The sequence below is a fragment of the Liquorilactobacillus sp. genome (assembly GCF_047719775.1).
Taxonomy (GTDB): domain Bacteria; phylum Bacillota; class Bacilli; order Lactobacillales; family Lactobacillaceae; genus Liquorilactobacillus.
The window spans coordinates 1-57,671 of sequence record NZ_JBDNTS010000016.1 but is presented as its reverse complement, the minus strand read 5'-3'; the positions used below and the strand labels follow the sequence as shown (position 1 = coordinate 57,671).

Annotated in this window: 54 protein-coding genes and 1 riboswitch (1 of these 55 running past the window's edge); of the genes, 35 read left to right on the top strand and 19 right to left on the bottom strand. The window is 35.7% G+C overall.

Translation table 11 applies throughout. The annotated features are described in order from the left end of the window. The 11 genes from ABF682_RS09185 to ABF682_RS09135 all read left to right on the top strand — a co-directional run. On the top strand, positions 1 to 715 hold the end of the coding sequence (locus tag ABF682_RS09185; protein ID WP_415619618.1) for a PRD domain-containing protein. Its footprint begins 1,832 nt before the window's first position; 715 of the gene's 2,547 nt are visible here — the last part of the coding sequence; its start codon lies off the left edge, out of view; it ends in the stop codon at positions 713 to 715. Between the two features lie 305 nt (positions 716 to 1,020). Continuing rightward, on the top strand, positions 1,021 to 2,598 hold the full coding sequence (locus tag ABF682_RS09180; protein ID WP_415619617.1) for an HAL/PAL/TAL family ammonia-lyase: 1,578 nt from the start codon (positions 1,021 to 1,023) through the stop codon (positions 2,596 to 2,598). Positions 2,599 to 2,610: 12 nt separating this feature from the next. Next, positions 2,611 to 3,477 carry a substrate-binding periplasmic protein gene (locus tag ABF682_RS09175; RefSeq protein WP_415619616.1) on the top strand — a complete coding sequence of 289 codons (867 nt, stop codon included), beginning with the start codon at positions 2,611 to 2,613 and terminating at the stop codon, positions 3,475 to 3,477. Between the two features lie 18 nt (positions 3,478 to 3,495). Continuing rightward, positions 3,496 to 4,143 (top strand): amino acid ABC transporter permease, encoded by a 648-nt coding sequence (locus ABF682_RS09170; protein WP_141054823.1) that lies wholly within the window; start codon positions 3,496 to 3,498, stop codon positions 4,141 to 4,143. A gap of 15 nt (positions 4,144 to 4,158) precedes the next feature. Continuing rightward, the gene (locus tag ABF682_RS09165; RefSeq protein ID WP_317759616.1) at positions 4,159 to 4,890 is read left to right on the top strand and encodes an amino acid ABC transporter ATP-binding protein; all 732 of its coding nucleotides are present in this window, start codon (positions 4,159 to 4,161) and stop codon (positions 4,888 to 4,890) included. A 48-nt stretch (positions 4,891 to 4,938) separates the two neighbouring features. Continuing rightward, positions 4,939 to 6,201 carry a Zn-dependent hydrolase gene (locus ABF682_RS09160; RefSeq protein WP_415619615.1) on the top strand — a complete coding sequence of 421 codons (1,263 nt, stop codon included), beginning with the start codon at positions 4,939 to 4,941 and terminating at the stop codon, positions 6,199 to 6,201. Next, on the top strand, positions 6,201 to 7,535 hold the full coding sequence (locus ABF682_RS09155; protein ID WP_415619614.1) for an amidohydrolase family protein: 1,335 nt from the start codon (positions 6,201 to 6,203) through the stop codon (positions 7,533 to 7,535). Before ABF682_RS09160 ends, ABF682_RS09155 begins: the two co-directional genes overlap by 1 nt. A 21-nt stretch (positions 7,536 to 7,556) precedes the next feature. After that, the gene (locus tag ABF682_RS09150) at positions 7,557 to 9,641 is read left to right on the top strand and encodes a urocanate hydratase (RefSeq protein ID WP_415619613.1); all 2,085 of its coding nucleotides are present in this window, start codon (positions 7,557 to 7,559) and stop codon (positions 9,639 to 9,641) included. A 6-nt stretch (positions 9,642 to 9,647) separates the two neighbouring features. Beyond that, complete coding sequence (gene hutI, locus ABF682_RS09145) at positions 9,648 to 10,916, top strand: imidazolonepropionase (RefSeq protein WP_415619612.1); 1,269 nt, start codon at positions 9,648 to 9,650, stop codon at positions 10,914 to 10,916. A 37-nt stretch (positions 10,917 to 10,953) separates the two neighbouring features. Further along, positions 10,954 to 11,538, top strand: coding sequence for a HutD family protein (locus tag ABF682_RS09140; RefSeq protein WP_289979358.1), 585 nt, complete (start codon positions 10,954 to 10,956; stop codon positions 11,536 to 11,538). Beyond that, positions 11,531 to 12,409 carry a MurR/RpiR family transcriptional regulator gene (locus tag ABF682_RS09135; RefSeq protein WP_415619611.1) on the top strand — a complete coding sequence of 293 codons (879 nt, stop codon included), beginning with the start codon at positions 11,531 to 11,533 and terminating at the stop codon, positions 12,407 to 12,409. The genes ABF682_RS09140 and ABF682_RS09135 overlap by 8 nt, the downstream gene beginning before the upstream one ends. A 57-nt stretch (positions 12,410 to 12,466) precedes the next feature. On the opposite strand, the gene ABF682_RS09130 is transcribed toward ABF682_RS09135, so the two are convergent. After that, positions 12,467 to 13,333, bottom strand: a complete 867-nt coding sequence (locus tag ABF682_RS09130; RefSeq protein ID WP_415619610.1) for an alpha/beta hydrolase — start codon at positions 13,331 to 13,333, stop codon at positions 12,467 to 12,469. Positions 13,334 to 13,452: 119 nt separating this feature from the next. After that, positions 13,453 to 14,340: a LysR family transcriptional regulator gene (locus ABF682_RS09125; protein ID WP_415619609.1), complete on the bottom strand. Its 888-nt coding sequence runs from the start codon at positions 14,338 to 14,340 to the stop codon at positions 13,453 to 13,455. A gap of 110 nt (positions 14,341 to 14,450) precedes the next feature. On the opposite strand from ABF682_RS09125, the gene ABF682_RS09120 reads away from it, so the two are divergent. After that, entirely contained in the window at positions 14,451 to 15,479 is a 1,029-nt protein-coding gene (locus ABF682_RS09120) for a YeiH family protein (RefSeq protein ID WP_415619608.1), read from the top strand. Positions 15,480 to 15,730: 251 nt separating this feature from the next. On the opposite strand, the gene ABF682_RS09115 is transcribed toward ABF682_RS09120, so the two are convergent. From ABF682_RS09115 to ABF682_RS09105, 3 genes are read right to left on the bottom strand one after another with little or no spacing between them, the layout of a single operon-like run. Next, positions 15,731 to 16,405: an energy-coupling factor transporter transmembrane protein EcfT gene (locus ABF682_RS09115; protein ID WP_415619607.1), complete on the bottom strand. Its 675-nt coding sequence runs from the start codon at positions 16,403 to 16,405 to the stop codon at positions 15,731 to 15,733. Beyond that, positions 16,406 to 17,815: an ATP-binding cassette domain-containing protein gene (locus ABF682_RS09110; RefSeq protein WP_289979344.1), complete on the bottom strand. Its 1,410-nt coding sequence runs from the start codon at positions 17,813 to 17,815 to the stop codon at positions 16,406 to 16,408. Then, entirely contained in the window at positions 17,812 to 18,372 is a 561-nt protein-coding gene (locus ABF682_RS09105) for an ECF transporter S component (RefSeq protein ID WP_289979343.1), read from the bottom strand. The genes ABF682_RS09110 and ABF682_RS09105 overlap by 4 nt, the downstream gene beginning before the upstream one ends. A 138-nt stretch (positions 18,373 to 18,510) precedes the next feature. Beyond that, positions 18,511 to 18,600, bottom strand: a riboswitch (TPP riboswitch). Positions 18,601 to 18,864: 264 nt separating this feature from the next. Between ABF682_RS09105 and ABF682_RS09100 the strand changes: the two genes are divergently transcribed. The 3 genes from ABF682_RS09100 (at position 18,865) to ABF682_RS09090 (ending at position 21,794) form a co-directional block, all read left to right on the top strand. Beyond that, positions 18,865 to 19,113, top strand: coding sequence for a hypothetical protein (locus ABF682_RS09100; RefSeq protein WP_289979340.1), 249 nt, complete (start codon positions 18,865 to 18,867; stop codon positions 19,111 to 19,113). A gap of 23 nt (positions 19,114 to 19,136) precedes the next feature. Next, entirely contained in the window at positions 19,137 to 20,519 is a 1,383-nt protein-coding gene (locus tag ABF682_RS09095; protein ID WP_415619606.1) for a TrkH family potassium uptake protein, read from the top strand. 102 nt (positions 20,520 to 20,621) lie between these two features. Next, complete coding sequence (locus tag ABF682_RS09090) at positions 20,622 to 21,794, top strand: class I SAM-dependent methyltransferase (protein WP_415619605.1); 1,173 nt, start codon at positions 20,622 to 20,624, stop codon at positions 21,792 to 21,794. 162 nt (positions 21,795 to 21,956) lie between these two features. On the opposite strand, the gene ABF682_RS09085 is transcribed toward ABF682_RS09090, so the two are convergent. Next, a complete protein-coding gene (locus ABF682_RS09085; RefSeq protein ID WP_415619604.1) occupies positions 21,957 to 22,319 on the bottom strand; it encodes a winged helix-turn-helix transcriptional regulator in 363 nt (120 codons plus the stop codon). A gap of 190 nt (positions 22,320 to 22,509) precedes the next feature. Here ABF682_RS09085 and ABF682_RS09080 point away from each other — a divergent pair, with 190 nt between their 5' ends. After that, entirely contained in the window at positions 22,510 to 23,529 is a 1,020-nt protein-coding gene (locus ABF682_RS09080; RefSeq protein WP_415619619.1) for a zinc-binding alcohol dehydrogenase family protein, read from the top strand. 284 nt (positions 23,530 to 23,813) lie between these two features. Here ABF682_RS09080 and ABF682_RS09075 read toward each other — a convergent pair whose 3' ends face one another. Next, complete coding sequence (locus tag ABF682_RS09075) at positions 23,814 to 25,070, bottom strand: MFS transporter (protein ID WP_415619603.1); 1,257 nt, start codon at positions 25,068 to 25,070, stop codon at positions 23,814 to 23,816. Positions 25,071 to 25,560: 490 nt separating this feature from the next. Here ABF682_RS09075 and ABF682_RS09070 point away from each other — a divergent pair, with 490 nt between their 5' ends. Both ABF682_RS09070 and ABF682_RS09065 read left to right on the top strand, forming a co-directional pair. Next, a complete protein-coding gene (locus ABF682_RS09070) occupies positions 25,561 to 25,839 on the top strand; it encodes a type II toxin-antitoxin system RelB/DinJ family antitoxin (RefSeq protein WP_289979322.1) in 279 nt (92 codons plus the stop codon). Next, positions 25,829 to 26,131 carry a type II toxin-antitoxin system YafQ family toxin gene (locus tag ABF682_RS09065; RefSeq protein ID WP_415619602.1) on the top strand — a complete coding sequence of 101 codons (303 nt, stop codon included), beginning with the start codon at positions 25,829 to 25,831 and terminating at the stop codon, positions 26,129 to 26,131. The genes ABF682_RS09070 and ABF682_RS09065 overlap by 11 nt, the downstream gene beginning before the upstream one ends. 26 nt (positions 26,132 to 26,157) lie before the next feature. Here the strand turns inward: ABF682_RS09065 and ABF682_RS09060 are convergent, their stop codons facing one another. The 5 genes from ABF682_RS09060 to ABF682_RS09040 form a co-directional block, all read right to left on the bottom strand. Next, the gene (locus ABF682_RS09060) at positions 26,158 to 26,307 is read right to left on the bottom strand and encodes a hypothetical protein (protein WP_415619601.1); all 150 of its coding nucleotides are present in this window, start codon (positions 26,305 to 26,307) and stop codon (positions 26,158 to 26,160) included. A 239-nt stretch (positions 26,308 to 26,546) separates the two neighbouring features. Further along, the gene (locus ABF682_RS09055) at positions 26,547 to 27,146 is read right to left on the bottom strand and encodes an SAP domain-containing protein (RefSeq protein WP_415619600.1); all 600 of its coding nucleotides are present in this window, start codon (positions 27,144 to 27,146) and stop codon (positions 26,547 to 26,549) included. Positions 27,147 to 27,199: 53 nt separating this feature from the next. Then, positions 27,200 to 28,150, bottom strand: a complete 951-nt coding sequence (locus tag ABF682_RS09050; RefSeq protein WP_289979312.1) for a zinc-binding dehydrogenase — start codon at positions 28,148 to 28,150, stop codon at positions 27,200 to 27,202. A gap of 285 nt (positions 28,151 to 28,435) precedes the next feature. Continuing rightward, positions 28,436 to 29,005 carry a cadmium resistance transporter gene (locus tag ABF682_RS09045; protein WP_415619599.1) on the bottom strand — a complete coding sequence of 190 codons (570 nt, stop codon included), beginning with the start codon at positions 29,003 to 29,005 and terminating at the stop codon, positions 28,436 to 28,438. 203 nt (positions 29,006 to 29,208) lie between these two features. Continuing rightward, complete coding sequence (locus tag ABF682_RS09040; RefSeq protein ID WP_415619598.1) at positions 29,209 to 29,757, bottom strand: GNAT family N-acetyltransferase; 549 nt, start codon at positions 29,755 to 29,757, stop codon at positions 29,209 to 29,211. 136 nt (positions 29,758 to 29,893) lie between these two features. Here ABF682_RS09040 and ABF682_RS09035 point away from each other — a divergent pair, with 136 nt between their 5' ends. Together ABF682_RS09035 and ABF682_RS09030 are read left to right on the top strand one after the other, a co-directional pair. Further along, entirely contained in the window at positions 29,894 to 30,016 is a 123-nt protein-coding gene (locus tag ABF682_RS09035; protein WP_289979303.1) for a hypothetical protein, read from the top strand. Between the two features lie 134 nt (positions 30,017 to 30,150). After that, complete coding sequence (locus ABF682_RS09030; protein ID WP_415619597.1) at positions 30,151 to 31,233, top strand: Ldh family oxidoreductase; 1,083 nt, start codon at positions 30,151 to 30,153, stop codon at positions 31,231 to 31,233. Between the two features lie 243 nt (positions 31,234 to 31,476). Here ABF682_RS09030 and ABF682_RS09025 read toward each other — a convergent pair whose 3' ends face one another. Both ABF682_RS09025 and ABF682_RS09020 read right to left on the bottom strand, forming a co-directional pair. Then, the gene (locus tag ABF682_RS09025) at positions 31,477 to 32,490 is read right to left on the bottom strand and encodes a lipoate--protein ligase (RefSeq protein ID WP_415619596.1); all 1,014 of its coding nucleotides are present in this window, start codon (positions 32,488 to 32,490) and stop codon (positions 31,477 to 31,479) included. After that, positions 32,487 to 32,924, bottom strand: a complete 438-nt coding sequence (locus ABF682_RS09020; protein WP_415619595.1) for an OsmC family protein — start codon at positions 32,922 to 32,924, stop codon at positions 32,487 to 32,489. The genes ABF682_RS09025 and ABF682_RS09020 overlap by 4 nt, the downstream gene beginning before the upstream one ends. 337 nt (positions 32,925 to 33,261) lie before the next feature. Between ABF682_RS09020 and ABF682_RS09015 the strand changes: the two genes are divergently transcribed. From ABF682_RS09015 to ABF682_RS09005, 3 genes are read left to right on the top strand one after another with little or no spacing between them, the layout of a single operon-like run. Then, positions 33,262 to 34,938 (top strand): hypothetical protein, encoded by a 1,677-nt coding sequence (locus ABF682_RS09015; protein ID WP_056991451.1) that lies wholly within the window; start codon positions 33,262 to 33,264, stop codon positions 34,936 to 34,938. After that, positions 34,902 to 36,641: a 6-pyruvoyl-tetrahydropterin synthase-related protein gene (locus ABF682_RS09010; RefSeq protein ID WP_415619594.1), complete on the top strand. Its 1,740-nt coding sequence runs from the start codon at positions 34,902 to 34,904 to the stop codon at positions 36,639 to 36,641. Before ABF682_RS09015 ends, ABF682_RS09010 begins: the two co-directional genes overlap by 37 nt. Then, positions 36,634 to 38,349, top strand: coding sequence for a hypothetical protein (locus tag ABF682_RS09005; protein ID WP_415619593.1), 1,716 nt, complete (start codon positions 36,634 to 36,636; stop codon positions 38,347 to 38,349). Before ABF682_RS09010 ends, ABF682_RS09005 begins: the two co-directional genes overlap by 8 nt. 142 nt (positions 38,350 to 38,491) lie before the next feature. Here the strand turns inward: ABF682_RS09005 and ABF682_RS09000 are convergent, their stop codons facing one another. Continuing rightward, complete coding sequence (locus ABF682_RS09000) at positions 38,492 to 39,097, bottom strand: DedA family protein (RefSeq protein ID WP_056991454.1); 606 nt, start codon at positions 39,095 to 39,097, stop codon at positions 38,492 to 38,494. A gap of 143 nt (positions 39,098 to 39,240) precedes the next feature. Between ABF682_RS09000 and ABF682_RS08995 the strand changes: the two genes are divergently transcribed. Then, a complete protein-coding gene (locus ABF682_RS08995; RefSeq protein ID WP_415619592.1) occupies positions 39,241 to 40,074 on the top strand; it encodes a hypothetical protein in 834 nt (277 codons plus the stop codon). Between the two features lie 250 nt (positions 40,075 to 40,324). Here the strand turns inward: ABF682_RS08995 and ABF682_RS08990 are convergent, their stop codons facing one another. Further along, a complete protein-coding gene (locus ABF682_RS08990) occupies positions 40,325 to 40,930 on the bottom strand; it encodes a histidine phosphatase family protein (protein ID WP_415619591.1) in 606 nt (201 codons plus the stop codon). 28 nt (positions 40,931 to 40,958) lie between these two features. Continuing rightward, positions 40,959 to 41,684, bottom strand: a complete 726-nt coding sequence (locus ABF682_RS08985; RefSeq protein ID WP_289979279.1) for a GntR family transcriptional regulator — start codon at positions 41,682 to 41,684, stop codon at positions 40,959 to 40,961. A gap of 527 nt (positions 41,685 to 42,211) precedes the next feature. On the opposite strand from ABF682_RS08985, the gene galE reads away from it, so the two are divergent. Further along, the gene (gene galE, locus ABF682_RS08980) at positions 42,212 to 43,207 is read left to right on the top strand and encodes a UDP-glucose 4-epimerase GalE (RefSeq protein ID WP_415619590.1); all 996 of its coding nucleotides are present in this window, start codon (positions 42,212 to 42,214) and stop codon (positions 43,205 to 43,207) included. 156 nt (positions 43,208 to 43,363) lie between these two features. Here galE and ABF682_RS08975 read toward each other — a convergent pair whose 3' ends face one another. Further along, positions 43,364 to 43,666 (bottom strand): hypothetical protein, encoded by a 303-nt coding sequence (locus ABF682_RS08975; protein ID WP_289979272.1) that lies wholly within the window; start codon positions 43,664 to 43,666, stop codon positions 43,364 to 43,366. Between the two features lie 271 nt (positions 43,667 to 43,937). Here ABF682_RS08975 and ABF682_RS08970 point away from each other — a divergent pair, with 271 nt between their 5' ends. The 4 genes from ABF682_RS08970 (at position 43,938) to ABF682_RS08955 (ending at position 49,134) form a co-directional block, all read left to right on the top strand. Then, positions 43,938 to 45,860 (top strand): fructose-1,6-bisphosphatase, encoded by a 1,923-nt coding sequence (locus ABF682_RS08970; RefSeq protein WP_317760182.1) that lies wholly within the window; start codon positions 43,938 to 43,940, stop codon positions 45,858 to 45,860. Positions 45,861 to 46,092: 232 nt separating this feature from the next. Further along, positions 46,093 to 47,151, top strand: a complete 1,059-nt coding sequence (locus ABF682_RS08965) for an AI-2E family transporter (protein WP_289979267.1) — start codon at positions 46,093 to 46,095, stop codon at positions 47,149 to 47,151. A 7-nt stretch (positions 47,152 to 47,158) separates the two neighbouring features. After that, positions 47,159 to 48,340 (top strand): MalY/PatB family protein, encoded by a 1,182-nt coding sequence (locus ABF682_RS08960; RefSeq protein WP_415619589.1) that lies wholly within the window; start codon positions 47,159 to 47,161, stop codon positions 48,338 to 48,340. A 107-nt stretch (positions 48,341 to 48,447) separates the two neighbouring features. Continuing rightward, a complete protein-coding gene (locus tag ABF682_RS08955) occupies positions 48,448 to 49,134 on the top strand; it encodes a 2,3-diphosphoglycerate-dependent phosphoglycerate mutase (protein WP_289979262.1) in 687 nt (228 codons plus the stop codon). Between the two features lie 279 nt (positions 49,135 to 49,413). On the opposite strand, the gene ABF682_RS08950 is transcribed toward ABF682_RS08955, so the two are convergent. Next, the gene (locus ABF682_RS08950) at positions 49,414 to 49,644 is read right to left on the bottom strand and encodes a helix-turn-helix transcriptional regulator (RefSeq protein WP_289979232.1); all 231 of its coding nucleotides are present in this window, start codon (positions 49,642 to 49,644) and stop codon (positions 49,414 to 49,416) included. A gap of 1,714 nt (positions 49,645 to 51,358) precedes the next feature. Between ABF682_RS08950 and ABF682_RS08945 the strand changes: the two genes are divergently transcribed. The 6 genes from ABF682_RS08945 (at position 51,359) to ABF682_RS08920 (ending at position 57,224) form a co-directional block, all read left to right on the top strand. Beyond that, positions 51,359 to 52,741, top strand: coding sequence for a glycoside hydrolase family 1 protein (locus tag ABF682_RS08945; protein ID WP_415619588.1), 1,383 nt, complete (start codon positions 51,359 to 51,361; stop codon positions 52,739 to 52,741). Beyond that, positions 52,741 to 54,174: a PTS sugar transporter subunit IIC gene (locus ABF682_RS08940; RefSeq protein ID WP_289979229.1), complete on the top strand. Its 1,434-nt coding sequence runs from the start codon at positions 52,741 to 52,743 to the stop codon at positions 54,172 to 54,174. Before ABF682_RS08945 ends, ABF682_RS08940 begins: the two co-directional genes overlap by 1 nt. A 34-nt stretch (positions 54,175 to 54,208) precedes the next feature. After that, positions 54,209 to 54,529, top strand: a complete 321-nt coding sequence (locus tag ABF682_RS08935; RefSeq protein ID WP_289979228.1) for a PTS sugar transporter subunit IIB — start codon at positions 54,209 to 54,211, stop codon at positions 54,527 to 54,529. Positions 54,530 to 54,534: 5 nt separating this feature from the next. After that, positions 54,535 to 54,858, top strand: a complete 324-nt coding sequence (locus ABF682_RS08930) for a PTS lactose/cellobiose transporter subunit IIA (protein ID WP_289979227.1) — start codon at positions 54,535 to 54,537, stop codon at positions 54,856 to 54,858. Between the two features lie 90 nt (positions 54,859 to 54,948). After that, a complete protein-coding gene (locus ABF682_RS08925) occupies positions 54,949 to 56,379 on the top strand; it encodes a 6-phospho-beta-glucosidase (protein WP_289979225.1) in 1,431 nt (476 codons plus the stop codon). Positions 56,380 to 56,498: 119 nt separating this feature from the next. Next, complete coding sequence (locus ABF682_RS08920; protein WP_415619587.1) at positions 56,499 to 57,224, top strand: GntR family transcriptional regulator; 726 nt, start codon at positions 56,499 to 56,501, stop codon at positions 57,222 to 57,224. Positions 57,225 to 57,671 lie beyond the last annotated feature (447 nt).

Sequence of the window (57,671 nt, the reverse complement as noted above, 5' to 3'; positions counted from 1 at the left end):
ACAGTATTATGAGGGATTATCAAATCGAAAGAACATTATTGTTTCCTGCATGTCAGGTGTGGGTCTCTCGGAAGAATTAAAAAAGTTGATTGAAGAGACACTTTCTCCATCATTGGAAGTAATTGCTCTTGATTACAAGCATCTCCATGCATTGCTAAAAAATAATGATCGCCAGTTTTTTTCGAATACACAGCTGATCTTAACTACGACAGATGTTAGTGGTGACATGGGAATTGATATTATTAATATTTATAATATTTTTGATAAAACAGTTTCGTCAAAACTAGAAACAATTCTTCTACAAACGGGAGAAAATCAGCAATCAAGTAATTTACTGATTGAGCGATTATTACGCTTTTTATCGATTGAAGGAATCCGTGGGCGGTTGCAAATCCTGAATCCAGACGTTGTTATTCAAGAAAGTCAGGATATCGTGTCACACTATGAGAATTTCTATAATGTAAAATTTGAACCAAGACTGAAATTAAATCTATATATGCATTTATCGCTCATGATTGAACGAATGCTGGTAAGTACAACAGCTTCAGAGAATTCATTCCAAGAAGCAGCTTTAACTCCTAGAAAGAAAGATTTCATTTCTCTTTCTAGTGGAATTTTCCAACCTGTGGAGCAAAAGTTCAATATTAAGGTTCAAGATTACGAGATCGAGTTGCTTTATCAACTCCTCAAAGATTTTATTTTTACCGATAAGTAGAGTAGAGGTTTGGTTAATATTCAAATGGAAAACAAGGCTCAGGGGAAGGAGCCCTGTTTTTTTATATGCAATAGAGAAAGATAATACTTTGTTTAATTATAAAATAAGCGCTTTATTAATTTTTTTTAATGTTATTTTAATTTTAAGATTGATTAATACACGCTAATATAATATTCTTTTCATCACAGTAATGAATTCATCAATTTATAAACTATATTGATAATTGCATTATTCTTAATAATGAAAGAAATTCGAAATATATGTGAACGTAATTTTTTTAATATGTCATAAGGAGGTGTCAGTAGTTGAATTTTGAAGCAGTCTTACGTGGAAATCCGAGAAAAATAAAAAAAGTGGTACTTGGTGAGAAGGAAATAAGCATCACTGATTTTATAGCTGTGACTAACTATGATGCGATGGTAGAGTTCGACGATATCTATACTACGAGAGTCACAAATTCTCATAATAATTTGAATGAAGCATTGCTCTCAAGTAAGAAAATCTATGGAGTTAATACAGGACTTGGTGATAATTGGAACAAAAGTATTGATTTGCAGGTTCAAAATAAATTGCAAAAAAATATTCTGAGATCACATGCTGTTGCTGTAGGAAATCCAATTAGCTATGAGGAAACTAGAGCAATTATGATGATGACACTTATAAGCTTAGGTAGAGGATTTTCAGGTGTCTCGATTGAAACTTTAGAAAGTGTTAAGAAGTTGCTTAACGCTAAAATTTATCCTTTTGCACCAGGTGAAGGTTCAGTTGGATATCTTAGTATTGAAGCCCATATTTACAGGGTAATGATTGGCGAGGGAAAAGTTTTTGAAAATAATCAATTAGTGGACTGCAAGGAGGTACTTGAGGAAAAAGGATTAAAAATACCAATACTAAAATCTAAGGAAGGGTTGGCTTTGATTTCAGGAACAATGTCAGTTACTGCGATTGCTCTTTTAGCAACTTATAGCATATATGAAGATCTTAAAAATATTCAAATCGGTTCGGCAATGAGTATCGAAGGACTGAAGGGTTCATTAAATGAATTCAGTGACAATGTCATGAATCTAAAAAGCCACAGTGAACAAGCAGAAGCTGCAATAAATATAAAAAGAATGTTAGCAGGCAGTAAAAACTTAGAGAAAAATAGTGATTTGCGAGTTCAAGATGCATTGTCTATTAGGACTCTTCCACAAATGATTGGCGCACTCAATAGAGTTTTTAAAGAGACACTAGAAAGTGTGTATGAAGAAATGATTTCAGTAAGTGATAATCCAATTTTAATGAAAGAAAAAGGGCAAATGAACGTATACATGAATGGAAATTTTGATGCTAGTTATGTGTCTCTGCACATGGATTATCTCGTAATTGCAGTTACCAATTTTGTTAATACGATTGAAAGAATTACTAATCGCTTTTTGGATACAAAACTTAGTGGTTTCCCACCTTTTCTAGTTAATTCACCAGGAATAAATAATGGGTTAATGATTGTTCATTACACTATGGCAGGGTTGTTGAATGAAATGAAGCTATTAACTAATCCAGTCAATATAAACAACAGTAGTATGTCAGCTGAACAAGAAGATGTTGTGACGTTTGCATTCTTATCTTCAAAAAAAGCATTGACAGTAAGTAAAAAGTTTAAAGAAATTATCGCTATTTGGTTTTTTGTTTGTAAAGGGGGATTGGACTTTATAGAAAGTAATGAACTTTCGCCAACTATTAAGAAGATGGTTTCTGTTATGGAACAAACGGTCCCATCAGTGGTGGAAGATAGATCTTTTTATGATGACCTTGTTAAGATAAAAAAGCTGCTAAACCAAGGTATATTGATTAATGAAATTGAAGAACACATAGGGGAAATCAAAATTGATTTAAACATCTAGGAGGAAGAAATTATGAAAAAGGGAAAATTATTTTTAGTGGTGAGTATGTTTTTCTTGGTTAGTATGACCTTAGTGGCATGTGGTTCCAATGCTTCTACGAGTAAAAGTAAAACAGTTTCGATTCCAAAAGTTGGTAAAGTTAAGGAGGATAAGAAATTAAGTGCACTATTACCATCAAGAATTAAGAAATCTGGAGAGATAAAAAACGGAATTGATGATGCATATCCACCTATGGATTTCAAGAATAGCAATGGACAGCTTACAGGATTTGATATTGATTTAGACAAAGCTATCGCAGCAAAATTAGGTGTCAAGATTAATAATATTCCAACGGATTGGGATGGAATAATTCCTTCATTGCAATCAAAAAAATTTGATATGGTATTGTCGGCAATGGGAATTACAAAGGAACGTGCAAAAGAAGTATCATTCTCTAAGCCGTATTTTAATGGTGGAATGACCATCATTGTAAACAAAAAAGTAACTAATATTAAGAAAATAAAAAATCTAAGTGATCTAAAGGGTAAAACTGTGGGAGTACAAGCAGGTGCACAAGCAATTGTTGACGAAGTTGATGGTATAAAGGGTATGAAGCAAGTTAAAAAATATGATTCAGCGACATTGGCTCTTCAAGATTTAGCTAATAAGCGAATTGACGCATATGTAGATGATTTTGAGGTTGCAAACTACTACATGCAAAAAGTTCCAGGAACATATTCAAAAGTTGTTTTAAACATTAAAGAACCTTATGGAATCGCCTTTCGTAAGAATGATAGCAAATTACAAAAAGCTGTAGATTCAGCTGTAGATTCACTTAAGAAAGATGGAACATTAACGAAAATTTCAGAGAAATGGTTTGATTACGACGTCTATAAATAAATTTTGGAGGTTACAAGAATGAGTATTGGATTTACTTTGAGCAAGTTACCGATTATGTTGCAGTCCAGCATTATGACTATCGAATTGACTGTTGTATCACTTTTATTTGGGACTATTTTAGCGATAATTATTGCCTTTATGAGAATATCAAAACAGAAAATTATAAATTTAATAGCTAGATTCTATCTATGGATTTTTAGAGGGACACCTTTGATTTTGCAACTCTTCTTCCTATACTATGCCTTGCCATCATGGGGAATAACTTTGGGACCTTTTGCGGCAGCTGTAATTGGTTTGTCACTTAATAGTGCAGCTTATACGGCCGAAATTGTCAGAGGTGGCATAATCTCGATATCTAAAGGACAGTATGAAGCTGCAAATGTATTAGGAATGAGTTACGTGCAGACAATGTTCCATATTGTACTTCCACAAACATTAAGAAATATTCTGCCGGCTATGGGCAATCAGTTTATCGGGATGTTAAAAGATACATCTTTAGTTTCAACTATTGCAATGGTTGAGCTGATGAGAGAGGCACAGTTAATTGGATCAGCAACCTTTAAATACACTGAAGTCTATATAACAGCTGCTTTGATTTATTTATTATTAACTTCAATTTTCTCTTATGTATTTAACAAGTTAGAAACCAAATTATCAGTTTACTAAAGGAGGTTAGTGGTAATGGCGATGCTCAAAGTGGATAAATTAGACAAAATTTTCAATGAACATAAAGTTTTGGATGACATTAACTTGAATGTTGAGAGAGGGGATGTTATTGCAATAATAGGCCCTTCAGGCGCGGGGAAAAGTACATTTTTAAGATGTTTAATCAACCTTGAACAAAGAGACAGCGGATCTGTAAATATTGATGGAATTGAACTTGTTCAAGATGATAAGAAATGTATAGATAAGGTTCAGGAAAAAATGGGAATGGTTTTCCAAAATTTTAATCTTTTTCCACATATGTCTGTACTAAAAAATGTAATGATTGCTCCAATTAGGGTAAAAAAAGCTGATAAAAAAGAAACCGAGGGAAAAGCTAGGGCGTTATTAGAAAAAGTTGGACTGTCGGATCGTGTTGATTATTATCCATCCCAGTTATCAGGTGGACAACAGCAACGTGTCGCGATTGCAAGGGCTCTGGCAATGAATCCAGAATTAATGCTTTTTGATGAACCAACATCTGCTCTTGATCCTGAATTGGTTGGTGAGGTTTTAAAAGTTATGAAAAATTTAGCAGATGAAGGAATGACAATGGTAGTTGTTACTCATGAAATGGGATTTGCCCGTGAAGTCGCAAACAAAGTTGTTTTCATGGAAAATGGAAAGATTATCGAAAGTGGTACACCTAAAGAAATATTCTATGCACCGAAAACAGAACGTACGAAGAAGTTTCTTGAGAAGGTTATATAAGGATATCTTTACAGTAAGAAGGTAATTAAATTGGGAGAAACTAGTATAGTGAATCTAAAAATAAACAAAGAAAGAATTCAACAAAACATTCTTGAATTAGGTGAAATAGGCTTGAGTGATGAAGGTGGTGTCAATCGTTCTCTCGCAAGTCAGGCCGATATTGATTCCCGTGAATGGATTAAGGAATATTGGCAAAAAAATATTGTCAAGAAGATTACAACGGATGTAGGCGCAAACTTATGGGGTGATTACCCTTATAGTAATGAAAAAGAGCTGGCTCCTATAATTGTCGGATCGCACAATGATAGTGTTCCCGAAGGTGGAAAATATGATGGGGCGCTTGGTGTCCTTCTAGCAACAGAAGTAACGCAAACTCTGGCCGAGAACAAGATAAATTTAAGACATCCACTCAAAGTTATTTCACTAACAGGCGAAGAACCAAATCCGTATCAGATTTCCACGCTTGGAAGCAAGATAATATCAGGAGTAGTTGGTCAGGATTATCTTAAAAGATTCAATCATATTGAAACACACGAAGCTCTTTCAGAAGCAATTGACAGATTAGGTGGAGATTTTAAGCATATTGATGAAAATACACTCGCGCCTAATAGTTTTGCAGCTTTTTTAGAATGTCATATTGAGCAAGGTAGAAGATTATTCGAGAGAAATGAGCCTGTTGCTGTGGTTTCAAAGATTACAGGTATCTACCGTGAATTAATTGAATTAAAAGGAGAAGCCAACCATGCTGGGACGACCGACCTTAAACATCGCAAAGATGCATTACTTGCAATGAGCTGGATTAATCTAGAATTGAGAAAGTTTCTAAGTGAATTTGAACCGTGTGATCCTGTCGTTGGAACTATTGGATTTGCAGAAGTCAAACCAAATGCGGCTAATATAATTCCTGGTGAAGTAAGATTCAATATAGATGTTCGTTCGGGTAATTGGGAAAAGGTTCAGCAAACTATTAAGTTCTTGGATCAGTGTTTTATGAAGCTGGAAGAAAAAGGCTTAAAGCTAAATAGAGAGAAGATTCTTAATCAAAAGCCAGCTAATTTGAATGATAAAATAATCGATGCTTTATCCGAAACAGTTGAGCAGAATTTTGGATATCAACCGCAGAAAATGACGAGTATGGCGGGACATGATGCAGCTAATCTGGCTAAAATCGGACGTTCAGGCATGCTCTTCGTAAAAAGTATTGATGGAAAAAGTCATTGTAAGGAAGAATATTCAAGGATTGAAGATATTGAGACAGCAGGGAATGTCTTACTCAATGCAATTCTTAAGTTAGATGAGGAGCTGGACTAATGAATAAAATACTACTTCCTAAGTATATATATTTTAAAGATAATTTTAAAGTGGATTACGGAATTGCCATTGAGGGCAATCGGATTGTCAAAGTTGCTCCTGCTAATGAAGTGATTTCAGAGTTTCCAGATTTTATCCAAAAAGAATATCATGACACGGTTTTTGTACCAGGAACAGTGAATACACATAATCATTCTTTTCAAAGCTTATTGCGAGGAATCGCAATTGATCAACCCTTTTTAAAATGGCGTGATAACTCGTTATATAAGTACTCACCAGAAATGAGACTAGAAGATATTTATAACGGTGCATTATTTGCTTATGCTGAAATGATGAAGTGTGGTGTCACCTCAGTCTGTGATTTCTTTTATTTACATAATTATGGAACTGAGTCGGACGAAGCGGTTATTCAGGCGGCTAAAGACATTGGTATTCGGCTAGTTTTAGCACGTACCATGTACGATTGGGATGGAGCACCTGCGGGTTATCTTGAAACTATCGATGAGGCCGTTAATAATACAAGGCAATTGGCACTGAAATACGAAAATGATTCAATGGTTACTGTTATTCCTGCCCCACACAGCCTTCATGGTGCGAGTCCTAAGATGATTCAAGCAGGTCATAAGCTTGCACTTGAAATGGGAACTAAATTCCATATGCATGTTGCTGAAGAAACCTTTGAAGTTGACGCAATGCTTAAAGAACACAATAAAAGAACTGTTGAGTACTTGGATGAGTTAGGAGTTGTGGATTCTAGCCTAGTAATTACTCATGGAGTATGGCTTGAGGAAAATGAAGTAAAGTTATTGGGAGATAATCACGCAGCACTCAATTACTGTCCATCCAGTAACATGTTCTTAGCTGATGGAATAACTAATATCCCTAGGATGGTTAATAATAATATCAATATTTCATTAGGGAGTGATGGAGCATGTGGCAATAACCGGATTAGTGTTTTTGAAGAAATGCGAATGACAGCTTTGCTGCAAAAGGCGGTTACAAGAGATGCGCTTTGTGTTAAATGTAAGCAAGCATTTGATATGGGAACAAAAAACGGTGGTAAGCAACTTGATCTGAATGTGGGGGAAATAAAAGCGGGCCAACTTGCTGACTTTGTAGGAATTGACTTGAATAACTTCTCAATGAATCCATTGAGCACCAACTTAGAACAGATGTTGCCAAATATTGTCTATTCACTGCAACCTGATGCAATCTCGACTGTAATTATTGACGGAGAAGCGACTGTTGAAGACGGAGAATTGGTTAAAGTATCTGAAGCTGCAGTCTTGAGTAAGGTCAATGATACTATGAAATATTTTGAAACGATAAATTAATATGAAAGGCGGCAGACTAAAATGTCAGATCTCAAAGAGCAGGATAAGAAAATGATAGATACATTAGGTAAAATAATGGAAGCTGGGGGACCAACACTGATTGAATTGACATTAATTGAAAATGATCAACTTCCAGAATATCCAGAATTTGTTGAAGGAATCAGAAGAGCACCTTCACGTGGGTTTAGACTAACTGAGGCACAGACCAAAATAGCCTTGAGGAATGCTTTAAGATATATTCCAGTCAAGTTTCATGAAAAATTAATTCCAGAGTTTTTGAACGAATTATATACAAAAGGCCGAATTTATGGTTATAGATTTAGACCAGCAGGCCGAATTTATGGGCATTCAATTAACGATTACAAGGGTAACTGTGTTGAAGGTAAGGCTTTTCAAGTCATGATTGAGAATAATCTTGACTTTGAGGTCGGGCTTTATCCGTATGAACTTGTTACTTATGGTGAAACTGGTAGTGTGTGTCAGAATTGGATGCAATATCGACTTATCAAGAAATATCTAGAAAGATTAACGAGTAAGCAAACTTTGGTGATTGAGTCAGGACATCCAGTCGGGTTATTTCCATCAGATGAATCTGCACCCAGAGTTATTATCACTAATGCTTTAATGATAGGTGAATTCGATAATCAAAGTGATTGGGAAATTGCTGAAGAAATGGGTGTTGCGAACTACGGGCAAATGACTGCCGGTGGATGGATGTATATTGGTCCGCAAGGTATTGTCCATGGTACATATAATACACTATTGAATGCGGGACGCCAAAAGTTAGGGATTCCATTAGACGAAGATTTAGCGGGAAAATTATTTATTAGTTCAGGTCTAGGAGGTATGAGCGGAGCACAACCCAAGGCTGCAAAAATAGCTGGGGCGGTCTCAATTATTGCAGAGGTTGATCCTTCGAGAATTAAAACAAGACATGACCAGGGATGGGTTGATCTTTCCCTTTCGGATTTGCATGAAGTGTTTGCGAGAGCCAAAAAAGCACAAATAGAGGGCAAAGCTTTATCAATTGCCTATGAAGGAAATGTAGTAGATCTTCTAGATTATGCTGTTACAAATGATATTAAGGTTGACTTGTTATCAGATCAGACATCGTGCCATGCAGTTTATGAGGGAGGGTACTGCCCACAAGGGATTACCTTTGATGAAAGGACCAAGCTGCTTGGAGAAAATCGCACTAAGTTCAATCAATTAGTTGATGAAACATTGAAGAAACACTTTGAATTAATCAAAAAATTGGATAAAGAGGGAACCTATTTCTTTGATTATGGCAATTCTTTCTTGAAAGCTGTTTATGATGCAGGAGTGAAAGAAGTTTCAAAGAATGGTGTTGATGACAAGGATGGGTTTATCTTTCCATCCTATGTTGAGGATATCATGGGACCTAATTTATTTGACTATGGATATGGTCCTTTCAGATGGGTATGTCTATCGGGTAAGAAGGAGGATTTGCAAAAAACCGATGAAGCTGCAATGGAATCGATTGATAAAAATCGACGTTATCAAGATATGGATAACTACAATTGGATTAGAGATGCAGAAAAAAATGAGCTTGTTGTCGGAACACAAGCGCGAATTTTGTATCAAGATGCGCTTGGCAGAATTCAAATTGCTCTCAAATTCAATGAACTTGTTCGTGAAGGTAAGGTAGGACCTGTGATGATAGGACGTGATCATCACGATGTTAGTGGGACAGATTCTCCATTTAGAGAAACTTCAAATATTCATGATGGCAGTAACGTTATGGCGGATATGGCAGTTCAATGTTTTGCTGGAAACGCGGCCCGTGGGATGAGTCTGGTTGCTTTACACAATGGTGGTGGTGTTGGTGTAGGACGTGCCATTAATGGTGGATTTGGACTTGTTTTAGATGGGAGCACTCGTGTTGATGAGATTATTAAGAAAGCAATTTTGTGGGATGTGATGGGTGGCGTTGCTAGAAGAAATTGGGCAAGAAATGAGCATGCAATGACAACGACAGCGGAATTTAATCAGAAATATCAGGATGCGGCACACATAACAGAACCATATTTAGTTGCTGACCAATTAATTAATTCGGCTGTTAATCAAAGTTTTCCAAAGGAGTAATACACAATGACGAACTTATTAATTGTACACATTAATCAAATTGCCACACCAACGGGGGAAAGCCAGCGACATGGAGCACAAATGAATGAAATAAGTCTTGTTCAGGATGGAGCTATTTATGTAGTTGATGATTTAATCGTGAATGTTGGAAAAACTGCAGAAGTGTTGGCTGATCTTAGAAAGAAAAATATTACAGATTTTGACGAAGTAATTGATGCAACCGGGCAAGCAGTTGTTCCTGGATTTGTTGATTCACATACCCACTTTTTATTTGCGGGATACCGCGTTGAAGAATTCTACGAGAGAGTGTCCGGTTCTTCATACATGGAGATTATGGCAAATGGTGGTGGAATTCAAGCAACTGTCGAGGCAACCAGAGAAGCCGGGTTCGAAGAGTTAAAAAAACTAGGTTGGCGAAGATTAAATGAAATGATTATACAAGGTGTGACAACTGTTGAAGGTAAGAGCGGTTATGGGTTAGATAAGGAGACTGAAATCAGACAGCTTCGTGTCTTGCAAGAACTAGCAGTCTCACAGCCAGTGGACCTCGCAATCACTTATCTTGGAGCACACGCAGTGCCACTCGAATTCAAGAATGATAGTGAAGGTTATTTAAACTATATGATTGATGAAATTTTACCGCAGATTAAAGCAGAGAAACTAGCTGAATTTGTTGATGTCTTCTGTGATGAAGGGGTATTCGACTATCAACAATCACAAAAATTGTTGGAAGCAGCCAAAGCACTCGGTTTTAAAGTCAAAATGCATGCAGATGAGATTGCTAATTTAAATGGAGCAGAGTTGGCCGCAAGTATTGAGGCAACCTCGGCTGATCATTTGATTAAGATCTCTTCAGAGGAGATCAAGAAGTTAAGTGAGAAACAAAAAACAGTGGCTACGTTACTCCCATGTACTGCATTTTGTCTTCAGGAAAATTTTGCACCTGCTCGAGAGTTAATAGATAATAATTGTGCAGTTGCGCTAGCTTCGGATTATAATCCAGGGAGTTCGTTTACTTGTTCAATTCCATTGATTATTGCGTTAGCAAGCTTCAAGATGAAGATGACAATGGGTGAAGTGCTCACAGCGCTTACTCTTAATGGAGCTGCTGCACTAGACATTGCAGATAAAAAAGGAAGTATTGAAGTTGGTAAAGTTGCAGATTTAGTATTCTTGAAATATCCAGATTATCGCTATCTTATGTACAATACAGGTAGTAATGTTGTAAATAGGGTAATCAAGAGCGGCAAGGTGGTTTTTGAAAATTTAGGATAGCGACAAGAATTTACTTATAAATTTTTGTGGAGGAAATATGGCTAAAATATGTTTAAAAAGAGCTAGCGAGTTTAAGACAACAAGGTGGTCTGGTGGGCAAACAACTGAATTATATATATATCCAGCGGGAAGCTTATATGAAAATAGAGATTTTGGTTTTAGATTATCTTTTGCCACAGTTGAGGTTGATAAAAGTAAGTTCACGTCATTATCAGGTTATAAGCGCATAATAATGCCGCTGACAAATCCAATTGAGTTGGTAAATAATAGTAAAACTACACGATTAATTCCTGGACAATCGTTTAATTTTGCGGGGTCTGACTTGATAGAGTCAAGGGGTGTTTCAAAAGATGTAAATCTGATGCACACTAGTGATTTTGCAGGACAGATTAGTACAATAGATGATAATTCGGATAATAAACTCAACTCATCTTGGGAGCATCTTTGTTTGTATAATCTTGGAGGGAAAAGGATAGTAACTATTAAAGATCAAAAGTTAAATGTTGGCTTAGGAGATTGTGTTATTATTAACAATATTAATAGGGAAAATTTAGAAATTAAAATTGAGATTTCTGGAAATAAGAAAAAGCTGATTCTATTCGAAGTGAAAAAAGGTGATTAATCTGTCTGATATAAGAATAAAAGAAATAAAAAATAAAGAAGAACTACTGGAAAGACTCATGGTTGTCGGTAAAACCTCGGCAGTTAATAAAAAAATAGCAATGTATGTTGAAAAAAACTATAATGCGATTGTTTTCATGACAGCAGATAAGATCAGTCAAGAAATTGGAGTCAGCCAAGGTAGTATTTCGCGGTTTTGTGTGAAGATGCAATATCGTGGATATAATGACTTCCTAAGATATTTACAGAAGATTATCAGCTCTGAGATGACTACGAGTAAGCGCTTTTCGATGTTAGACAAAGAAGATGACAACGATAAGAATTTGAATATATTGAATCAAGAAGTTAATAATTTACAAGAACTACAAGAATTGGCTCAAACTCCAGAGTATGCCAAAGCCGTGAATTTAATTGCAAAAAGTAAAAAAGTGTTTCTGATTTCCAACAGGATGTCAGCAACAATTCTTCCTTATATGAACTATATATTGAGTAGATTACGTCCTGATGTTTTTGAATTGAGGTATGGTTCACCTGAATGGGAAAATATTGATTTAACCTCACCAGAAGAGGTTGTGGTCTTCACAACAGTTTTCCCCAGGTATTCGCGAACATTGCTAGAAAAAAATAAAAGGCTAAAAAATAAAGGCTTCAAGATTGTCGCATTGACTGACAGCAGGTTGTCGCCCATTGTACCATATGCTGCTGTATCACTAATAACACCAATTACAGTTTCATCGGTGTTTGATGTTTATAGTACTCCATTATTGTTAATTAATTTATTAATGAGGGATGTGTCAAAAAAGATTCCTAATATTGATAAAAGACTAGATGAGATAGAGAAAAGCAATAAAGCGAATAATTCCTTTTTTTAATGTTGCAGGGATAGAAAGTTCAGCAGATGAAGCATTAATTGACAAAAGTTAGTTTATTTATGATGACCTATCATTATCTCTTCCCCAGACAAATTTAATTATTCTTTGGCTTACTTCGGGATTTTGCCGGAGCATATGATGACGAGCATCCCAGCCTCTAAATTCAACCTGATGATAGCTCTTTGCGCGGTTACCAATCAAATATTTAAGCGAGCGAGCAGAGGTAGTGCTGACGCGACCATCTGACTCGGACCCATTGTCCAAGTTGCCATAGATATTAAGTACATGTACTTGGTCAATGGGATAGTTTTCCTTACGATTCAGTAAAAAATGATAGAAGTTACTCATTTTTCGTGGGCGGCTATCAGCATTTAAGCTATTGTTTGGAAACCGGAAGCCATCAATGTTTGAGCCATCAAATGGTCCTGCAATATCAACTTGATGAATTAGTCGTGCAGTCTTTTTTTCGTGTCCAAGTAAATAATACATTAAATCAAGATTTCCTAATGAATGAGCAACAACATTATATTTTGTAAAATGGTGCTGTGATTGTAGTTGATTCAAAACTTTACCAAACCAAAAGCCATAACGGTGATAGTTACGGTTATGATTAGCAATAAAATTAACCTCTATCAATGGATTATAACTTTTATTTGTCCAGCGATAACCATGTAAGATGCGAATTGCACCATTGCGTCGTACATTCGCTCGAATGACAGTATTTGTTACCCCATTTTCAATTGCCGAGTTTACCATGTATCGTTCAGCACGATAACTGCTGCCGTATCCGTGAATGAAGAAAGTAGGCATATCAGTTTTCTTGAAGCCTGCTTTTTTGATAGTGTCACTATGGGCAAGTTCCCAACTTGAAGTACACCCCAATAATATTATTAAGATGGTAAATAATAATTTGTGTCTTAGCATAATTTCCCCTAACTTACGTAACAAATTGAATCCCTTTGAGTCAGAATATCATATTGATGGGGAAAATGATGATAGAAGTATACATAATATAATCTGATTTTTAGAATGTTTATAAATACTTAATTATTTAATGCTTCGAGTGCTTGGAGCCACTGTTGATAATCAGGAGCAAAAAAACTTTCTTTAGAGTAAACAAAATAAAGCTCATGTTCAACGATTCCTCGTTGCAGGGGTAATTGTTTAAGGGTCCCCTTGGTCAAGTCATTTTCTACTAAAATCTTATATAAGAAACTAATTCCTAGTCCATCTTTGACAAGTAACCGCAATAAAGTTGGTTCGGAAATCGTTAGCAGTTGTGAAAAATCGCTCAGGCTAATGTTTTCTTTTTGTGCAAGAAAAGTTAAAATCTCTCGTGACCCGGAGCCATCTTCTCTTATGATTAAAGGATATGATAGTAAGTCATTCCAAGTTACGCTCTCCTTTTGGGCCAGCGGATGTGTGCAACTTACAATGGGTATGAAAGGTTCTTTTCTGATGATATGATATGAAAAGTCGTGTTTATCGAAATTGCCTTCGACAATGCCAAAATCGATTGTACCGTTATCGATCTGCGCTAAAATACTCGCGGTGTTTCCAGAAATACATTTTAGCGCAGTGAAATTTGCTTTATTCAACATAATTGAAATCAATTTTTTGCCAATCACTTCACCCAGAGAACGTGTAATGCCAAAAGAAATTTCACGCTTTTGATTATCATTTTGCAGATTATTCAGTACTTTAACAGCTTGTGCTTGAGTTCGAGTTAAAAAAGCTGCAAGCTGTCTACCAGCAAGTGTTAGGGTCAGCTTGGGGCGCTTATAAACAACCAATTTCAAAGCAAGACTTGCTTCAAGTCTTTGAATTTGTTGTGTCACAGCGGGTTGAGAGATAAAGAGTTGCTGTGCAGTTTTTGTGTACGAGAGAGTCTGGCTAAGAACTAAAAATGTTTGGTATTCTTGAGAAATCATTAGAGCCTCCTATATAACGTATGGTTATACTAATATAATAAATCATAATTTTATTTTATGGGTAATAATTAGTATGATTAGTTTGTAAATTGTTGAAAGAGGGATTGGAAATGATAGGAACGATAAAAAGTTATTCGTTTTGGCTTGCTTTTATGATGACATTACTTTGTGCGATAATTGGGACATTTTTGGCACAATTACCATATTTATCACTTTTTGGAGCATTAATCATTGCGTTGATTCTGGGAATGATCTTCCAGTCTTCAAAGAAATTGGTAAGTCGAGCAAGTCGTGGAATAGCATTTATTTCAAATAAGTTTTTGCGTTTAGGAATTATTTTACTTGGGTTTAAGTTAAATTTGATTCAGTTGGCACAGGCAGGCATTAAAACAATCGTACTAGCAATTGTTATTGTCACAGGAACAATTTTTTTAACATATCTTATTGAAAGAAAATTTGGAGTAGAGCCTGAACTGGCAATCTTAGCAGCAAGTGGGACAGGAATCTGCGGGGCAGCTGCTGTAATGGGAATCTCCCCACAGATTAAGGTAGCTCCAGAGAAATTAGAGCGGCAACATGAAAATGAAGTTCTGGCAGTTGCAATTGTTGCAATTATGGGAACAGTTTTCACATTTATTGATTTAGGACTGAAGCCATTACTCGACTTGACACCTACACAATTCGGTGTTTTTGTGGGTGGCTCATTACATGAAATTGCTCATGCGGTGGCTGCAGGGAGTGCTGCTGGGCCGGTAGGTTTAGATAATGCAATAATTACCAAGCTCTCACGGGTATTGATGCTGGCTCCCGCAGCCTTATTGATTGGCTTCTGGTATCAGAAAAAGAGTAAACAAGATGGGACTAATGAGACCGCGACTGCAAAGTTACCAATTCCTTGGTTCATGGCAGGATTCATTCTTGCCAGTGTTATAGGAACTTTTGCACCACTTGGCACTAATATGTTGAATATTTTGGTTAAGGCTGCATATATCTTCTTAGGAATGGCAATGTCTGCACTAGGAATGAGTGTTAATTTTAGAGTAATATTAAAGAGAGGGCTCCCTGCATTTGCGGCGGTGTTTATATCTTCAATTATATTAGGAATATTTGTTCTGGTAGTTAGTAAAATTTGGTTTTAATTATTAATTGAGAGACATGGGTATATGGAATCAAAAAAGGGGAGCTGGGTCAAAAGTAAAATTTTGATTCAGTTCCTCTATTTATTCCGTATAAATATGGTTCATAAGTCAAAACTCAAAACTCAAAACTCTCCGTCTAACTTCGGATTACTCATAGCAAAGTACTCACGATGTTCGTAATTTCGAGTTAGTACTCAAATTTTCCCGACTTATGGCACAGCATTTCCTTTATTTTGTTTCTAAAAATACTTTTACCAAGGGCGTACGAGAAATGAAAAAATAAAATAAAGCAGAATTAACAGTGCAGCTAATCCCCATTGCCATTTAGGCAAATTATCCTTATACGTAAGTGTCCGCTGGGCTCCCTCAGTGAATCCTTGAGAGGTCATGGCCTCAGCTAAATCTTGCGACCAATTTAAGGCCACGATAATAATACGAAGATAAAGATTTGGGTTCCAAAAGTGATAGGTGGTCCCGCGCATCATTGCCGAATAACGAATCGTCTTGTACTGACTCTTGATTCTACCTAAAAGATTGAAGGACGCCAATAGTCCGTAAACAAAAGTCGAGGATAAATTCAGATGAAGCGCTAAACTCAACAGAATATCCTTGATGGGGACGGTTAATGTGACAATCGCTCCTAAGTAGAGATAAGCATATACACGAGAGGCATAAATCCATGCAATATGCCAGACATCTCCCGTTCCAAAGGCAATAAACGACCACCAGCTACCCAAAGCTAGTGGAAAAGCATAGAGACTAGTTAGAATTAATAATTTGCTAGATGTCTTGCAGTAGGAGAGATACAGGCAAGTAATAATAATAACACCAATGTTCGTGAAAATACTGTGGGCAAAGGTAATTTGAAGCCCAATTCCAAGCATAATAATCACTAAGACTGCAGGATTAATTCTTTTGCGGTTCAATTAGGGTTCCCCCAATCGTGTAATCGTCTGTGCGCGCATTAAGAATTCATAATCAATGTGTTCAATGACACCTCTGCGTTGATGTGAAATTATTAGTGTTGAACTGTCTAAGTCTTTAGTAGTTTGTTTGATCAATGTGAGCAAGATTGCAAGAGAGCTGATGTCTAACCCCGCAAAAGGCTCATCAAAAAGCATTACAGGTTGAGACATTATTAATATAATAAGAGCTTGTAATTTTTTTTGCTGTCCACCAGAGAGTTGATAGTTAACATGCTCTAATACGTGAGTGAGATTAAGTTTGTTAACTGCATCTTGAACCCGCTTGGCCGTCCAATATTCTGAATGAAGCGAGTTTGATTGTGAGAGTTCTAGTTCTTCGTTAACCCGAAGCTTGATGAATTGGTCACTACTGTTTTGGAAAATATTAGCAACGATTTTAGCCCAATTATTCAGTCTGATTTTTTCAGAAGGTTTACCATTATAAAAGATGTTTCCGCTATACTTTTTTTGATGAGCTAATGCAGCAAAGAGAGTTGATTTGCCAATCCCATTATCACCTGATAAAAGTCCAACATACCCTTTAGGAATACTGAGTGAATTTGGTGACAGCAATAAGCGTTCTCCGATGTGGAAACTTAGATTATGCCACGAAAATGCAGCATTATCGGGTAGGTTCTTCTTTACAATTTTCGTTTGATTCGGTAGTTTTGAAAGCTTGGACAAGGGCAGTTCAAGCAAGTTCTTTGAAGATAATTTGATTTCATATAAATGATTGACGAGTCCAGCGTAATTGGAAATATCATGGTCAGAAATGAAAATAGTCTTATGTTGTGCAATCTGCATTTGTTTTAATTCAGCTAAGATTACAAGTCGTGAAGCAGAGTCAATGTTAGCAAAAGGTTCATCCAAAAAAATAATGGGACTATCAAGAGCGAGAATGGTCGCTAAAGCCACACGCTGCTGTTCACCGCCAGAAAGCGTCTGTAATACTCGATCCTTAAACTGCCATAGATTCAAATTATTAAGAACTGTGGTTGCTTTTTTTGTGATTAAATGAGCTGGATATTGAATATTTTCTAAAGCAAATACTAGTTGTTCAAAGACAGTTTTCATTGCAAACTGTCTACTGGGATTTTGAAAGAGCATCGCAACATGCCGGGCACGCTCAAAGGGGACAATATCTGTAATTTCTTGCCCATTAAGTAAAATGCGGCCACTCTTTTTAGTACCATTGTATTGTGGATAGAGGCCAGACATTAACTTGAAAATAGTGGATTTTCCACTCCCAGAAGGTCCGATTAATAAATTAAAAGAATTTATTGGCAATGTAAAATCAAGGTTGTCAAATATCGGTTCTGAATCCTTTGAATAAGTGAAAGTTAGATCTTCTACTTTTAAGGAAATACTCATTTAATTAATCCAGATTTATCCACTAATTTTTTAATCCAGTATACCAGTATACCAGAGAAGAACCCAATCGAAATAAAACGAATTATAAAGAGGCTGAGCAGCAGTCCGACATGATATGCACTGTATCCGCTTTGAAACCAGTCCCAGATAAAGGTAATGATAGTTGAACCAATCGTAGACAATAATAAACCTAGCTTACCCCAATTTTTGTAACCTGTAGCTGCAAAACCAAGTTCATTGCCAATTCCTTGAACGAAACCGGAGATCAGTGTGGAAGCACCCCAACTTGAAAATAATAGCATCTCAACAGCTGCCGCTAATAACTCTCCTACAACTGACGCCCCAACTTTTTTTAATAATACTCCAGCCAAAGGACCAGCCATAATCCAGACCCCAAGTGTTAAGTCGTTTGCGTAGGGTTTGAGTGGAGTCGCAGCTATTGCATAGTAGGCAAAGCTCCAAACTTGATAGATAATACCGAAAAAAATAGCAATGATCGCCAAGAAAATTACATCTTTGACAGACCAGCCCTTTTTTGTGTGATCAACTGTTTGCATAATAAATCGCTCCCTTTATAATTTGGAGACAACAAAAAGAAATGACTTATGGAACACATTTACCCGAAATCTATAAAGAGGCCAGATCAAAATTTACTTTTTGACCTAGCCCCAGTTTGTTTGCTTTGATTAATATAGTATTAACCGACACAAAGCTCCCTCCGCTGGTATTGTCCAGATCAGGTCAATGGGTAATTCTCAGCCAATTAGGCACCCCAGTTTGTTAATCTCTTGAAAACAATTTCAGTCTAACAAAGATTTTGCAAAATGTAAAGTTGTAAATTCTGTGTACAAATTACCATAGAATTTAAGGTTGAAACTGGGCAATATTCATAATTCTTAGTTGATGTTTGGAGATTCGCACAACATATCACACTCTGATATTAGTCTGAACTATAAATTAGCGGTATAATTAATATTGTTGGTTACCAGCAAAGGATTGAGAGTGGCTAACTTTTTTATAAACGGACTTGATCTCGAGGAGGAATAATGATGAGTAATGAAAAAAGAAGCGAGCAAAATAAACAGATAATCGAGGTTAACGAACTGGGCGAACCTTTCGGTAAGAGCACGCATGTTTCATTTATTTTTAACAGACAGCATTTTAAAGGGATTGTTGAGAAACAGTTGAAGAATTCTGCAATAATTGACTTTGATGATGAGTATAGCGGTTCAGAAACGGCTCTGGATTTAAAACAAAAAGTGGTTGTTAGTTATTCAAAGATGAAACTGCTAAAATAATTTTGTAAAGGAAAGATAAGGAAATGTTTGGTATTACGACTCTTTGGACCAAGATAAGGGAAAAGTTTACCCCAATTCAATTACTGGTTTCAGTGTATTTTGGGCTGATTATAATAACCTTTTTTCTGCTATGTCTTCCGTTTTTTAAGTATTCAGGAGTAAAAGTGTCACTCCTGGATACCTTTTTTATGGCTGTCTCGACTATTAGTGTGACAGGGCTTAGTACCGTCCCCCTCCATGAAGTCTATAACGACTATGGTATATTTCTGTTAGAGTTGTTATTTCAGATAGGCGGCTTCGGGATAACAATGATAGCGACTGTTGGTATGGTTATAACTGGGCAAAGGATTTCATTGCACCAGCGGCAACTAATCCAAGTTGACATGAATCAGCCACGATTGAGCGGAACGGTTCGTTTAGTGTATTCTGTGTTTGGGTTGATGATGGCTTTGCAGTTTGTGGCAGGAGTCATATTCTCGGTATATTTATACTTGACTGATAGTCTGTATGATTTAAAAAGTGCTCTTTTTGAGGGCTTCTACATTGCCATTTCAGCTGTTACGAATGCTGGCTTTGATATCACGGGGAAATCGTTAATACCATTTCGACATGATTATATTTTCTTATTATTGGTAATTTTACTGATTCTAATTGGGGGAATTGGATTCCCAGTTCTAACAGAATTTCGTGAGTGGCTTTTTTTGAAGATTAGGACACATGGTAGGGGAAAGTATCGTTTTTCATTATTTTCCAAACTTGCTTTTTTCTTCGCAGTTATCTTTTTCGTGGTAGGTGCGGTATTAATTTTTCTGTCCGAGGTAAGCCATAGCTTTGTTAATATGCCATGGAGTGAAAAGATTATCACGTCATTATTTTATAGTGCAACAACGCGAAATGCAGGATTACAATTAGATGCACTAACTGGATTTCGGACAACAACTTTGCTATTATTTTCGATATTGATGTTTATTGGAGCTAGTCCAAGTTCAGTTGGCGGCGGTGTTCGAACAACAACAATTGGAATTTTAATGTTGTATATGGTGTCTTTTATTCGCGGGCGAAGATATGTCAATATCTTTGGAAGAAGAATTGGGCAAGATGATATTCAAAAAGCTGTGGTGGTTGTTAATTTGTCGTTAATATTATGTACTGCTGCAACTTTAATTTTGTCTTTTACTGAGAAAGCAACTTTTATTTCCTTGATCTTTGAAGTCGCTTCGGCTTTTGGAACCACCGGATTGTCATTAGGGATAACTAGTTCACTTAGTTTGGTAGGTAAATGTGTGATAATCATTTTAATGTTTGTTGGTCGTGTGGGAATGTTATATATGCTGATGTTATTTGTTTCCAAGAAGGAACAAGATTTTAATTATAAATACCCGACTGAAAAGGTTATCATTGGATAAAAAGTATTTTTTAAATGTATTGCTTAGAATTAAAGTAAAATTAGTGTTAAAATTATATTGTTTAGTGACAAAAAGTTAGTGGAAGGTAGATGACGATTCACCGTGATTGATAAGATCTTTTATAAAAAAATGTTAAGTAAATCTTTTAGTATTCCAGTACGTGTTAACTATTGGGATGGGGAAAGCGAAGTTTATGGTGAAGGAACTCCAGAAGTTACCATTACCTTTAAGGAATCCGTTCCAGTTAAGGAAATAATGCGCAATGCGTCGATTGCCTTAGGGGAAGCCTATATGGACGGAAGGATTCAGATTGATGGTTCTATCCAAAAATTAGTTAAGGCAGCTTATGATTCAGCTGAGAGCTTTTTTTATAATAGTAAGCTGAAGAAGTTTTTACCAAAGCAGTCCCATTCGGAGAAAATCAGCAAGTATGATGTTCAGAGTCATTATGATTTGGGAAATGATTTCTATAGACTGTGGCTTGATCCAACAATGACATATTCTTGTGCATATTTTGAACATAAAGATGATAACTTGGAACAGGCTCAGATGAATAAGGTACGTCATATTATTAAAAAACTAGACCCACAACAAGGGAAAACATTGTTGGATATTGGCTGTGGCTGGGGAACTTTAATGTTGACCGCTGCAAAGGAATTTGGTTTAAAAGTTGCAGGGATAACATTAAGTGAAGAACAATACAAATTTGTTAAACAAAGAATTGCCGATGAAGGTCTTGAAGACAAGGCTGAAGTATACCTTGAAGACTATCGTGAACTAAAACACGAGCCGTTTGATTACATTACTAGTGTTGGGATGTTTGAACATGTTGGTGAAGAAAATCTGGGAACTTATTTCAAAACAATTGCCAAGTATTTGAGCAATGATGGGGTTGCATTGATTCATGGAATAACTCGACAACAAGGTGGAGCATATAATGGTTGGATTAACCAGTATATTTTCCCAGGTGGATATATTCCTGGCTTGAATGAAAATTTGAAGCACATTATTGATGCAGGGATGCAAGTCTTTGATGTAGAGACATTACGACGCCATTATCAACATACACTTGAGATTTGGGATGAGAACTTTAAGAATCACGAAGATGAAATTTCAGAGAAGATGGACGAGAAATTTACTCGAATGTGGGATTTATATCTGCAAGCTTGTGCCGCCTCGTTTGAATCAGGTAATATTGATTGTATTCAATATCTGATTTCTAAGGGACCAAGTGGAAAGAACTTACCACGAACACGTGATTATATTTATGAATAGTATAGAAGAGCTAGGGTAAAATTTAACTTTTGTCCTAGCTCTTCTATTTTTACTTTACTATGAATAAACATGTTTCTAGAGTCCGTGCTATGTTCGTAATTTCAAGTTTGTACTGTTTTATTTTTGTATTCTAGTACTAAAAATCTAAGCTCATTCTAGTCACTAATTTTTAGTTACCATATTAGCTTTTGCGATTATTCTTTGATTATATAAGTTACCCCATTCTTCCATTGATTTGATTACAGGAATTAATGTTTTTCCAAAAGCAGTTAATTTGTAATCTGTTTTTGGTGGCATAACAGGATAAATCGTTTTTTCAATTACTCCATCACTTTCTAATTCTCGTAGCTGAAGAGCTAGCATTCTCCGAGAGCAATCCTGCATAGTACGTTGTAGTTCACCAAAGTGACAAACATTATTTTTGATAAAGTGATATAAAATCACTGCCTTCCATTTACCGGATATTATTTGTAAAGTGCTCTCTACTGGGCAACCTGGCTGGCAATTGTAAAGATGACGTTTCATAATTAACGCTCCTTTGACTATGATTAAAGTTAGCAGTAAAACATATATTCTTTTATACTCATAATAAAGCATTTAAATAGCATTCACTAGTGAATAATTTGTTACTAGTTACTTAAATTTCAATATTGCAGGATATTATCAGTTAATTACTATAAGATATGAAAGAAGGTAATTAACTATGAAGCAGATGATGAAAGCAATCGGATTTAAAAAGTATTTACCAATCACTGCAGAGGAGAGCTTAATTGAATTTGAAGTAGCTAAACCAATTGCAAAGGGTCATGATCTGTTAGTCAAAGTTGAGGCTGTCTCGGTTAACCCAGTAGATGTTGGTGTTAGAAAGGCAAGTCATCGTATTTTAAAAGAGCCAAAAATAATTGGTTGGGATGCTGTTGGAGTCGTGGAATCTGTGGGGGAAAATGTTACATTATTTAGAAAGGGAGAGCATGTTTTTTATGCAGGTGCTTTTAAACGTTCTGGAAGTAACAGTGAATATCAAATCGTTGATGAAAAAATTGTCGGACATGCACCAAAAAAATTGACAATAGGACAAGCAGCAGCGATGCCATTGACTTCGTTGACTGCTTGGGAAGCGTTATTTGAACAACTTGAGATTGATCCGAATGATAAGAAAAATAATGAAAAGCAAACAATTTTGATTATCAATGGTGCTGGAGGTGTTGGTTCGATTGCAACTCAATTGGCTAATTGGGCAGGACTAAATGTAATTGCAACAGCATCCAGACCGGAAACTATTGAGTGGGTCAGAAAGTTTGGAGCAGATGAAGTTGTGAATCATCGACAAGATTTGGTACAAGAAGTTAGAAAATTAGGTTATAGGTACGTTGACTACATCCTGGAATTGAATGATCTAGATGGTCATTGGGATGAGATGGCAGAAATCATTAAACCAAGTGGTAAAATAGCATCTATTACTGAAAATAAGCATCCAGTTGATTTGCGTAAATTAACAAAGAAAAGAGCAAAGTTTGCGTGGGAGTGGATGTACACAAAATCTTTTTATCAGACACCAGATATGATTACGCAGCATGAGATCTTAGATAAGATTTCATCTTTATTAGACCAAGAAATTATAAAAACTACTTTGAACAAAACACTCTCGCCAATTAATGTTGCAAATCTAAAGAGAGCTCACAAATTGGTTGAGTCTAATCATATGATTGGCAAAGTTGTTGTCAGTAATGAATAATTTTTCTAAGCAGTTTCACTTGCAGTCCTTCAAAAATATGAGAAAGATTTTATACAGCTTTCAAAGAAGACCATGGTAAAGCGTCATCGTTAAGTCAAAAATAAATGTGTGAAAAAAATAGCCTCAACCCTTTTTTATGGAGAAGGTGAACCGTACTGAAATAATTGGAATAAATTTTAATGTTTCTATGAGGGGCTGGGTCAAAAGTTAAATTTTGATTCAGTTCCTCTATTTATTCCGTATAAACGTGTTCCATAAGTCAAAATTCTCTGTCTAATTTCGAATTACTCATAGCAAAGTACAAGAACGGTTCTAAGATTACACGTCAACAATGTGTAGTGACGATCAACCAGTAAACAAATAGAACTGACTAAAAAGTTTACTAGACCACCAATCAACAAAATTTGAAAACTTGGAATACCACCTAATGCATTGATAATTAACAATCCAACAGGATATGTACCTATAGACAATGCATTATACAAAGTAAACACCTTTCCTTGATCTGCCGCTGAAACCTTATCCATCAAAACGGCATACATAGTTGCATTAACAAATGGTACAACAAATCCCGATAATAAAAGACCGATTATCCCAATATATAAATTTACTGATGCAACGATAATAATACTAACAGCTGCACCAATGTATCCGAAAGTTAAATTGCCATAATTATTCTTAAAACCACCTTTCCAAGAAAAAGTAATTCCGCCAATTAAGGTACCAACAAATAATAATGCACTTAAAAATCCATATAATGTATTACTGGTCAACGAAAAATCAAGATTCATTGCCAATTTAGATATATCTTTAATCCAATATTTTGAAGTCATTGGGAGTAAAAGGGTCACAATAAAAGGTGCAAATAGATTTCCAGAAGCATCTAGAATTGCAAGTATTTTTAAATAATTATCCGATTTTAAGATCTTAACTCCAGCAGTCAAATCTTGTATAACGGATTCACCCTTATGAGTATCTGTCGGAATAGCAAAGAAAAATAATGGAATTGAAATAATCACATATGAAATTGCATCAAGAAAGACTACCAATGAATAGCCTTGAATATTAAATAACAATGATCCTAAAATTGGGCCAAAAATTTGTGAAATTGCCAGAGTACTTTGTGCTAATCCATTAATTCGTTTAATATCAAATCTTCTAACCATTGTGCTAGTTAAACTGGTTATCAAAGGATTTTTCAAACTACTAACTAAGGATTGTGCAATTCCATAAATAATCACTTCAACCATTGTCAGACTATCAAAATAGAAGGCACTTAGGAGTAGGAAAGTTGCAATGGCCATAATAACATTAGATCCTATCAACAGTAACTTCTTATTCACTCTATCAATTAAAATTCCAGAAAATGGGGAAATAATTACTAACGGTAACATTAGTGCCATATTAACAGCGACCAATGTGTTAACTGTTCCAAATTTGTGCCAAGCCCAAACATTTAAAATATATGTCGTCATATAACTACCAATGACTGAGATGCATTCTAAAATTAATATTGTAATAAACTCTTTTTCACTCTTCATCTATAAATACTCCCATCAACAATTTAATTTAGAAAGGCAATATTTTTCAATTTTATCACTACCTGCTCCAAAGTATTAGTATAAAATTGAATGTCATCAGTTAACTTACTTGTAACTGTTTGTTCATTTGCCGTATTTTTTGAGTTACGTAACTGTTCAATTTCACTTTCAAGATATGACTCCCTTTTGATTTTCGTGAAGAAGAACCCCTTAACTTTGGAAGAGGTGTTTTGCAATGGTTAAAGAGAGTTGGTATTATGATTATTCTTTGAAATATAGACCGACAACAGATAAAGAGACACAATTCTTTTCGAGCACTATTATAAGATAGAGACTTGCTAAAGTGGCAAGGGTTCTTCTTGAGTGACCAGACAGTTGCTATGTAATAATCTCTTTCTTAGCTAATCTGGAAATTGGATAGTTGAAATAATTATAAAAAGGCAATATAATAAGTGTAATACAATGGTAAACACAAAAGGGGGGAGATTAAATGAGCAATACCGTGATTAAAAACAAGACGATTTCAACTCGCGTAACATCCGATATTAGTGAACGAGCTAAAGCTAACCTAGCGAAACAAGGGTTAACTGTTTCTGAGTATATTCGTTTATCTTTGGTTAAGGCGGCCAACAATGAAGTTCGTTTAGTTAGCTTTTTAGATTCTCCAGAAGCCTTAGCAGCTAAAAAAGAAGCAGAAACGGGTCAGGTAAAAAAGATTGGCTCCTTGACGGACTTTGATGATTGGATCGATAAGTTAGATGCAAATTAAGCAGACCAAGTCTTTCGAACGAGAATTAAAAAAATTAGCGAAAAAGCACTTTCCGATAACTATCTTGAAACCTTATTTAAAAGCAATTGATGAACAAGACGTACTTGTTTTGAGACGGATTAAAGATCATGCATTGAAAGGGCAGTGGCGTGGCTATCGTGAATTTCATCCTGCCAGATATGGAAACTATGGTAAAAATTATGATAACTGGATTGTCGTTTATCATCTAGACCATAACGAATTGGTTTTGTTATTGGTTGCAACCGGGTCGCATGAGATCTTGAATCAATAGATAAATTTGAGGGCCCTATTATTTAACTAATTTTGAATTTGCTTGATATTATAGTACTCTATCCAAGAGTTTATTACTGCGCTCAGTTCTTTTCTCACAACCGTCGCTTTAACTTCAGTACTGGTAAGGTACTCTGCAACTGCTTTAATTTTTACTTTCAGTGACACTTTTGTCATAAATAAATACCCTCAAAGTTATGTTCCAACTTTAGGGGTACACGTCAAGATGAAGCCATTTTTTAAGACATTACAACGTCGGTAAGATTTGAGCACTAACACGAAATTATGAACACAGCACATACTTTGCTATGAGTAATTTAGAGTATGTTACTTTTGAACAGGTTGTCCACTGTAGATTTCAAAACCTGCAGAAACAGGGATGTTTTCACCAGTAATATTTTAAAATTTCTAACGGATTATGGATCTTGTGTTTGTTGAGAGTACCGATGAAGCAAATCATGAGAATATTTCTTTGGTTTGTTTGTAGCTTTTACAATATTCCAAAGTATGGCAGCTGTTTTCATACGAGAATTGAAGTTTTTACTAGCAGGATCTCTATTGAAGTCCTTGACAAAATTATTCCATTGATAAGTTTGTTCCTCAGGATTATCGCTAATTTGTGTAGTATTTTCAAATTCAGTGATGAAATCTCGAATGGTATAGTCTGTCTGTTTTTGTGTTTCAACACGCCGTTTAATAATCGCCATTTCTTTTTTAAAGCTGAATTTTTTAACGTGATAATAATTAGCAAAGAAGAGACGGGCTTCGCTATTAAACTTGAAACCATCACCGATTAATCGTGTGTCGAATGTGATTTTTGTTTCTGCTGAAATTTTATTGTTATTTGTACGAAATGGGTTTATATCTGACGGGTTTGTCCCGTTCAAAAAAAGTATTAAATACTGATTTAGTTCAGCTTTTGTACCATATGTGGGGAGACCACGTTCGCGGCACAATTGTATTAATTCAGTTTTGTAAAAGTAACATTCTATTAAGTCGTCTTTCGTCAGTTGCATCTAATTCACTCCGTTATCATATTAATATTAGAATTTGCTCAAAAAGGTTATTTTCATGGTCTTAACAAGATTTTTCCAGCGCTTTTTCCAGATTCTAAATATTCATATGCCTTTTGGCCTTCAGAAAGCGGAAAGATTGTAGGCTCACTGACCCGGATCTTCCCTTTTTGAAAATAACTAAATAGCCTCTGACTACGTTTTTTTCGTTCGTCTGCACTGTTTAGATAATCCCATAAGTCTCCTGTTAGAATGCTTTTTGATTGTACTAATAATTTTAGTGGATCAATTTTAGGTGGATTTCCACCAGCCATGCCATAAAAAACAACTTTCCCCTTGTTAGTCGCAAGAGATAGACTCTGTTCAAGTGTTTTTCCTACACCGTCATAAATAGTATCAAATTTTCCTTGCAAGCTTTGACTCCACGGAGTAGTTCGCAGAAAGACTTTTACAGCTCCTTGATTAAGAGCTAAGTTCTGTTTTGCAGATGTTGAAGTAGAGCCATACACATTCATCCCATCACTGGTCAATATTTGAGACAATATTTGACCAACACCACCACTGATACCGTGAATAAATACGTTGCCACCGGGCATGTTTTTCCCAAGATCATGAGCTAAGAAATCTGCTGTTAATCCTTGCAGTCCAACAGAAGCAACTACTTTGGAATCCAGATTTTCTGGCACTCTAATTGCATTTTCAGATGGGACACTGACATATTCTGCATTGGCGAATGGTACGTCTACAAAGAAAACTTTATCTTTCAATTTTACCTCGTTGACATGATTGCCAATTGCAACAACTTCTCCTAGTGCTTCATAACCGTTGATGTAAGGCTGATGTTTTTCAATATGGTAAGTTCCGCGTCGGCGGTATATATCGGCAAAGTTTAATCCAATAAATTGGGTTTTAACTAATATTTGATTTGCATTTATTTGAGGAGAATTAATATCTCCGTATTTTAAGACAGAATTATCTCCAAAATCATTGAAATATAAAGCTTTCATATTATCACCTCGGGCTTGAAAATATATCCAGTCTCAGGATAACATAAAATCCAAATTTATCGTTGTTTTAATATTAATTCCATTTTCTTATGTTCAATGAACTGAGTAGAGGGGAGTGTGCCATAAGTCGGGAAAATTTGAGTACTAATTCGAAATTACGAAAATCGTGAGTACTTTGCTATGAGTAATTCGAAGTTAGACGGAGAGTTTTGACTTATGAAACACGTTTATACGGAATAAACAGAGAAACTGAATCAAAATTTAACTTTTGACCCAGCCCCTTATTTAAAATAAGCCAATAATATGTTGAATTAATCCTGTATCAAGCATAACAAAGAGCCCAATTAGAGTATAAATTAGTCGCGTTAATGGTGCTCCCCAACGAGTAAAAATATTTTTGATAATAGGAAGCTGACCAAAAAAATAAGCTAGAGTTAGAGTAATGGCAGTCAAGATAATAAAATAAATCATCGTCATTAGGACGCCGGTAAAAGTCATTGTTGCCAAAACTGGAACATAGACAGCTATGTTATCAGCACCGCAGCTGACTAAGTATATCAATAAGACTGCGGTAATTCCCTTTCGGCTACTTACTTGTGTTCCATCAGCATCGTCTTCACCTTTAATTCCCATATAAATCGGAATTAATCCGAGGAAGCCAATGCTCCAAGCAGGGATAAAACTTTGAATTAACTGGCCAGCAAATGCGCTAACACAGAAAATTAAGAGCATTCCTAATTCATAACCAAATAAGTTATCCTTAAAATTATATTTTTGAAGTAGAAATAATAAAATAATAAAAAAGTCCAAGTTAACGCCAATGAAAAGCATTGTGACGAGTGGCAAATTCTGCATAATATTTAATCCTTCCATAATTAGATTAATGAGCATGTATTAATATATACATATGTTATCATTATCATATGAAAGAATCAATGTATTTATGTATAGAAGAGATGCTAGCTTGTTAAAGTATTCCTTGAATTGGTGAGCTAACAGCAATGTTCGAGAAAAAGTCGGGTCAGATATCTTGTTTTAAAGAACTGAAATAGTAAGAACTAGTGTTTCTTCCATTCTTCTTTAAGTAATGACCAGACATTCTCATCATGAAAACCGTTGGCTAGCAGCTCATTTGCGCGAAGTGAGCCATCAAAATGGAAACCAGCTTTTTTTGCAACTTGATTACTGCGTGCATTCTCTACTGCTGCATGAATTTCAATTTTATGAATATCATAGTCTGCAAACCCAAGCGTACATATTCCAGCAACGGCTCGATGGATAATCCCGTTACCTACATGTTTGGTTCCTAACCAATAACCTATATCTGCACATTGATTTGTTATATTAAATTTATTGAAGCTGATCATTCCTGCAGGTGTACCTTTGTACAGAATAACCGTATTCAATGAGTGTTCACTACCAAAGTTCTTTAAGACACTTGTGAGGAACTTTTCTTCATCTACGACACTTTTCATTATGGGAACCCAAGGCAGCCAAACCTGTAATTCTTTTCGACTTTCTTCAATAATTTGAAAAAGAGGTTCAGCGTCGATTTTGGGTCTGGGCAGTGCTAGACTAACTTCAGAATCAATTTTGTATGCAAACATATACTTCACTCCTTAAAAAATATTAATTTTAGTGTACGCTATCCAGTACCAGAATTTCAATTAATTTTTTACGATTGACAACTATTAGAATTTGGTTTTTAATGACCATAAATAACTGTTGAGAAGAGATTCAGTCTTGTTATTTTTTAAGAGAGCACTGGCAGCTGAAAAGGTGCAGATAGCGACTGATGAAAATGAGCTCAAATTACTGTTGAATGGTGCAAGCTGTTCGATCGGCGGAATCCGTTATCATTTTTGACAATTTATGTCGTTGAGGTTTATCAATTGATAAACGAAGAGCAAGTGGTACCACGGTCAACCCGTCTTGCACTATGAAAATAGTGTTGAACGGGCTTTTTTGGTTGTTTAAAAATAAAGAAAGAAGTGTTTTTTATGCGAATTACTGCTGCAGCTGAAACTGAATTTTTAGAAAAAGTTTTTCAAAAAGCTGGGTTTTCTGCTACTGATGGTACTTTATTAGCGGATACCTTGGTGGATGCGGATTTAAGAGGAATATCTTCTCATGGGATTCAAAGACTTGATTGGTACATTCGAATGGTTCAAGATGGGACCATCAAACCGCAAAATCAAGTCAAAACTCTAAAGGAAACGGACACTAGCCTATTGCTTGATGCCAATGGAAATATGGGGCAGATTGCATCTGCATTAGCAATTAACAGCTTAATTAAAAAAGCCAAAACCACTAATATTGCCATGGCTGTTATTCGCAATTCAAATCATTTTGGAACTGCGGGGTACTATTCTCGTCTAGCCGCTAAAGAAGGTTTGATTGGGATTTCAACCACTAATACACGGCCGCTTGTTGTACCAACCAATGCAATTGAAGCTTTCTTGGGTTCAAATGCTTTTGCTTTTACCTTTCCAGCTGACCCGCATCCCTTTGTTTTTGATGGAGCTACGTCAAGTGTCTCCAGTGGTAAAATTATGGTTTTGGCTAAAAATCAAAAACCAATTTTGGGTGAATGGGCTGTTGATGGTGAGCGAAATATCATTCACGATTCGAAAAAAGCTGCTGAAATTTTATCCGAAGTTGCTTTTACGGAGCATCAATCTGGCGGTGGAGTGTTAACTCTTGGTGGCAATCGAGAAGAAAATTCAAACTACAAGGGTTTTGGTAACTCGCTAGTTGTTGAATTGTTAACGGGTATCTTAGCTCAAGGTTCAATTTCGGCTGATACCAATACCGGTAAGCACGATTTCAGTCAATTCTTTATGGTTATCAATCCGGCCTTCTTTGGTGATTTAGCAACTTTGAAAGCTAACGCCGAGAAGATGTTTGAACGTATCCGGAACTTAGATCATATCCCAGGGACACACATTATGATTCCTGGTGACCGTGAATATCGTAATTACGATCATAATTCAAAACACGGTGTTGTTATTGATCCGAAAACTACCCAGGAAATTACGGCAATTGCTGAAAAATTTGCGATTGAATTGCCACAAGCACTTTAAAAGTAATATACAAAAGAGCCACAATTACACTGAATCTACAAAAAGTTCAAGACTGAGTCAGGTCAAAAACTACATTTTGATCGGGCTTTTTTCTTGAACTCAGATAAACGTGATTCATAATTTAAAATTCTCCGTCTAACTTCGAATTACTTATAGTAAAAATAGTGACTTCCAAAATCCAACTTTTTTGGAAGTCACTATTTTTATCAATTTATGGTACACACCCTCTGCTTTTTTGTGCAGTTATTCTTGCCGTACCAGCAAATCAATAATTGACTGGTGCTCAATCTTACCAAAATAGGGCTGTAACTCCACATTAGTCAACGCTTGCGTGATTGCTTGACGTTCATAACGGACGCCAATTAATTTTGCGGCAAACTGTTTAACATCAGCCTGACCTAAAAAGTCGCCATAGACTTGCAGATAACTGATACAGCCATGTTCAATCTGCAAGCGAAAGTCAATCGTTCCTTGAGTAAAATGCTGGCGCTGCTGAATTGCAGCCAGTGGGGAACTTCCATAGACCCAATTCCAATTGCTGAAAAATTTTTGATTAATGGCATTAACAGCCTGCTTGGCAGTATCATCTAAAAGATATTCGTTAGCTTGTTTCAAATCGGATACTTGCAAAATTTTTTGTGCCAGCGTATCACGAAATTCTTCAATTGTTAGCTGCTGATATTCTGGAGTGAAAAACGGTTTGAGGTTGGTAACCCGGCTATGAACCGACTTAATTCCCTTAGCTGCAATCTTATCTTGCGGTACATTCAATGCTTTTTCAATGACACTTAAATCAACATTATACATTAATGTTCCATGAGAAAACATCCGTCCGTGCTGCAGCCGCATAGCATTACCTGAAAACTTTTTACCATCAATCTGCAAGTCATTCCTACCAACTAGTTTTGCCCCAGTTGCTCCCATTTCATGTAAAGCGGTGATTACCGGCGCAGTAAACTTTGAAAAGTCGCCATTGGAATGACCATCATCCTTAGTAATAAAACTAAAACTAACATTTCCTAGGTCATCAAAGACTGCACCACCACCAGAAGTGCGCCTAGTAACAATTATCTGTTGCTGGCGAACGTATTCCAAATTCACTTCTTCGTAAACATTTTGATTGCGGCCAAGGATAATACAGGGAGAGTTAATGTAAAAATACAGAATTGGTTCCTGCAAATCAGAGTGTTCCAGTAAATATGTTTCCAAAGCTAAATTATAGCGAATATCTCGCTGATCAGTTACCAAGTACTTCATTTGAATTCCCCCTCAAAGCCAAATTCATCAACTAATTCAACGCTGACATTTGAATTGCTAATTAGTAATTTAGCAACTGGACAGCGTTGTTCGCAAATTGCTAAAATTTCTTGTGCTTCTTGTCGGTTCACTTGGGGCAGTCTAACTTGCGCACGCAGCCAAAATTGAAATCCTTGATAGTCGCGGCCCATGTCGACTGCTACCCGAACAACAGCTTGATGCGACAGATTCCGTCGCTTTTCCTCTGCTTCAAGTGTGGCATTCAGACATGTTGCTAGTGCTGCTCCAAGCAGTTGCTCGGGGTTAGTCCCAGGGACAGCTTTCAAGGGGCTGCTCGTTAATTGATTAAATTCACCGCCGGTTAGTGAACGGACATGGCCAGCAATCCCAGCTTTATTTTCAATTTCGGTATGATAGAGTGATTTTCGTTCCATAAAAGTCTCACCTCGATATAATGATTTCGGTTACATTCGTCATTATTATATCAAATTTATTTATATTCAGCTTAATTTTTTCACTGCAGGTGTGAAATAGTGCAGCCAATTCCTTTTTGTTGCTGAGTCTACTAGACAAAAAGAGTAGTTACTGACAAGCAGTAATAAAAATGACAGGTTCTTAAAGAATGTTTACTCAAATAATGGTTAAAAGTTCATAAAACGTTCATAAAATCAATGATATATTGGCTTATCTTTATAATCGGATACCGCTTTTGATAACGGTAAAGCTCTATGTTACTATTAAATGTAATAAAAAATGAAAAGGATACGGTTCATGATTATCTATAAGCACATTAGGAAATGGCAAAGAGTATATGTTATACTTCTTTTTTTTATTTTAGCAATCATCACAACAGTTCCTGCCTTTTTAGGCGATTATTTTAAAGTTACTTATGATGGTGGAGTTCATTTAACGAGATGGGAGGCAGTTTATCAGGCACTAAAGCATGGAAAATTACCAGTATTGGTTAATTTTATTGGATTCCAAGGAATCTCAAATGCATATACAGGTCTTTATCCTTGGGTTACAAGTCTGCTCTTTATTTTACCGCGCTTTATTTTTACCGCTAACCCGATTGCAGCATTGTTTTGCGGTTTTGTATTATTGAATTTTTTGACACAAATTGCAGCCTATTTTATGATGCGTGAATTTACAGCTAGTAAACTGATTAATTTAGTGGGTGTGTGTTTCTACCAGTTCAGTGCATATCACATGGGAATAATGTTTGCCCGCAATGCAATGGGGGAAGCGATAGCGTACGCAATTTTACCGGTGGTGCTGACTGGTTGTCTCAGAATCTGGAGACGTGAAAGATGGGGCGGGCTTGTTCTTGGAGCGGGAATGGGGGCGTTGATAAATACCCATATTTTGTCAGTGTTAATCGTTTGTACGCTGCTAACAATCGCAGAAGTTGTACGAGTTTTCACAAGGAAAATTAACTTAGGTGAACTGCACCTTTTCTGTATGGCTGTTGGAATTGCTGTGTTGACCAGTCTATATACAATCGTCAATATTTTGACACTGTATATGAATAATAGGAACATAAATACTCCAGGTCATGGCTTATCTCCTGTAGGTGGTTGGCAGGTACTGCAAGCCTTGTTTGCTAATAGTATTGAAGATACGCCAATCATTTTTAATATTGGCTTAGTTGAAACGGGAATGCTGATATTTTTAGGAATAATGATGTTAGTCAAACACAGTGGCAACTGGCGTTTTTGGACAATGATTGCCTTAGGAATATTTTTCTGTACATTAAGCTGGCTGCCACTCCAAAAAAGTATTTTTGTTAATTCTTTTTTTGGCAATATTCAGTTTTTAGGGAGAATGCTTGCTTTTGTATCGCTCTTTCTTGCTGTAAGTGTAACTGTGTTCTTTGAAGAAAACAAAGTTTTAGATAACAATAAAATCGTTTTATCTGTCTTGTTAATCCCACTAGTATTAATGAGTATCTCTGCGGTATACAGCTATCATATAACGAAGAATGATGACCCAACTCGCTACTATATCAGCACATCGAAAGAGTACAAGAAATTGGTGAACAAGCAGGCAACTGGTGGTGATTATATTATTAATTATTCACAAGTTAAAGGCAAAGTCAGTACGGTAGCAAATCTAAAAAAGATAGAGAAGTATAATAGCCTGAGCTTTGATTTTAATAATACAAGTCAAAACAAGAAGGAACGTAATTTCTTATTAGTTATATATAAGGGCTTGAGTTATCATATCAGTGTAAATCATAAAAAAGTAAACGCAAGTGCTCCAATTTTTAGAACAATCTTAAAGCCAGGAATAAACCATATTAAGATTAGTATGGCTGCAGGAATAAGGGAGTATTTGACATTCAGCATAATGTTATTAAGCAATATCATTGTTTTTTATATTTTATTGTTTAGAGGAAAGGGTATTAGAATATGCGGCAAAAAAGAATTTTTCAAAAAGCAGCACTAGTTGTATTATTTGCAGCGTTATCTCTTGTATATGTTGCGCTAGCATGGCATACCAAGACTATCTTAGTCGGGGATGATCGAATATTCCACATGGAGAGATTGGAAGAAGCATATAAGGACATAAGCAACGGTCATTTTATTTCGATGATTTTAACGTATAGTTTTGGAAAAGTTGGGCAAGCAATTAACACTTACTATCCTTGGGGAAATCTATTATTTTATGTGCCAATTAGAGTTTTTTTGAAGAATCCGATTACGGCCTATTACATCTATCTGGTATTAGAGCAGTTTTTAGGTTTAGCTTTAGCATATGTGTTTGCACATCGGTTGATGAAAAGAAAAGATGCAGCCATTGTTTTTTCAATTCTGCTTCGTTTTTCAGTATATATCATGTTTAATGACTTTGGCAGAGCTGATATTGGTGAGGCCTGGGCGTTTGTCTTTGTACCGTTAGCATTTCTAGGGTTATACCAACTTTTAAAAGGGAATTACTACTATGGATCAATCTATCTTGTACTAGGGCTAAGTGCTGAAATGTATTGTCATATTTTGACTACCATATTTACAATCGGATTGTTATTAGTAGTGTATTTATTAACATTCAAGTATCAGACGGAAAAGAAAAACGTTTTGATAACGAGCCTGATTAGTGCAGCCTTATTCGTGTTATCAACGGCCGCCGTGACTATCCCTATTATTCGTCAGTTAGGTGTCCGCACAGTTATACCAACAGCATCGTTTTTCACTGAAAAAGAAATTAGTTTTAATAGTTTGGTTTCTCTATCATTCGGCAATACCTTGGGACAAGGATTACCAAATGTTGGACTGGCAATCCTTGTAATTGCCTTGGTAGGTTTTATTGGTTTAAAAAACAGTAATTTTTGGGAGACGTACTCGTATATTTTAGGTGTATTGCTGTTGCTGTGCAGTACCTTATTGTTTCCATGGTATATATTTAAAAATACACCGGTTGCACATATTCAGTTCATGTGGCGCTTGTTGCCCTTTGCGACCTTCTTTCTTGCTCTGTATGGCTCTGCCAAGATATGCAGTCTATATTCTTGGCGATTCAATGGCTTCAAATTAGTTATTTTAAATATTTCTCTTGTGGTGCTAGCATTGGGATCGATTGAGGGCTTTATAACTACACAATCCAAAAATAATGCGATAGCAAAAACTGCAACCAACTTTATGGTGCCTTATGCGTACCGATTAAACGCAAAAGGGTATTTAAATTCATTGTCACTAAATCAAGCAGCAGCGGAATCAGCCCGATATGAGGATTATGTCCCATACGCAGCCAACACAGTTAGAGAAAAGGTTTTTAATCATCAGGTTATTGTAAATGAACATAAGTATTATTTAAGTGCTAGTTCAATCGTCTCGGGGTATCAGCAAGTAACATATAGTATTGATAATTTGGAGAATAAGAGCTCTAGGATCGTCCTCCCTTTTTTTATCTACAACTCGAAAGACTATGTGGCTTATGTCAATGGTAAGGAAACACCACTTCATGCAAGTAAACATTCTTTGGCACTTGTTTATGTAAAGAATAAGCGCAGCGCGACGATAACAGTCAAATATCAGACGCCAGTGTTATATTTTGTTGCCAGATTGATATCTGGAACAATCATCTTGCTGCTGGTGTTCGGGATGATCTATCTAAAACTGAAAAGGATGAAGAAGAGTGGTCAAAATGAATAAAGCTTCAAATACACAAAAACAATTATGCGCAATCTTAATTTGTCTAGTAGCAAGTGTAGTGATTATGGTACCTTATTTCTGTGCCAATTCTCTCCATGCAGGAGTGGACATGTCATTTCACCTTAACCGAATATATGATTTGGCACAGAATATTAAACATGGCAAGCTTTTCTCATACATCGAGACTTACGCAATGAATCAGGTAGGAACACCGATTAATATGGTATATGGTGTTTTGCCTGTTTATCCATTGGCGTTAGCCTTGTTAGTGATTAGTGACCCCATTTTGGCAATCTATGTTGGATGGTGTTCAATAGTATTTATATCAATGCTTATTTCGTATTTCTGTGGCCTAAAATATTGGTATGGCAATAAAAAGAAAGCCCTAATTTTTTCTTTTGTCTATGTTTTATCAGCATATAATTTTAGTTGGATGTTTCTAACCTTTGATGTTGGTCAAACTGCGGGATATGTCTTCTTACCGCTAATTGGATACGGAACGTACAGTATCTTTTTTAGGAAAAAGGCAGAATGGCTCTTGCTAGCATTTGGTATGACGGGTGTTATTTATTCACATATATTGAGTTTCTTGATGTACTTAGTTGTAGTAATGTTAATTATTGCAATTGCATTATTTACAGCCAGCAATTTCTGGCGAAAGTTGAAATATATTGTTTATACAGGGATTGCGACACTGCTAATGACTTCATTTTACTGGGGTACATTGTTTACAATATATACAAGTAATCACCTGTTCATCACCAAGTCCGGTACGCTTTCAACAGCGGGTACAGGTTTAGGAGACGCCATAATAAATGCGTTAAATAATGATGAATCAGTGGGAGCTTTACTGGTAATAACGACGATTATGGGGTTATTCTTATGGAAAAAGCAGAGTGTTACTAATAGAATTATTGGCATGATTGGTGTCATTTTTTTTATTGCAACGACAAGTGTTTTTGAATCAATTTGGAATTTCGTCAATAAGACACCGATTGTTGTTCTTCAATGGACTGGCAGAATTTTGTGTATCTCGAATTTCTTTCTAGCAATATTTGCTGTTGAGACACTTTGGATTCTTATCTCAAAGACAAAATATGTTCAGCGCTGGACGATTGTTGTCTTTGCGCTAGTTGTAATCTCATTATTAAGCACCTCGTATAGTTTCTTAAACACACGTACAACTCAGACTGTAATTGACTATAAACCTAGCAGTGAAAAAGCATTGCCCTTTTCAAATTATCAAATAACTTCAAAACGGGGTTTTAATTATATGGTGAGAGGCTTTAATGAAGGGGTAGGTTCCATTGATTATTGGCCATATACAAGCATGAAAAAGTACATGGTTGAGATTCAAGAACACGTGGCTTTGATAGGTGGGCAAAAGCAAAAGATTACATCACATAGTATTTCAAATGGAATTATTTATAAAATATATGCCTCTAAAAATAATGTGTCCGCAGATTTGCCTTTTTTGAATTATAATTCATATCTAGTTACTATTAACGGGAAAAAGGCCGCTTATACCAAAACAAAGCGTAACACAATTGGTGTGGTGTTAAAGAAGGGCAACAATAAGATTAGCATAGTATACAAAACTTCAGTTATTATTAAAATAGCCGAATTTGTTTCATGGATTACCGTGGTAATATTAGTTCTTCCTAAAATTATCAAAGGCCTAAAAAATTATAAAAAAATAGACAAATAAAAGAAAGGAGAGTGTGCCATAAGTCGGGGAATTATGAAACACGTTTATACGGAATAAATAAAGCAACTGAATCAAAAGTTAAATTTAGATTCAGCTGCTTTATTTTGGTGTTTTTGGATAAATGTATTTCTGAAACTTTATGTTACACTTTTTTCTTATAGATAAAGTAGCCTAAAATAAATAGTGCAGCTAACACTACTAGTGAAATCTTGCCATAAGATTCAATTATGTTAATTACGTGTGGCCATGCATGACCAGCCATCCGCCCAACAAAGATCAACACAGTATTCCAAACGAGTGTGCCAAGGGTTGAAAAAACAACGAAACGTCCAAGAGGATAGTCAGACATTCCAGCTGGAATTGAGATTAGACTGCGAATAACTGGAACGAACCTTCCAAAGAAGACTGCAGAATTGCCATGGCGTTTAAAAAAAGCTGCGGCACGTTCTAAATCTGCAGGCTTGAAATGCAGTATTTTACCAATGCGTCCTGCTAGAATTCGTTCTAAGCGTTCGACGGAAATAATCTTGCCAAAAAAATATAAAATTAAGGCACCAATTAGAGCACCAATTGTCGCTGCAATGATGCTGCCAACAATATTTAATTTACTAGAAAGGGTCATGAAACCAGTAAATCCTAGAATTACCTCTGAGGGAATCGGGGGAAAGATATTTTCAAGTGCAAGCAGCAAGGCAATCCCAAAATAACCATAATCGTTAATAATCTCTGTTAATAAGGATGAATTCATAGACACTCCTATTTTTTCTTCTAATTCTACATAAATAATATTAAAAGGTCAAAGCAGATGAAGTAACAAAGAGAATAGTCACATAATAACCAAGAAAAAATGTTATAATTGCAGTTAACGAATTGAAAGCGAGGAATTGGTCGATGGGCAAGAAAGCTTGGCTTATAATCACTTTGGTTATTGCAGTGATTTTTATAGGCTATGGTTACACAAAACATGTTGAGACCACACAATATTACAATAATGCTATGAATGCAGGCGAACAAACTATCAGTGATGTTAGCTACCATCGAGCTGAGAATCAATTTCGTAATGCATTGAAGAAGAAACCAAATGATAGCTCTGCAAGTGCACATTTGGAACAATTAGAAGAATATCAAAAAGGTCTAGCTGCAATTAAAAAGCAAGAATATAGTAAAGCAATTATTAATTTTAAAAAAGTAACTAAAATAGATAATGGCTCACAAACATTATTGCTTAGGGCAGTTTCTAAAGAAATTGAACTCAAAGAAGTTGTACATGAACTTAAGATTTTCAATAAAACATACAAACGTGCAAAAGTGTTGGCAACTAATTATGAATATACAGCTTCAAATACAAAATTAGCTGTGATTTTGGGTTATGGGAATATTACACAGTCCTACTATCAAGATATTAGGAAAAAAGCGCGTAGCCTTGAACACAATAATAACCAAGTTCTTGCTCGTCTAGGGTACAATGTTTCAAGTGCAGATGAGTCAAGTGAAGAGAAAGCAGCAACAGATATCTTACCAACTATTTCTTCTTCAACAAGAGGTCATTCATCTTCTGCAAGCTCAAGAAAGATTACCAGTGCACAAATCAAGCAGGCACGAAAAGAAATTGCCAGTCAAGGAATTGATATTAAAGCATTCAGTGATGCGGATGTCAAAGAAGTGATTGAACATGCATACGAGCAGAATATGTCAGTCAGCGAGGTTGCACGCGAGTTTAAATAAGTGTCTAGAGAATGAGCAGCCAATGGGTGCCATAAGTCGGTAAAATTTGACTTGTGAAACACGTTTATTCGTAATAAATAAGGGGGTCTGGGCTAAAAGTTAACTTTTAGCCTAGACCCCCCTGTGCGCTGCGGGCTGTTACTGACAGAGAAACTGGATTGTAAATCTGATTTTTGGGAATAAGTAGAGAGGTTGATCAAAATTTAGCTTTTGTCTTGCCCACCTTTTCGATTTCAATAATTGAACTAGCTTATTCAGTTAAGTCGCGATTGAAGTATACGAGGGTACGCGTTGAAGTGGTCAACTCAATCTTTGTTAAACCAGCATTGTGCGGTTCGTTCAATGAACTTAGGTTATTAATTTCCAAAATAGCATTCAGCAGTAATTTAATTGTGAATCCATGGCTTGCGACCAAGATATCCTGTGTTGGATAATTTAGTGCAAGTTCATTAAGAAAATCGTCTAATTTTGCGGTGACTGATGCGAAATCATCACCATGAGAAACTTTTTCAGAATCTGGCAGCAGGTTCTTTTTTTCATCGAAAAATTCAGCAAAAAGGCGATGAATATCTACAACTTTTTGACCATCCCAATCACCATAATCGAATTCTTTTAGACGCTCATCAAAAATAGTTGTAGCTTCTGGCGCGATGAGTGCGGCGGTTTGGGCCGCACGCAACAAAGGGCTTGCAAAAACTAGGTCAAAATGCAGCGATTTCTTTTCAAAAGCGTCATGGACATTTTTTGCCTGAATTTGTCCTTTTTCAGATAAGGGAGTATTAATCAAGCTTCCTTGAAGGATGCCTGCAGCGTTTGCTTTGCTTTGACCGTGACGCACGATATAAAGAGTTGTCATTATGTACCTCCAGAGAGAATTAAGATTTTTAATTTACAGAAACAAAAGAATTGAACTTCAAGTATTTATAGTGGAAGCGCATATGTGAGAATTCAAAAGGCGTCCCATCATCAAGAAAGAATATTCCTTCCATAATGCCAGTGGGCTCAGTAGGTAATAACCCTAGTAATTCTTGATCGTTTTTAGTCGATGGTTCGGCAAAAACAGAAAGGAACGATTTAGTAACTGACTGATGATGGTTTTTTTGTAGGTAATTAAAGATTGAACTTTCAATCGTCGATTTGGTTAATTCAGGGACTATTCTAATTGGAATATAGCCCGTTTCAATCATAAAAGGCTGGTCTTCGAACAAGCGCAGACGAACGATTTTGTATACAAAATCATCATGTGATAAGAATAAATCACGACGCAGTTCATGATTAGGCTTGATGACTTCAAAGGAAAGAACCTTGATTTTTGGCCGCTGCCCGTTCATCTTAAAGTTATCAGTGACACCTAAGTTGGAGCCTTCTTCATAATTAAAGACAGATTCATTTTTTAGATACAATGGATTGATAAAGGTGCCCGCGCCACGTTTGCGGAAGATAATGCCATCATTGGCCATGCGATTAAGTGCACGTTTGATGGAACTGCGGCTCACATTATACTGCTCACTGAGAGAGCGTTCATCTGGCAGGCGCAAATCGGGGAAATTACCTGCAAATATTTTCTTTTTTAAATCAGTAATTAATTGCTTATATACTAGTTCTGACATAGGATTGCCCCTTCTTAAGTTCTAAATAATAGTTAAGCACAAGTTAATAAAAACAACAAGTCTAGAAGAAAGGGAGTGCGCTATAAGTCGGGAAAATTTGAGTACCAATTAGAAATTCCGAACATAGTTAAGAACTTTGCTATGAGTAATTCTAAGTTAGACGGAGAATTTTGACTTATGAAACACGTTTACCCGGAATAAATAGAGAGATGGGATCAAATTTAGCTTTTGACTCAGCCTTCGATAAAAGATTACATTTTGGTATTAATTAACAAATTGGGAGATAATACTGGTAAAATGATTGAGAGAGACAGATAGTCTTCCAAATACAAATGAAACAAAAGAGAGTGTGACATAAGTCGGGAAAATTTGAGCACTAACTAAAATTACGAGCATAGCATGTTGTTTGCTATGAGTAATTTGAAGTTAGGCGGAGAATTTTGACGTGTGGAACACGTTTAATCGTAATAAATAGAGAAGCAGGTCAGAATTTATTTGACCCAGCTACTCCTCAAGGAGGAACAAACATGGCAATTTTAGTTTTAGGCGGTGCTGGGTACATAGGATCGCATACAGTAGATCGCTTGGTTGAACAAGGGATAGAGACTGTTGTTGTAGATAGTCTTGTCACAGGACATCGAGCAGCTGTTAACGACAAGGCAAAATTTTACCAAGGAGATATTGCAGATCGTGACTTTATGCGCAAGGTTTTCAAGGAAAATCCAGCGATTGATGCAGTCATTCATTTTGCAGCTTTCTCGATAGTTCCGGAGTCTATGAAGAATCCACTTAAATATTTTGATAACAATACCTCGGGAATGATAAAATTATTAGAAGTTATGGTCGAAGCAGATGTGAAGAAAATTGTCTTTTCTTCAACTGCTGCAACATATGGAACACCAGAGAGAACGCCGATTAAGGAAACTGATCTGCAAAAGCCAATCAATCCTTATGGAGAAAGTAAATTGGCAATGGAAAAAATTATGCATTGGACAGATCTTGCTAATGGCATAAAATTTGTTGCGCTTCGTTACTTCAATGTTGCTGGTGCGAAGCCGGATGGTAGTATTGGAGAAGATCACAATCCAGAAACCCATTTGTTGCCCATTGTGTTGCAAGTGGCGGCAGGAACACGTGAAAAATTACAAATTTTTGGAGATGATTACAATACTCCAGATGGTACTAATGTACGTGATTATGTACATCCGTTTGATTTAGCAGATGCTCATATTTTAGCGGTTGAATACCTGACAAAGGGTAATGATAGTACAGCCTTCAACCTAGGATCTTCAACAGGGTTTTCTAACATGGAAATTTTGAAGGCAGCACGCGATGTTACTAAAAAGGAAATTCCAACAGAAATCGCAGCAAGACGCGGCGGTGATCCTGATACGCTGATTGCAGCATCAGATAAGGCACGAAAAGTCTTGGGCTGGAAACCACAATTTGATGATATCCACAAAATTATTGAGACTGCATGGAAGTGGCATCTGACACATCCAAATGGTTATAATGATAAGTAGAAAGATACCAAAAAGGTAGCGCTACTCAGATTCTATATGTGCTGACTCCAAAAATTAGGGTAAAACCTAATCTAGGGTGTCACTACAATAGCTGAATAGCGCTACTTTTTTTGTTTGGGTTAAAACCAATCATTTATATGAAATTAATATCAGAAACTAAAGAGCTTCAACTAGGTCAGCAGCATCATCAGATGATAATGGAAGATAATCTAAACCGATAACCTTTTCATCTAGAATCAACTTGAAGTTCCCATCCAATTCGGTAATTAGTGAATGCAGATTGTTAAGCTGTTCTGATTCAAAGCGATTAAATGAAAAGTTGCGCTTGTTTTTCATGGTATTTTCAAGCTTTTTGCAGAAAACAACATCCAAGAAATATCCGTTCTCTTGATTGGATAAGCGCCATTCAGTATCCTTTTCAACACGTGCTTCCGTTTTCTCTATTGCTGTATTATTCATAATGAATCCTCCTTGTAGATTCCATTCAACCTAAAAACGATAACTATAAGATAGCATTAAAAAAATATTTTTACAACAAAAAAACTCAAATAATTACAAATTGGTATTGTTAATTAAATATGAACACTTGTAAGTATAATCAAGGGTTTTCAAGCGAGCTTGAGTGTTTGCTGAAAATTGGTATTTGTTATAATATGGGGGTGTGTTTCAGATAATTCGTTTCAAATGGCTATGCTTGCGAAAGAAATGGATTTACAGGAGGGATTTTGATATGTCATATGTTGAGAAATTGGTCCATGAGAAATTTCCGACTAAACAGGCAATAATAACAGAAATAACAAATTTAGAAGCAATTTTGAATCTGCCAAAAGCCACAGAACATTATGTCAGCGACTTACATGGTGAATTCAATGCATTTGACCATACTCTGAGAAACGGGTCGGGCAATGTTAAACAAAAGATTGTGGAGAACTTTGCGGGTAGACTGACACCCAAGAACATCCAGGACTTCGCTACCCTAATCTATTATCCTGAAGATGAACTAATATTTCAAAAAAGTGAATTACCAGATCAAGAAGCATTGGAGCAATGGTACCTTAATACAATCTCAAATTTGATTGAATTGCTGAAGGTAACCGCAACAAAATATACAAGATCAAAAGTCAGAAAGGCATTAAATCCTGATTTTGCGTATATTACAGAAGAACTACTCTACAATGACCAGCAAGAACACGACAAGAAGAATTATTATAATAAGATTTTGCGTAATTTGGTAGAGTTGAAACAATCGGATTATTTTATTACTGCAACTTGCTATACAATTCAAAGACTGGTAGTGGATCATTTGCATGTAATCGGAGATATCTATGACCGAGGACCTGCACCTGATAAAATAATGGAGACCCTCATGAAGTATCACTCTGTTGATATTCAGTGGGGAAATCATGATGTTTTATGGCTTGGAGCTGTAGCAGGTTCGGCACTATGTATGATGAATCTTTTACGAATCTGTGCAAGGTATAATAATCTTGCAATTATTGAGGAAGCATATGGGATCAATTTACGGCATTTATCAATGTTTGCTGAAAAAAATTATGGAGATAATGTTGCATTTAGGCCCAAGACACTTGAAAATGAAGATTTTATAATGCCAGATGAGAAGCTTCAAATTACGCAGATTCATCAAGCTGTCGCAGTAATCCAATTCAAGTTGGAGGGACAATTAAAAAAGCGCAGACCTGAATTTAAGCTTGATGATTTGGTTTTACTGAATCAAATTGATTGGGATAAAAATGAAATAATGATCGATGGCGTTAGTTACAAATTAGAGAACACATGTTTTGAAACCGTTAAGCATGATGCGTCGTTCGAATTGACACAAGACGAAACAGAAGTTGTTCAGTCACTGCTTAATTCATTCATGAATGCAGCAAAATTGAGAAAGCATTTAGATTTTCTGGTCAATAAAGGGAGCATGTATAAGATCTACAATGGCAACTTGTTGTTTCACGGATGTATTCCGGTTGCAGAAGATGGGACATTTCAGGCATTTGAGTACGAGGGTAAGCATTATGCAGGACAGCAGCTACTAGATTTTTGTGAACAAAAATTAAGAAAAGCTTATCACAAACCACATAAAGGCGAGAGCATTGAAGCTGATATGATCTGGTATTTGTGGCAAGGCACACTATCACCGCTTTTTGGGAAACACTGCATGACTACATTTGCACGTTATTTTATATCTGAAGATGAGCCTAAAGTTGAACATAAGAACGCTTATTTTGAATTGCGCAAGGAAGAATGGTTCTGTGAACAATTGCTTGGAGAGTTTGGACTTAACCAAGAAAGTGGACATGTGATTAATGGACATACACCAGTAAAAAAAGAGCAGGAACCAATTTTAGCAAACAAGAAAATGATTGTAATCGATGGCGGATATTCGAAGGCCTATCAACCTATTACGGGAATCGGAGGGTATACGCTGCTATATAATTCTTATGGTTTACAACTAGTGACGCATCACCCATTTACATCCAAAAATGATGCTGTGAAGAATGGACGTGACATTATATCAACTAGAAAGATTGTGAATCAAGAACTTGAAAGACAAACGGTGGCTGATACGGATATTGGAAGAGAAATCAAAAAAAGTCTAGGCATGTTACGTGAAATATTGAGTAAATATGATAATTGAATTATAGATTTTTGAATGAATTTAGAAGTACCACCCTAGATTGTTTCTCCATGAACAAGTGTAGAGATAGCGCAGTTTTTCTGTGGTTTATCAAATGAATTTGAGCATCAAATATAGAAAAAAAGAATATATTTGTCTGTAACAGTAAAAAACCAAACAAAAAGGGTGTTGTCATTGCTTCTTTTTAGGTACAATGAAACCAAGGAAGACTAACAAGTTTAGGAGTGGTTTTTTGGGAATATGGGAGAAGTTTGTTGCTAATGTACAATTACGGCGAACAATTGTGTTGCTGTTTACAATTTTTGTTTTGTATGAAATGCGTGAATTATTAAGTTTGATACTGTTAACATTTATTTTTACTTTTCTGGTAATCAGCTTAACTAATTTCATCAGAAAGCATCTGAAAATACCTGCGACATTAATTGTTTCGATCGTGTATCTATTAATAATCGGGTCCTTATACCTCGGAGTAACAATCTATTTGCCTAAGCTTTTCTATCAGACAGAGTCAATGGTCAAGTATGTAATGAATTTTTATCAAAAGCCATCTTTTGATGGAAACGAAATCTTACGCTATATTAATAGCTATATAAGTACGTCAACTATTGTTTCACAGATGAAGAATGGTGTGGCACTTCTTTTCAAGTATGTGACAAGTATTGGATCAATGGGTGTGACTTTCTTATTGTCACTATTTCTAAGCTTCTTTTTCACGATTGAAAAAAAGAGAATGTTTAGTTTTTCGCGAAGCTTTTTGAAAGGACCCTATGATTGGTTTTTTCAAGATATCTATTTTTTTGCTGAGAAATTCGTCAATACTTTTGGAATTGTGATTGAAACACAGTTTATCATTGCGATTGTGAATACAACGCTGACGACAATTTGTCTTGCAATAATGCAGATGCCACAGCTATTTAGTTTGTCCTTATTAATCTTTTTGATGAGCCTGATTCCCGTGGCGGGGGTTATCATTTCAGCAATCCCAATGTGTATTATTGGTTATTCAGTTGGGGGACTTAACTATGTCTTCTATATTGCTATCATGTTATTGGTAGTGCATTCACTAGAATCCTATGTGCTTAATCCCAAGTTGATGTCAAATAAGACAGAACTTCCTATTTTTTATACCTTTGTAGTGTTATTTGTTGCAGAGAAGTTTTTCGGAATGTGGGGCTTAATCGTTGGAATCCCAATTTTTACCTTCTTGTTGGATATTTTAGGAGTAAAACCTATTAAGAGAAAAAAGGCCTCACTAGGGAAAATCAAAGATAAATTGAGTCATAAGGAGTAAATAGATAATGAAAGTTGCAGATTTTGTAGAAAAATATGCGGTTGAACGCAAACATACTGATTCGGTCAAATGGGACGGGATGAAGGCTGGCTTTGGGTCAAATGATCTTCTTCCAATGTGGGTCGCTGATACTGAATTCAAGGCCCCAGAAGCAGTGATGTATGCTTTGAAAAAAAGAATTGAACATGGTGCTTATGGATATTCGCTGACACCCGACAGTTATTACGAAGCCTATTTTAAGTGGCAGCAAGAACGATATGGAACAGAATTACATAAGGAATGGATTCGTTTCGGAGCAGGGGTTGTTCAGTCAATCAGTGCATTAGTCAATGTCTTAACGTTACAAGATGATGCAATAATGGTACTGCAGCCGGTGTATCATCCCTTTATGCATGTGATTGAAGATAATGAGCGCAAGTTGATTGTCTCAAATCTAAAAGATAACAATGGTCACTATGAGATGGACTTTGAAGACATCCGTACTAAGATTCAAACTGAACATGTTAAGCTATTGATTAATTGTTCACCGCACAATCCTGTTGGAAGAGTGTGGACAGCGGCTGAACTTGAAAAACTGTTTGAGATTTGCCGCGAGGAGAAAGTGTTGGTAATCTCTGATGAAATTCATCATGATTTGATTGTGGGGGACAATAAGTTTGTTTCAGCTATCGCGATTAAAGACGGATTTTACCGTGATAATATCGTAATGCTTGATGCTGCATCTAAAACCTTTAACTTGGCTGCGCTTCAGAATAGTCATGTGGTAATCGCAAATCCGCAAATTCGTGAACGTTATGATGAGTATGTTAAGAAGCTGTGTCTGCCAAGCGGTAATTTAATCGGTAAGGTAGCTGCTGAAGCTGCTTACCGAGACGGCGCAGACTGGTTAGACGGGATGCTTGGATTAATTAAATATAATTTTAATTATCTCAAGAGCCAGTTCGCTGAGAATGTACCTGAAGTTAAGGTTACCGAACTTGAAGGAACCTACTTGTCGTGGGTCGATATGCGCAAAATGGTATCCGCTGATAAGTTGCATCATTTAATACAACATGAAGCAAGGCTTGCAGTTGATTATGGTGAGATTTTTGGAACAGCAGGTGAAGGCTTCATCAGACTGAATCTTGCAACAACGCCTGAGAATGTTGAAAAAGCTGTGAATGCCATAGTGAAAGCTTTGAAAAACTAAGAATTTTTTTCACAATTTGTAACTTGTTTGGACTATGAATTTTCAAGTTTTCAGTGTAAAATGTGAATTGTAAACAAATCATATAATGAAAGAGGTTTTTGCTAGTTATGACAAAATTAGTTTTTATCCGTCACGGACAAAGTGAATGGAACTTGAAGAACCTTTTCACCGGTTGGGTTGATGTTAACTTAAGTGAACAAGGTGAAAAAGAAGCTAAGGAAGCTGGACGTAAGTTAAAAGAAGCAGGAATCGAATTTGATCAAGCTTATACATCTGTATTGACTCGTGCTATCAAAACATTGCATTTTGCTTTGGAGGAATCAGGACAATTATGGATTCCAGAAACAAAAACATGGCGCTTAAATGAACGTCATTATGGTGCATTACAAGGCCAAAATAAGGCAGAAGCTGCTGAAAAATTTGGTGAAGATCAAGTGCATATCTGGCGTCGTTCTTACGATGTCCTTCCTCCACTCTTGAGTGCTGATGATGAAGGTTCTGCAGCACAAGATCGTCGTTATGCAGATCTTGATCCACGTGCTATCCCTGGTGGTGAAAACTTAAAGGTTACTTTGGAACGTGTCATCCCATTCTGGGAAGACGAAATTGCTCCTAAGTTGCTTGAAGGCAAGAACGTCATCATCGCAGCACATGGTAACTCATTACGTGCCCTTACAAAATACATTGAAGACATCTCAGATGCAGACATCATGGGTGTTGAAATGGCAACAGGTCAACCAGTTGTTTATGACTTGGATGAAAAGTTGAACATTGTAAGTAAAGAAAAACTTTAATAACAATCGATAATAAATATTAAAAGCCATGGCTTCCCTCAAAGGGGCCATGGCTTTTTGCGTACTGATTTTTATTGGGAAGGCTCAGTGAATGTTGTTACTTTTTGTTACGTTAGATTGCTTTAAGTTGGCAATAACTGACAAGAAACGAAATATACCCTGATAACCCGAACAGCCCAAAGAAATTTTACATAACAGTAATAAAAGAGAGAGAAAATGACGTATTTAATCTTATTTATTTAATTAAGTTACGGTCTATATTCTTTATTCTAACCTTTCTCAGGGCTTTGTCAGGCCAAAATAATTTTTGAGTAACCAATCTGATTTGTAGAATAGTTCATCAACCCTAGTATCAAATATCTTAGTTAATTTGAAAGCGAGTTCTAAGGAAGGTGAATATTTTTGCTTTTCAATAGCATTAATCGTCTGTCTAGAAACATTACAGGCCTCTGCTAACTTTTGTCGAGACCATCTTCTTAGTACTCGTTGCTCGTATATATTGTTCTTCAAAATTATGAATACTTCCTTTTATTGATGGAATAGCTAATCATATAAAGGATTAGACTTAACCCAATATAAAAGATTGGATCCCATCTAGAATAATTAGACAACTCAGAATCAAAGAGATTACCTAAAGCAGAAAATGTAATTGATTTAGTTCTAATTAAAAACTCCAATTCTTCAACCTTTTTCTGGCTGATTGTTTTTTTACCTACAAAGAAGGAAAGTATTCCTATTACTAAAATTCCTAATAGTGCAAATAATGTTTAATTTTTAATATTTTAATCTGTTCGGATATTAGCTAACTGTTTCCGAAATCTTATTTAGCAAAGATTCTAAGCTTTCATGAAATATCACAAGTCATCAAGAAACGTTCCATAATATTTATTCTAACGTTAATTTTACTAGTTGCAGCAGTTGTTCACACTGCAAGGCTTATCGTAATTGGAAAGCAGATACTATCTTGAAAAACATAATTTTAGAAAACCGTTTAAAGGTTGTGCGAGCAGAAAAAAACCTATTCTTTGAAGAGGGCACAGTAACAATAAGTCAGGTTTGGAGGCGCCTCGAAAAAAAATTGGGGAAACAAAGACTGTTAATGATCATAGAACAATTCCTTTGCCACCAGAGTATTAGGAAGAATAAAAGTTTTTTTGGAAGTAGTAAAGTTACTGGTTCGATGGGCTCAAATAAAGATAGACTTATTTTTCAAATGTATTCTAGCCCTCCCACAATTAATCCAGCTTTCAAAATTCTTCAGAACAAACTAGATATTCAAGTCATGAAGTAGCAACTACCTGTTACTTGGGTCTTGTTCCAGATGCGGCATTTAATTGAATAAAAAGTTGGCTTTATTATCCGAGTATGAGCATTTGCCCAATATAATGGATGAGTTATATGATATAGAGGTCGCAAAATTTAATATATTGCTTTTTATCTATGGGTCGAATTTATATGACATCATGAAATAATTGACGATTATTTCCGATATTAATTGATTTTCTTTTTTTATCAACTTGATAGTTTGATAACAGTATTGTTTTGATTGAAGTTTTTCTGTTAAGCCAATGTAAAAGGTGCCACAGTTTAAAATACGGATCAGTTTACCTTCTTCAACAGAATCACATACTAGGTTAATTTGCATTGGATATACTTTTTGAAATCAAAACTATATATTTTATCTGTTGAAAATAATTTCATTATGTATTGGTTCTAGCATACGATTAATAGTCCTTATTATGAATTATTTTCCTAGAATTCAAAGTATTGGTAAAAAATAAAAAATCCTCTTTGTTGATGGTAGATATTGACATGTTTAACTGTAACGTTATCCGTATGATAAACATTTGCTAATGTCTTTAAAACCCAATATTTGTTCATTTTTTGATATATATTTTTTTGCTTGCTTGACGTTAAGGTAATATTCTCTGTTGTAGCGCCTAGTGTACATAATTTGTAGAACTTAAAGATATATAGAATCTGGAAGTATAGATAGTTATTTAATATAGACAGCAAATAGTAGAAAGTATAAGAAACAGAAGGTAATATAAAGAATTAATTTTTGACAAAAAAATAGCAAAGATTCTTTTTTATAATTAGCCCTCTTTTCAAAAGACTATACTTTTGAAAAGATAGATATTGACATTTAAAAAAAGGAGAGATATAATTCATTTATTCCTAGGAATTGGAAGCGGTTAATTAAAGTATAAGGGGATGAATAAGGTTGCCTAAAAAGCGAAAAATGCCAACAAATTTTTTCTGGGGGAATTCGATTTCTAGCATGCAAACTGAAGGGGCCTGGAATATAGATGGTAAGGGCAAATCTGTTTATGATATTCAGGAAGCGACTGATAGTACGAGCGATTGGAAAGTTGCAATTGATGAATATCATCGGTACAAAGAGGATTTAGATTTAATGAAAGAGATGCATTTTAATATGTATCGAATTCAGGTATCTTGGTCAAGATGTAATCCAACAGGTGATGGTGCATTCAATGATGCGGGTTTTGCATTTTACGATAAGTTAGTTGATGGAATGCTAGAAAGAGGAATTACACCGATGATTTGTTTGTATCACTTTGATATGCCATTAGCTTTAGCGAGAAAAGAGAATGGATTCATATCGAGGAAGGTTATGGCTGCTTTTGTAAGATTTGCAGAAAAAGTAATAGAACATTTTGCGGATAGAGTCAAGTATTGGATAACTTTTAATGAGCATAATTTATACTTTCAAAAAGAAGTTTTTCGTATTTCTGGATATTTGAAAGGTAAGAAAACAGTTTCAGAAATGTATAAAATTTTTCACCACACAATATTAGCGCATGCGAGGATTGATGAATATATTCATAAAAATTATCCGAATTTGTTATTGGGTGGAATGTTAGCGTATACAGAAACTTATCCAGCGACATCTAAACCGAGTGATGTTTTTGCAGCAAGAAAAATTCAAGAGTTTTCGAACAACAATTTATACGATGCCTTTGCGGAAGGACATTATTCTAATGAAGTCTTGCATTTTATCGAACAAAATGAAATTGATAGTGATTTTCAAACAGAAGATAAGGAAATTATTTCAAAGATGCATGCAGATTTTTTAGCTTTTAGCTATTATCGAACAGATGTGATTAATGCTGATAAGATTCCGCAGGATGCAGTACCTAACGAATTTTTGAGCTATGGTGGAGAAGCGAATCGATTCTTAGTGACAAACGAATGGGATTGGGCTATTGACCCACTAGGATTTAGAAATACGATTACAAAAATTTATAATCGCTACCATCTTCCTGTTTTCCCAATCGAAAATGGAATCGGATTACGAGAACATTGGGATGGGAAAAATATGATAGAAGATAATCAGCGAATCAAATATCATCAAGATCATATTAGTGCTATGAAAGATGCAATGTTTATTGATGGAGCTGAGGTTATGGGTTATCTGGGTTGGGGATTAATTGATATTCCAAGTTCACATGGGGATATCGAAAAGAGATATGGTGTAGTTTATGTAGATAGGTCAAATCATGATTTGAAAGAATTAAGACGTGTGCCTAAAAAATCATTTTATTGGTTTAAATCAATTCTTGAAAAAAATGGAGATGAATTATAATGGCAGAAAATAAATTTGGAAATTTTATAAATAAAAAGATGTTACCACCAATAATGAAATTCGTTAATACAAAACCGATTACAGCTTTAAAAGATGGTATGGTGTATGCTTTACCATTTATCATTATTGGGTCAATTTTTCTGATCTTATCTAATGTTCCAATTACTTCAGTGTCAGATGCTTTAAAAGCATCTGGCTGGTCAGCCTTCTTTACACAGGCATATACGACATCTTTTGGATTTATTTCAATTTGGGCAGCAGTCGGTATTGCATATGTTTATGTTAGAAATGAGGGATATGAAGCTCTTCCAGCGGGATTAACATCATTATCATCGTTTCTTTTATTGCAATTTTTACAGGTTAATAATCCTCTTACAAGTGCAATGGGCAAATCTGGTGCAGGGATTACAGATGCAGCTGGAAAGGTTATTTATACGGGATCTCAATTAAGTTCTCATATTGATAAGTTACCACATGCTATTCAAACATATTTAACATCACCAGTTACAGGTGTAATTAATACAACTTGGCTTGGTGGTCAAGGAATGATTGCCGCAATAATTATTGGTATTTTGGTGGGATGGTCATACTCTGCAATGATGCGTGCAGGTTGGAAAATTACTCTACCAGAACAGGTTCCAGCAAATGTTGCTAACCAGTTTACAGCAATGATTCCAGCAGGTATCATCCTCATTACCTCAATGCTTCTATATGCGTTCTTTAAGGGTGTAATGAACACAGATATTTTGCAGTTGATTTACAAAATGTTACAAGCGCCACTTCAAGGCTTGTCAGATTCACTTGGCGGAGCATTAATAATTGCTTTCTTAGTACCCTTCTTCTGGTTCTTTGGTGTTCATGGAGGATTAATTATGGGTGCAATTACAAGTGGTCTATTAATCCCTAATACATTTGATAATGCAAATCTATATCAGCATAATGAACTTTCATTAGCAAATGGGGCGCATATTGTTACAAATGAATTTTATAATAACTTTATTAATTTAACTGGTTCGGGCATCACAATTGGTCTGGTAGTGTTCACTCTATATGCTGCTAAATCGGTTCAATTAAAATCAATTGGTAAAATTGAGTTTATACCAGCGCTATTCAATATAAATGAGCCGTTTTTATTTGGATTACCACTTGTCATGAATCCTTTCTTAGCAATTCCATTCTTTTTGACACCTGTAATTGTTGCTTTAACAACATATCTGGTAATATATTTTGGAATTGTTCCTCCACTGAATGGGGTTGCAGCTCCTTGGACAACGCCACCAATTATTTCAGGTTTCTTAATAGGTGGGTGGAAAATGGCAGTTTGGCAAGCAGTCGTGCTTGTAATGTCTACTGGTATTTACTTCCCATTTGCAAAGAAATATGATAACTATTTGTTAGCACAAGAACAGGAAAAAGCGGCTAAAGGTGAATAAAAATTAATTTTAATTAAAAGGATGGGTGATTAGAATGGCAGAAAAAATAATTATGCTTGCGTGTTCAGCAGGAATGTCTACATCATTACTAGTATCAAAAATGCAAAATGCAGCAAAAAAGAACGGTAAAAACTATGAAATATTTGCAAAATCAACAGCAGATATTGATCAAACATTCAAGGTGAACAAACCTGATGTTCTTTTATTGGGACCACAAGTAGCCTATATGAAAGATATTGTTCAAAAGAAAGCTGATGAAGCCAAAGTTCCAATGGATGTTATCAAAATGGCTGACTATGGAATGATGAATGGGGCAAATGTTTTGAAATTTGCTGAAGAATTGATGACGAGGTAGATTAAATGAACTCAGATAATATGGAAGTAATCATGGGATTAATTATGGAAGGAGGCAATGCTAAAGGGTTTGCGGTACAAGCCATTAGAGCTGCAAAGGAATATGATTTTGCAATGGCTAAAGATTTTCTAGCTAAGTCGAATGAATCTTTAAGCAAAGCACATAATGTGCAAACAGATATGTTAACTAAAGAAGCACAAGGGCAACATACTGAAGTTAATTTGTATATGGTTCATGCACAGGATCATTTGATGACCGCAATTACCTTTAAGGATTTAGCGCAAGAAATAGTTGAACTTTATGAAAAATTAGATAACCAAAACAGATAGTTTCAAAAAAGGGATGAAGACTCAGTTTGAAATGTGATATTCATTCCTTTTTGATATCAGAATAATTTAAGAGATGAGGAGAAATTTAAGATGAGTATACTAAAAGATGGTTTTTTATGGGGCGGAGCAGTTGCTGCACATCAATTTGAGGGTGGTTGGCAAGAAGGAGGCAAGGGGATTTCTGTAGCTGATGTTATGACTGCGGGATCTGCAACGGAAAATCGAACAATTACGGAGGGGGTAATTAAAGGTAAAAATTATCCTAATCATGATGCAATCGATTTTTATCATAACTATAAGGAAGATATTGGACTGTTTGCTAAAATGGGATTTAAATGTTTTAGAACATCCATTGCATGGACACGAATTTTTCCACAAGGAGATGAAAAAGAACCTAATGAGGAGGGATTAAAGTTTTATGATAACCTTTTTGATGAATGTCTAAAATATAATATTCAACCCATTGTAACATTATCTCACTTTGAATTACCCTATTACTTAATAGAAACATATGGTGGTTGGCGTAATCGTAAGCTTATTGATTTTTTTGTAAGGTTTGCCGACGTTTGTTTTGAACGTTACCAAGGTAAAGTTAAGTATTGGATGACGTTTAACGAAATTAATAATCAAACTGGCTATAATAATGAATTTTGCTTATTTACTAATTCTGGAATTAAAGTTAAATTTGGAGAAGATTCTGAACGAGAAATGTATCAAGCCGCTCATTATGAATTAGTAGCTAGCGCAATAGCAGTTGAACATGCACATAAAATCAATAAAGAGTTGCAAGTTGGATGTATGATTGCGATGGTACCGCTATATCCACTTGATTCTAAACCAGCTAATATTATGATGGCAGAAAAGGCAATGCAAAAAAGATATTGGTTTGCCGATGTTCATGTTCATGGAAAATATCCAACATTTATGAAATCTTTTTTAACAAAAAAAGGATTCATTCAAGATATTACACATGAGGACTTAGTTAATTTAAAAAAAGGAACAGTGGACTATTTAGGATTTAGTTATTATATGTCCAAGACAGTAAAAGCAAGTAAAGATAATCCTGAATATAACTACGATGATATTTCAAATGATATTCAAAATCCTTTTTTGAAAGCATCTGAATGGGGTTGGTCAGTTGATCCTGAAGGATTACGCTATGGAATGAATTGGTTTAATGATCGGTTCCATTTACCACAATTCATTGTGGAGAATGGTTTTGGTTCAAGAGATGTGCTTGAGAATGGGAAAATACATGATGATTATCGTATTGATTACTTGAAGCAACATATTATTGAAATGAAGAAAGCAGTAGATGAAGATGGCATTGATTTAATAGGATACACACCATGGGCAGCAATTGATGTTGTGTCAGCTGGGACTGGACAAATGGAAAAACGTTATGGATTTATATACGTTGACAAAGATGATCAGGGTGTGGGAAGCTTGAGTAGACTACCAAAGGATTCTTTTTATTGGTATCAAAAAGTTATTAGAAGTAACGGACAAAAATTGGACTAAATAATTGTGTTTTGCAATTTATTTGTGAGTAACATGGTATTATCATAATGAAGCTGAAATGGTTGGTGATTTTTATCAAACACAGGTTTAAAATTGAGTAGACAGGAATGATCTTTATTATGGCAACAAAAGCAAAATATCTATTGATTGAGGAAGAAATCAGAAAAAGGATTTTAAATGGAATTTACCCTGCACGTGAATTAATGCCAGATCAAAATACGCTTGCTCAGGAGTTCAATGTTAGTAGAATGACGATTAAGAAAGCCTTAGATAGGCTTGCAAGTTTAGGGCTAATTTATAAGCAATCAGGATTGGGGACACTTGTTTTAGGTAATATCCCAATAAAGGCTGCGGAAGATTCACCTGCTAACGCATTTGATGGTCTAACAGAACAACAAGGTGCAGAAAAAATTCAGAGTAAGATTATTGTTTTTGATGTGAAATTTCCCTCTGAAGATATCCAAAAAAAATTAGATATTCAAAAAGACTGCCCTGTTTACGAAATTGTGCGGTTACGCATACTAGAGGGAGACCCATTAATATTGGAGCATACCTATATGCCAGTGGAGTTGGTTCCCGGATTAAATGAGAAAATTTTGGAATCTTCTGTATATGAATATCTTCATCAAAATTTAAAACTAAAATTTGGTGGAGCATACCGTAAAATTAGAGCTGGAGTTCCTGATAAGTTTGATAAAAAATATTTAAATGCTCGCGATACAGATCCAATGCTAGAACTTGAAGAGATTATCTGGTTGAATAATGGTAAAAATATAGAATATTCTGCAAGTCGTAATCGTTATGATAAGAGAAGTTATACAGTTATTGATGTGAACGATTTTTAAGAAGATGAGGTGGATCAAAAAGCTGAATTTTACGCTAGGCCCTATATAAATATGGTTCATAAAAAAATTCTGGCTATTTGTCAAGCATCTTAAAGTAAGAGGTAAGATCATCAATAACGGAGGCATCAAATTTCGAGTGTCAAATTCTGCTGATGCATAAATAATTTTATGCGGAACCTAGAAGTTATACTGCTTCGGGTTCTTTTTTTACTTGATTTTATGTGCATTTGATTAAATTTGATGTGGAAAATTAAGTGATAATAGTTTCTGAGAACAAAGGCAATCATTTGAGTCTTGCAATGGGGCTTGTATGTAAATAGTAAAGCATATACAGGTGCGTTTGATGGTGTCTATGATTTGCAGCAGTCAAGGAATTTGAGGAAACAATGGCGTTAGATTCTACAGATGGAACCAGTGCAGGTGTAGATATCTTTATGAGTTTATTGA

Coding starts and splice junctions, on each gene's coding strand:
- ABF682_RS08985 (WP_289979279.1), bottom strand. CDS start 41,684: ATGTCAGAACTAGTATATAAGCAATTAATTACTGATTTAAAAAAGAAA.
- ABF682_RS08920 (WP_415619587.1), top strand. CDS start 56,499: ATGGCAACAAAAGCAAAATATCTATTGATTGAGGAAGAAATCAGAAAA.
- ABF682_RS09105 (WP_289979343.1), bottom strand. CDS start 18,372: ATGCAAACAGTTGATCACACAAAAAAGGGCTGGTCTGTCAAAGATGTA.
- ABF682_RS09100 (WP_289979340.1), top strand. CDS start 18,865: ATGAGTAATGAAAAAAGAAGCGAGCAAAATAAACAGATAATCGAGGTT.
- ABF682_RS08975 (WP_289979272.1), bottom strand. CDS start 43,666: ATGAATAATACAGCAATAGAGAAAACGGAAGCACGTGTTGAAAAGGAT.
- ABF682_RS09170 (WP_141054823.1), top strand. CDS start 3,496: ATGAGTATTGGATTTACTTTGAGCAAGTTACCGATTATGTTGCAGTCC.
- ABF682_RS08930 (WP_289979227.1), top strand. CDS start 54,535: ATGAACTCAGATAATATGGAAGTAATCATGGGATTAATTATGGAAGGA.
- ABF682_RS08990 (WP_415619591.1), bottom strand. CDS start 40,930: ATGACAACTCTTTATATCGTGCGTCACGGTCAAAGCAAAGCAAACGCT.
- galE (WP_415619590.1), top strand. CDS start 42,212: ATGGCAATTTTAGTTTTAGGCGGTGCTGGGTACATAGGATCGCATACA.
- hutI (WP_415619612.1), top strand. CDS start 9,648: ATGACGAACTTATTAATTGTACACATTAATCAAATTGCCACACCAACG.
- ABF682_RS09050 (WP_289979312.1), bottom strand. CDS start 28,150: ATGAAAGCTTTATATTTCAATGATTTTGGAGATAATTCTGTCTTAAAA.
- ABF682_RS09125 (WP_415619609.1), bottom strand. CDS start 14,340: ATGATTTCTCAAGAATACCAAACATTTTTAGTTCTTAGCCAGACTCTC.
- ABF682_RS08960 (WP_415619589.1), top strand. CDS start 47,159: ATGAAAGTTGCAGATTTTGTAGAAAAATATGCGGTTGAACGCAAACAT.
- ABF682_RS09130 (WP_415619610.1), bottom strand. CDS start 13,333: ATGCTAAGACACAAATTATTATTTACCATCTTAATAATATTATTGGGG.
- ABF682_RS08925 (WP_289979225.1), top strand. CDS start 54,949: ATGAGTATACTAAAAGATGGTTTTTTATGGGGCGGAGCAGTTGCTGCA.
- ABF682_RS09155 (WP_415619614.1), top strand. CDS start 6,201: ATGAATAAAATACTACTTCCTAAGTATATATATTTTAAAGATAATTTT.
- ABF682_RS09045 (WP_415619599.1), bottom strand. CDS start 29,005: ATGCAGAATTTGCCACTCGTCACAATGCTTTTCATTGGCGTTAACTTG.
- ABF682_RS09060 (WP_415619601.1), bottom strand. CDS start 26,307: ATGACAAAAGTGTCACTGAAAGTAAAAATTAAAGCAGTTGCAGAGTAC.
- ABF682_RS09095 (WP_415619606.1), top strand. CDS start 19,137: ATGTTTGGTATTACGACTCTTTGGACCAAGATAAGGGAAAAGTTTACC.
- ABF682_RS08970 (WP_317760182.1), top strand. CDS start 43,938: ATGTCATATGTTGAGAAATTGGTCCATGAGAAATTTCCGACTAAACAG.
- ABF682_RS08935 (WP_289979228.1), top strand. CDS start 54,209: ATGGCAGAAAAAATAATTATGCTTGCGTGTTCAGCAGGAATGTCTACA.
- ABF682_RS09085 (WP_415619604.1), bottom strand. CDS start 22,319: ATGAAACGTCATCTTTACAATTGCCAGCCAGGTTGCCCAGTAGAGAGC.
- ABF682_RS09075 (WP_415619603.1), bottom strand. CDS start 25,070: ATGAAGAGTGAAAAAGAGTTTATTACAATATTAATTTTAGAATGCATC.
- ABF682_RS09120 (WP_415619608.1), top strand. CDS start 14,451: ATGATAGGAACGATAAAAAGTTATTCGTTTTGGCTTGCTTTTATGATG.
- ABF682_RS09020 (WP_415619595.1), bottom strand. CDS start 32,924: ATGGAACGAAAATCACTCTATCATACCGAAATTGAAAATAAAGCTGGG.
- ABF682_RS08955 (WP_289979262.1), top strand. CDS start 48,448: ATGACAAAATTAGTTTTTATCCGTCACGGACAAAGTGAATGGAACTTG.
- ABF682_RS09000 (WP_056991454.1), bottom strand. CDS start 39,097: ATGAATTCATCCTTATTAACAGAGATTATTAACGATTATGGTTATTTT.
- ABF682_RS09080 (WP_415619619.1), top strand. CDS start 22,510: ATGAAAGCAATCGGATTTAAAAAGTATTTACCAATCACTGCAGAGGAG.
- ABF682_RS09025 (WP_415619596.1), bottom strand. CDS start 32,490: ATGAAGTACTTGGTAACTGATCAGCGAGATATTCGCTATAATTTAGCT.
- ABF682_RS09150 (WP_415619613.1), top strand. CDS start 7,557: ATGTCAGATCTCAAAGAGCAGGATAAGAAAATGATAGATACATTAGGT.
- ABF682_RS09110 (WP_289979344.1), bottom strand. CDS start 17,815: ATGAGTATTTCCTTAAAAGTAGAAGATCTAACTTTCACTTATTCAAAG.
- ABF682_RS09140 (WP_289979358.1), top strand. CDS start 10,954: ATGGCTAAAATATGTTTAAAAAGAGCTAGCGAGTTTAAGACAACAAGG.
- ABF682_RS09015 (WP_056991451.1), top strand. CDS start 33,262: ATGATTATCTATAAGCACATTAGGAAATGGCAAAGAGTATATGTTATA.
- ABF682_RS09065 (WP_415619602.1), top strand. CDS start 25,829: ATGCAAATTAAGCAGACCAAGTCTTTCGAACGAGAATTAAAAAAATTA.
- ABF682_RS08995 (WP_415619592.1), top strand. CDS start 39,241: ATGGGCAAGAAAGCTTGGCTTATAATCACTTTGGTTATTGCAGTGATT.
- ABF682_RS09175 (WP_415619616.1), top strand. CDS start 2,611: ATGAAAAAGGGAAAATTATTTTTAGTGGTGAGTATGTTTTTCTTGGTT.
- ABF682_RS09040 (WP_415619598.1), bottom strand. CDS start 29,757: ATGTTTGCATACAAAATTGATTCTGAAGTTAGTCTAGCACTGCCCAGA.
- ABF682_RS09070 (WP_289979322.1), top strand. CDS start 25,561: ATGAGCAATACCGTGATTAAAAACAAGACGATTTCAACTCGCGTAACA.
- ABF682_RS09030 (WP_415619597.1), top strand. CDS start 30,151: ATGCGAATTACTGCTGCAGCTGAAACTGAATTTTTAGAAAAAGTTTTT.
- ABF682_RS09010 (WP_415619594.1), top strand. CDS start 34,902: ATGCGGCAAAAAAGAATTTTTCAAAAAGCAGCACTAGTTGTATTATTT.
- ABF682_RS09165 (WP_317759616.1), top strand. CDS start 4,159: ATGGCGATGCTCAAAGTGGATAAATTAGACAAAATTTTCAATGAACAT.
- ABF682_RS08940 (WP_289979229.1), top strand. CDS start 52,741: ATGGCAGAAAATAAATTTGGAAATTTTATAAATAAAAAGATGTTACCA.
- ABF682_RS09055 (WP_415619600.1), bottom strand. CDS start 27,146: ATGCAACTGACGAAAGACGACTTAATAGAATGTTACTTTTACAAAACT.
- ABF682_RS09005 (WP_415619593.1), top strand. CDS start 36,634: ATGAATAAAGCTTCAAATACACAAAAACAATTATGCGCAATCTTAATT.